The sequence below is a fragment of the Streptomyces sp. NPDC018947 genome, from assembly GCF_044390505.1.
Lineage (GTDB): Bacteria > Actinomycetota > Actinomycetes > Streptomycetales > Streptomycetaceae > Streptomyces.
Window position 1 is genome coordinate 1 of the sequence record NZ_JBIRZD010000003.1, and the last position, 57671, is coordinate 57671.

42 protein-coding genes and 1 riboswitch (1 of these 43 running past the window's edge) are annotated in these 57671 nt (G+C 73.7%); of the genes, 29 read left to right on the forward strand and 13 right to left on the reverse strand.

From position 1 onward, the window contains the following. The first annotated feature begins 42 nt into the window (after positions 1 to 42). The 4 genes from ACH499_RS08145 to ACH499_RS08160 are packed head-to-tail and all read left to right on the forward strand — an operon-like array spanning position 43 to position 13458. Positions 43 to 7857 (forward strand): amino acid adenylation domain-containing protein, encoded by a 7815-nt coding sequence (locus ACH499_RS08145; RefSeq protein ID WP_399014332.1) that lies wholly within the window; start codon positions 43 to 45, stop codon positions 7855 to 7857. After that, positions 7854 to 11786: an amino acid adenylation domain-containing protein gene (locus ACH499_RS08150; RefSeq protein WP_399014333.1), complete on the forward strand. Its 3933-nt coding sequence runs from the start codon at positions 7854 to 7856 to the stop codon at positions 11784 to 11786. Before ACH499_RS08145 ends, ACH499_RS08150 begins: the two co-directional genes overlap by 4 nt. A gap of 60 nt (positions 11787 to 11846) precedes the next feature. Continuing rightward, positions 11847 to 12074 carry an MbtH family protein gene (locus tag ACH499_RS08155; RefSeq protein ID WP_399014334.1) on the forward strand — a complete coding sequence of 76 codons (228 nt, stop codon included), beginning with the start codon at positions 11847 to 11849 and terminating at the stop codon, positions 12072 to 12074. 34 nt (positions 12075 to 12108) lie between these two features. Then, positions 12109 to 13458, forward strand: a complete 1350-nt coding sequence (locus ACH499_RS08160) for a hypothetical protein (protein WP_399014336.1) — start codon at positions 12109 to 12111, stop codon at positions 13456 to 13458. 95 nt (positions 13459 to 13553) lie between these two features. Here the strand turns inward: ACH499_RS08160 and ACH499_RS08165 are convergent, their stop codons facing one another. The 3 genes from ACH499_RS08165 to ACH499_RS08175 are packed head-to-tail and all read right to left on the reverse strand — an operon-like array spanning position 13554 to position 17007. Further along, complete coding sequence (locus ACH499_RS08165) at positions 13554 to 14675, reverse strand: alpha-hydroxy acid oxidase (protein ID WP_399014337.1); 1122 nt, start codon at positions 14673 to 14675, stop codon at positions 13554 to 13556. Beyond that, positions 14672 to 15763: a 4-hydroxyphenylpyruvate dioxygenase gene (gene hppD, locus ACH499_RS08170; RefSeq protein WP_356202126.1), complete on the reverse strand. Its 1092-nt coding sequence runs from the start codon at positions 15761 to 15763 to the stop codon at positions 14672 to 14674. The genes ACH499_RS08165 and hppD overlap by 4 nt, the downstream gene beginning before the upstream one ends. Further along, positions 15760 to 17007 carry a PLP-dependent aminotransferase family protein gene (locus ACH499_RS08175; protein ID WP_399014338.1) on the reverse strand — a complete coding sequence of 416 codons (1248 nt, stop codon included), beginning with the start codon at positions 17005 to 17007 and terminating at the stop codon, positions 15760 to 15762. Before ACH499_RS08175 ends, hppD begins: the two co-directional genes overlap by 4 nt. Before the next feature lie 500 nt (positions 17008 to 17507). Between ACH499_RS08175 and ccsB the strand changes: the two genes are divergently transcribed. The 7 genes from ccsB to ACH499_RS08210 all read left to right on the forward strand — a co-directional run bounded on the left by ccsB (position 17508) and on the right by ACH499_RS08210 (position 24800). Then, a complete protein-coding gene (gene ccsB / locus ACH499_RS08180; protein WP_399014724.1) occupies positions 17508 to 18668 on the forward strand; it encodes a c-type cytochrome biogenesis protein CcsB in 1161 nt (386 codons plus the stop codon). A gap of 158 nt (positions 18669 to 18826) precedes the next feature. Next, entirely contained in the window at positions 18827 to 19954 is a 1128-nt protein-coding gene (locus tag ACH499_RS08185) for an LLM class flavin-dependent oxidoreductase (protein ID WP_399014726.1), read from the forward strand. Further along, entirely contained in the window at positions 19951 to 20559 is a 609-nt protein-coding gene (locus tag ACH499_RS08190; protein ID WP_356202122.1) for a CE1759 family FMN reductase, read from the forward strand. The genes ACH499_RS08185 and ACH499_RS08190 overlap by 4 nt, the downstream gene beginning before the upstream one ends. Positions 20560 to 20649: 90 nt before the next feature. After that, positions 20650 to 20729, forward strand: a riboswitch (cobalamin riboswitch). A gap of 121 nt (positions 20730 to 20850) precedes the next feature. Further along, on the forward strand, positions 20851 to 21954 hold the full coding sequence (locus ACH499_RS08195; RefSeq protein WP_356202120.1) for an iron ABC transporter permease: 1104 nt from the start codon (positions 20851 to 20853) through the stop codon (positions 21952 to 21954). Continuing rightward, the gene (locus ACH499_RS08200) at positions 21954 to 22727 is read left to right on the forward strand and encodes an ABC transporter ATP-binding protein (protein ID WP_399014339.1); all 774 of its coding nucleotides are present in this window, start codon (positions 21954 to 21956) and stop codon (positions 22725 to 22727) included. The genes ACH499_RS08195 and ACH499_RS08200 overlap by 1 nt, the downstream gene beginning before the upstream one ends. A gap of 38 nt (positions 22728 to 22765) precedes the next feature. Then, positions 22766 to 23794, forward strand: coding sequence for an ABC transporter substrate-binding protein (locus tag ACH499_RS08205; RefSeq protein ID WP_356202116.1), 1029 nt, complete (start codon positions 22766 to 22768; stop codon positions 23792 to 23794). 91 nt (positions 23795 to 23885) lie between these two features. After that, positions 23886 to 24800, forward strand: coding sequence for a HipA family kinase (locus tag ACH499_RS08210; protein WP_356202114.1), 915 nt, complete (start codon positions 23886 to 23888; stop codon positions 24798 to 24800). Between the two features lie 61 nt (positions 24801 to 24861). On the opposite strand, the gene aceB is transcribed toward ACH499_RS08210, so the two are convergent. Both aceB and ACH499_RS08220 read right to left on the reverse strand, forming a co-directional pair. Beyond that, entirely contained in the window at positions 24862 to 26484 is a 1623-nt protein-coding gene (gene aceB / locus ACH499_RS08215; protein ID WP_356202112.1) for a malate synthase A, read from the reverse strand. A gap of 184 nt (positions 26485 to 26668) precedes the next feature. Then, positions 26669 to 27268: a nucleotidyltransferase family protein gene (locus ACH499_RS08220; RefSeq protein ID WP_356202110.1), complete on the reverse strand. Its 600-nt coding sequence runs from the start codon at positions 27266 to 27268 to the stop codon at positions 26669 to 26671. A gap of 199 nt (positions 27269 to 27467) precedes the next feature. On the opposite strand from ACH499_RS08220, the gene ACH499_RS08225 reads away from it, so the two are divergent. Continuing rightward, on the forward strand, positions 27468 to 27782 hold the full coding sequence (locus ACH499_RS08225) for a DUF5955 family protein (protein ID WP_399014340.1): 315 nt from the start codon (positions 27468 to 27470) through the stop codon (positions 27780 to 27782). 33 nt (positions 27783 to 27815) lie between these two features. On the opposite strand, the gene ACH499_RS08230 is transcribed toward ACH499_RS08225, so the two are convergent. Next, the gene (locus ACH499_RS08230; protein WP_356202106.1) at positions 27816 to 28619 is read right to left on the reverse strand and encodes an IclR family transcriptional regulator; all 804 of its coding nucleotides are present in this window, start codon (positions 28617 to 28619) and stop codon (positions 27816 to 27818) included. A 299-nt stretch (positions 28620 to 28918) separates the two neighbouring features. On the opposite strand from ACH499_RS08230, the gene allB reads away from it, so the two are divergent. Together allB and alc are read left to right on the forward strand one after the other, a co-directional pair. Beyond that, entirely contained in the window at positions 28919 to 30256 is a 1338-nt protein-coding gene (gene allB / locus ACH499_RS08235) for an allantoinase AllB (RefSeq protein ID WP_356202104.1), read from the forward strand. A gap of 60 nt (positions 30257 to 30316) precedes the next feature. Beyond that, positions 30317 to 31447, forward strand: a complete 1131-nt coding sequence (gene alc, locus ACH499_RS08240) for an allantoicase (RefSeq protein WP_399014341.1) — start codon at positions 30317 to 30319, stop codon at positions 31445 to 31447. Between the two features lie 83 nt (positions 31448 to 31530). Here the strand turns inward: alc and ACH499_RS08245 are convergent, their stop codons facing one another. Next, on the reverse strand, positions 31531 to 32289 hold the full coding sequence (locus ACH499_RS08245; protein ID WP_356202100.1) for an SDR family oxidoreductase: 759 nt from the start codon (positions 32287 to 32289) through the stop codon (positions 31531 to 31533). Positions 32290 to 32451: 162 nt separating this feature from the next. Between ACH499_RS08245 and ACH499_RS08250 the strand changes: the two genes are divergently transcribed. Further along, positions 32452 to 32847 (forward strand): ribonuclease, encoded by a 396-nt coding sequence (locus tag ACH499_RS08250; protein ID WP_356202098.1) that lies wholly within the window; start codon positions 32452 to 32454, stop codon positions 32845 to 32847. A gap of 106 nt (positions 32848 to 32953) precedes the next feature. Here ACH499_RS08250 and ACH499_RS08255 read toward each other — a convergent pair whose 3' ends face one another. Beyond that, positions 32954 to 33976 (reverse strand): Gfo/Idh/MocA family oxidoreductase, encoded by a 1023-nt coding sequence (locus tag ACH499_RS08255; protein WP_356202096.1) that lies wholly within the window; start codon positions 33974 to 33976, stop codon positions 32954 to 32956. Between the two features lie 128 nt (positions 33977 to 34104). Between ACH499_RS08255 and ACH499_RS08260 the strand changes: the two genes are divergently transcribed. From ACH499_RS08260 to ACH499_RS08295, 8 genes are all read left to right on the forward strand, one after another. Beyond that, on the forward strand, positions 34105 to 34842 hold the full coding sequence (locus ACH499_RS08260; protein ID WP_356202160.1) for a GntR family transcriptional regulator: 738 nt from the start codon (positions 34105 to 34107) through the stop codon (positions 34840 to 34842). A gap of 172 nt (positions 34843 to 35014) precedes the next feature. Next, a complete protein-coding gene (locus ACH499_RS08265) occupies positions 35015 to 36019 on the forward strand; it encodes a sugar ABC transporter substrate-binding protein (protein ID WP_399014342.1) in 1005 nt (334 codons plus the stop codon). Further along, complete coding sequence (locus tag ACH499_RS08270) at positions 36016 to 37056, forward strand: ABC transporter permease (RefSeq protein WP_399014343.1); 1041 nt, start codon at positions 36016 to 36018, stop codon at positions 37054 to 37056. Before ACH499_RS08265 ends, ACH499_RS08270 begins: the two co-directional genes overlap by 4 nt. Next, entirely contained in the window at positions 37053 to 37868 is an 816-nt protein-coding gene (locus ACH499_RS08275; RefSeq protein WP_399014344.1) for an ATP-binding cassette domain-containing protein, read from the forward strand. Before ACH499_RS08270 ends, ACH499_RS08275 begins: the two co-directional genes overlap by 4 nt. Positions 37869 to 37959: 91 nt before the next feature. Continuing rightward, positions 37960 to 39108, forward strand: coding sequence for an ROK family glucokinase (locus ACH499_RS08280; protein ID WP_356202088.1), 1149 nt, complete (start codon positions 37960 to 37962; stop codon positions 39106 to 39108). Further along, entirely contained in the window at positions 39105 to 39695 is a 591-nt protein-coding gene (locus tag ACH499_RS08285) for a sugar kinase (protein ID WP_399014346.1), read from the forward strand. Before ACH499_RS08280 ends, ACH499_RS08285 begins: the two co-directional genes overlap by 4 nt. Before the next feature lie 140 nt (positions 39696 to 39835). Further along, positions 39836 to 42766 (forward strand): SNF2-related protein, encoded by a 2931-nt coding sequence (locus ACH499_RS08290; protein ID WP_399014347.1) that lies wholly within the window; start codon positions 39836 to 39838, stop codon positions 42764 to 42766. Positions 42767 to 43551: 785 nt separating this feature from the next. Continuing rightward, positions 43552 to 45354, forward strand: a complete 1803-nt coding sequence (locus tag ACH499_RS08295; RefSeq protein WP_399014348.1) for an SWIM zinc finger family protein — start codon at positions 43552 to 43554, stop codon at positions 45352 to 45354. Positions 45355 to 45382: 28 nt separating this feature from the next. Here ACH499_RS08295 and ACH499_RS08300 read toward each other — a convergent pair whose 3' ends face one another. The 3 genes from ACH499_RS08300 to ACH499_RS08310 all read right to left on the reverse strand — a co-directional run bounded on the left by ACH499_RS08300 (position 45383) and on the right by ACH499_RS08310 (position 49589). Further along, positions 45383 to 45874: a hypothetical protein gene (locus ACH499_RS08300; protein ID WP_399014350.1), complete on the reverse strand. Its 492-nt coding sequence runs from the start codon at positions 45872 to 45874 to the stop codon at positions 45383 to 45385. After that, positions 45871 to 48360, reverse strand: coding sequence for a molybdopterin oxidoreductase family protein (locus ACH499_RS08305; protein ID WP_399014351.1), 2490 nt, complete (start codon positions 48358 to 48360; stop codon positions 45871 to 45873). Before ACH499_RS08305 ends, ACH499_RS08300 begins: the two co-directional genes overlap by 4 nt. 131 nt (positions 48361 to 48491) lie before the next feature. Beyond that, entirely contained in the window at positions 48492 to 49589 is a 1098-nt protein-coding gene (locus ACH499_RS08310; RefSeq protein ID WP_399014730.1) for a glutamate--cysteine ligase, read from the reverse strand. A 562-nt stretch (positions 49590 to 50151) separates the two neighbouring features. Between ACH499_RS08310 and ACH499_RS08315 the strand changes: the two genes are divergently transcribed. Then, positions 50152 to 51180: a hypothetical protein gene (locus ACH499_RS08315; protein ID WP_399014352.1), complete on the forward strand. Its 1029-nt coding sequence runs from the start codon at positions 50152 to 50154 to the stop codon at positions 51178 to 51180. A 24-nt stretch (positions 51181 to 51204) separates the two neighbouring features. Here the strand turns inward: ACH499_RS08315 and ACH499_RS08320 are convergent, their stop codons facing one another. Continuing rightward, positions 51205 to 51930, reverse strand: a complete 726-nt coding sequence (locus tag ACH499_RS08320; protein ID WP_399014353.1) for a dienelactone hydrolase family protein — start codon at positions 51928 to 51930, stop codon at positions 51205 to 51207. A gap of 273 nt (positions 51931 to 52203) precedes the next feature. On the opposite strand from ACH499_RS08320, the gene ACH499_RS08325 reads away from it, so the two are divergent. The 4 genes from ACH499_RS08325 to ACH499_RS08340 all read left to right on the forward strand — a co-directional run bounded on the left by ACH499_RS08325 (position 52204) and on the right by ACH499_RS08340 (position 55709). Next, on the forward strand, positions 52204 to 53661 hold the full coding sequence (locus tag ACH499_RS08325) for an alpha/beta fold hydrolase (RefSeq protein ID WP_399014354.1): 1458 nt from the start codon (positions 52204 to 52206) through the stop codon (positions 53659 to 53661). Between the two features lie 61 nt (positions 53662 to 53722). Continuing rightward, entirely contained in the window at positions 53723 to 54358 is a 636-nt protein-coding gene (locus ACH499_RS08330) for an MBL fold metallo-hydrolase (RefSeq protein WP_399014355.1), read from the forward strand. A gap of 69 nt (positions 54359 to 54427) precedes the next feature. Then, complete coding sequence (locus ACH499_RS08335) at positions 54428 to 55207, forward strand: exodeoxyribonuclease III (protein WP_356202071.1); 780 nt, start codon at positions 54428 to 54430, stop codon at positions 55205 to 55207. A gap of 94 nt (positions 55208 to 55301) precedes the next feature. Continuing rightward, positions 55302 to 55709 carry a DUF6278 family protein gene (locus ACH499_RS08340; RefSeq protein ID WP_365603728.1) on the forward strand — a complete coding sequence of 136 codons (408 nt, stop codon included), beginning with the start codon at positions 55302 to 55304 and terminating at the stop codon, positions 55707 to 55709. Between the two features lie 29 nt (positions 55710 to 55738). Here ACH499_RS08340 and ACH499_RS08345 read toward each other — a convergent pair whose 3' ends face one another. Next, positions 55739 to 56497: a hypothetical protein gene (locus tag ACH499_RS08345; protein ID WP_399014356.1), complete on the reverse strand. Its 759-nt coding sequence runs from the start codon at positions 56495 to 56497 to the stop codon at positions 55739 to 55741. A 104-nt stretch (positions 56498 to 56601) separates the two neighbouring features. On the opposite strand from ACH499_RS08345, the gene ggt reads away from it, so the two are divergent. After that, on the forward strand, positions 56602 to 57671 hold the 5' portion of the coding sequence (gene ggt, locus ACH499_RS08350) for a gamma-glutamyltransferase (RefSeq protein ID WP_399014357.1). The gene runs 733 nt beyond the window's last position; 1070 of the gene's 1803 nt are visible here — the first part of the coding sequence; its start codon is at positions 56602 to 56604; the stop codon falls past the right edge of the window.

Sequence of the window (57671 nt, forward strand, 5' to 3'; positions counted from 1 at the left end):
TCTCGTGTGGGGGCGTTGGAGTCGGGTGGTACGCGGCGTGCGGTGGTGCGTCGGGAGCGGCCCGGTGTGGTGCCGTTGTCGTTCGGGCAGCAGCGATTGTGGTTCCTGAACCGGTTGCAGGACGCGGGTGCGGTCTACAACATGCCGGTGGTGCTGCGGCTGCGCGGCGACCTCGACCGTGAGGCGCTGCGGGCGGCCCTCGGGGACGTGGTGGCACGCCACGAGTCGTTGCGGACGGTGTTCCCGGACGTGGACGGGACGGCCCGGCAGCTCGTGCTCGACGCGCCCGAGGTGCCGCTGCCGGTGGTGGACACCGACGAGACGGCCCTGCCGGAGCTGCTGCGCGGCGCGGCGGGCACCGGCTTCGACCTCGCCCGCGAACTCCCCCTGCGCGCGACGCTGTTCGCCCTCGGCGACGACGAGCACGTCCTGCTGCTCTCCCTGCACCACATCGCGGGCGACGGCTGGTCGATGGCTCCGCTCGCGCGTGACCTGGGGACGGCCTACGCCGCGCGCCGCGAGGGCCGGGCCCCCGACTGGCGGCCGCTGCCGGTGCAGTACGCGGACTACGCGCTGTGGCAGCGTGAACTGCTGGGCGAGGAGGACGACCCGGGCAGCCTTGCGCACGAGCAGGTGGAGTACTGGCGCGAGGCCCTGGCCGGGCTGCCCGAGGAACTCGACCTGCCCACCGACCGACCCCGGCCGGCCGTCGCCAGTCACCGGGGCGGCCTGACCCCCCTCCAGGTGTACGCGGAACTGCACGGCCGGGTCACGGAGCTGGCGCGGGAGTCGTCGGCGTCGGTGTTCATGGTGGTGCAGGCGGCGCTGGCGGTGCTGCTGAGCCGTCTGGGCGCGGGGGAGGACGTGCCGATCGGTACGCCGGTGGCGGGCCGTACGGACGAGGCGCTGGACGATCTGGTCGGGTTCTTCGCCAATACGCTGGTGCTGCGTACGGACGTGTCGGGTGGTCCGACGTTCCGTGAGCTGCTGGCGCGGGTGCGGAAGGCGGACCTGGCGGCGTACGCGCATCAGGACGTGCCGTTCGAGCGGCTGGTGGAGCTGGTCAACCCGACGCGTTCGCGCTCGCGGCACCCGCTCTTCCAGGTCCTGCTCGCGTTCCAGAACATTCCCGAGGCCGGTCTCGAACTGCCCGGACTCACCATAGGGACCGAGACCGCCGAGACCGACGTCGCCAAGTTCGACCTCGTCTTCAGCCTGCGGGAGGAGGGCGAGGGCGGTGGCCTGCACGGTGTCCTCGAGTTCAGCGAGGACCTCTTCGACGCCGGGACCGCCGCCGGTCTGGCCCGCCGGCTGGAGCACGTGCTCCACGCCCTCGTGACCGACCCCGACCGCCCCGTCGACCGCGTGGACGTCCTCGACGACGGCGAACGGCACCAGGTGCTCACCGCCTGGAACGCCACGGACTCCGCCGCCGTACCGGCACCGCTGCCGGCGCTCTTCGAGGCCCAGGCCGCCCGCACACCCGAGGCGACGGCCCTGCTGCACGACGGTACGGCCGTGACGTACGCGGAGCTGAACGCCCGGGCCAACCGCCTCGCGCGTCGACTTGTCGCCCTGGGCGCGGGCCCCGAGACCGTGGTCGCACTGGCCCTTCCGCGCTCGGCCGACCTCGTCGTCGCCGCCCTGGCCGTGGTCAAGGCGGGCGCCGCGTACCTCAGCATCGACCCCTCCCACCCGGGCGAGCGGGCCGCGTACATGTGCGCCGACGCCCACCCCCTCGGGCTGATCACCTCCGGCGACGCCGACGCCCGGATACCGGCCGACGTGCCGCGCTGGCGGCTCGACGCCCCGGAGGCGGACGGACAGGCCGCCCTGTCCCCGGCCGACCTGACCGACGCGGAGCGGACGGCACCCCTGCACGTCACCCACCCCGCGTACGTCGTCTACACCTCCGGCTCCACCGGCCGCCCCAAGGGCGTCCTCGTGTCCCACCGGGGCCTGGCGAGCCTGGCCGCGGCCCACCGGAAGGCACTGGGAGTCGACGGGAGCGCGCGGATGCTCCAGTTCGCCTCCCTCAGCTTCGACGCGTCGGCCTGTGAACTGGTGACGGCCCTGCTGGCCGGCGCCACCCTCGTCGTACCGCGCCCCGACCAGCTCATCGGGGACGAGGTGGTGCGGCTCATGGCCGAGGCGCGGGTGACCCACGCCATGCTGCCCCCGGCCTTCGTGGCCACCCTCGACCCGGAGAGCGTCCCCACCCTGCGCGGACTGATCACCGGCGGCGAGGCGTGCGCGCCCGAGCTGACCGCCCGCTGGTCGGCGGGCCGCACCATGCTCAACGCCTACGGCCCGACCGAGACGACCGTGTGCGCCACCCTCAGCGGTGCGCTCAGCGGCCCGGTCAACGCCCCCATCGGCCGTCCGATCGACGGCACCCGTGTGTTCGTGCTGGGTCGGGGTCTGCTGCCGGTGCCGGTGGGTGTGCCGGGTGAGCTGTATGTGGCCGGTGCTGGTGTGGCGCGTGGCTATCTGAATCGTCCGGATCTGACGGCGGACCGTTTCGTGGCGTGTCCGTTCGGTGCGCCGGGGGAGCGGATGTACCGCACGGGTGACCTGGTGCGGTGGAACGCGGACGGTGAGCTGGAGTATCTGGGGCGTGCCGACGACCAGGTGAAGGTGCGGGGTTTCCGTATCGAGCCGGGGGAGATCGTGGCGGTGCTGGACCGGCACGGTGCGGTGGCGCACAGCGCGGTGGTGGTGCGGGAGGACCGGCCGGGGGACAAGCGGCTGGTGGCGTACGTCGTGCCGGCCGACGGCGCGGAGACCGACCCGGCCGAACTGCGCGCCCACGTCGCCTCCACGCTGCCCGACTACATGGTCCCGGCTGCCGTCGTGGCGATGGACGCCATCCCGCTGTCGCCCACCGGCAAGGTGCACCGCGACGCCCTGCCCGCACCCGTCTACGACACGGCCCCGTCCGGCCGGGCGCCGCGCACCCCCGCCGAGGAGGTGCTGTGCGGGCTGTTCGCGGACGTCCTGGGCGTGCCCGGGGCCGGTCCCGACGACGGCTTCTTCGACCTGGGCGGACACTCGCTGCTGGCGACCCGGCTGGTGAGCCGGGTGCGCTCGGCGCTCGGCGTCGAACTGCCGCTCGCCGCGCTCTTCGACACCCCGACGCCCGCCGGACTCGCCGCCCGGCTCAGCGGCCTCGGCGCCGGAACCGGACGCCCCGCGCTCGAACCCGGGCCCCGGCCCACGCCGTTGCCGCTCTCCTTCGCCCAGCACCGCCTCTGGATGCTCGCCCGGCTCCACGACACCGACTCGCTCTACAACATGCCCCTGGTGCTGCGGCTGCGCGGCGACCTGGACCGTGAGGCGCTGCGGGCGGCCGTGGGTGACGTGGTGGCGCGGCACGAGGCGTTGCGGACGGTGTTCCCGGACGTGGACGGGACGGCCCGGCAGCTCGTGCTCGACGCGCCCGAGGTGCCGCTGCCGGTGGTGGACACCGACGAGACGGCCCTGCCGGAGCTGCTGAGGTCCGCCGCCGCGGAGGGCTTCGACCTCGCCAGCGATCTCCCCCTGCGCGCGACGCTGTTCGCCCTCGGCGACGACGAGCACGTCCTGCTGCTCTCCCTGCACCACATCGCGGGTGACGGCTGGTCGATGGGCCCGCTCGCGCGTGACCTGGGCACGGCCTACGCCGCGCGCCGCGAGGGCCGGGCCCCCGACTGGCGGCCGCTGCCGGTGCAGTACGCCGACTTCACCCTCTGGCAGCGCGAACTGCTCGGTGACGAGGGCCGGGACGGCAGCACGGCCCACGCCCAGCTCGCGTTCTGGCGCGAGACCCTGGCCGGCGCCCCCGAGGAACTCCCCCTGCCCACCGACCGCCCGAGGCCGGCCGAGTCCACCTACGCCGGAGGCCGGGTGGACGTCGACTGGGACGCGGAACTGCACGGCCGGGTCACGGAGCTGGCGCGGGAGTCGTCGGCGTCGGTGTTCATGGTGGTGCAGGCGGCGCTGGCGGTGCTGCTGAGCCGTCTGGGCGCGGGGGAGGACGTGCCGATCGGTACGCCGGTGGCGGGCCGTACGGACGAGGCGCTGGACGATCTGGTCGGGTTCTTCGCCAATACGCTGGTGCTGCGTACGGACGTGTCGGGTGGTCCGACGTTCCGTGAGCTGCTGGCGCGGGTGCGGAAGACGGACCTGGCGGCGTACGCGCATCAGGACGTGCCGTTCGAGCGGCTGGTGGAGCTGGTCAACCCGACGCGTTCGCGCTCGCGGCACCCGCTCTTCCAGGTCCTGCTCGCGTTCCAGAACACCCCCGAACAGCACCTGCGGCTCCCCGGCGTGAGCGTCGAGACCGCGGGCGTCGACATCGGCGTCGCCAAGTTCGACCTCGCGCTGAGCCTCAGGGAACGGACCGACGGCAGGGCGCCCGCGGGGATCGAGGGCATGCTCGAATACAGCAGCGAGCTGTTCGACCCCGCCAGTGCCGAGCGGATCGCCGCACGCCTGGAACACGTGGTGCGCTCCCTCGTCACCGACCCGGACCGGCCCGTCGACCGCGTCGACGTCCTCGACGAGGGCGAACGGCGGCGGCTGCGCGCCGAGTGGGACGCCACCCGCACGCCCGTCCCCGCGGTGGAGTCCACCGTCCACGCGGCCTTCGCCGAGCGGGCCCGCACCAGCCCCGACGCGGTGGCCGTCACCCTCGACGGCCGCCCGCTCACCTACGCCGAGCTGGACCGCAGGGCCAACGGCCTCGCCCACCGCCTGATCGCCCTCGGCGTCCGGCCGGAGGACCGCGTCGCCGTCCTGATGGAACGGTCCCCGGACCTCGTCGTCGCCCTGCTCGGCATCCTCAAGGCCGGCGCCGCCTACGCCCCGCTGCACGAGAGCTACCCGGCCGGGCGCATGCGCGACGTGATGGCCGGCTCCGGTGCCCGCCTCCTGGTCACCGACCGGGCCTGGCGGGAGCGCGGGCTGCCCTGCGAGGAGGAGCGGACCGTCCTCGCCGAGGACTGCGAGGCCGCCGGCACCGCTCCCGAGGTGCCGCACCGGCCCGACGGGCTGGCCTACGTCATGCACACCTCCGGGTCGACCGGCGAACCCAAGGGCATCGCGGTCACCCACCGCAACCTGCTCGAACTCGCCCTCGACCCGTCCTGGGCCGACGGCGGACGCCACCGGCACGTCCTGATGCACGCCCCGTACGCCTTCGACATCTCGGACTACGAGCTGTGGGTGCCGCTGCTGGCCGGCGGACGCGTCGTGCTGGCCCCGCCCGGCGAGCCGGACGTCACCGAGCTGAAGCGGCTCGTCGTCACCGAGGGCATCACCGCGGTCCACTTCACCGCCGGCCTCTTCCGCGTCGTCGCCGACGACCTCGCGGACGCGCTCGACGGCGTCCAGGAGATCCTCACCGGCGGCGACGTCGTGTCCGTCGCCGCCGTGGAGAGCGTGCTGCGGGCGGCGCCGCACCTCGTCGTACGCCACCTGTACGGCCCCACCGAGATCACCCTGTGCGCCACGAGCCACCTGGTGTCCGCCGCCGACGAGCTCGGCGACCGGCTCCCCATCGGCCGGCCCCTCGCCAACACCCGCGCCTACGTGCTGGACGCCGCACTGGCACCGGTGCCCGACGGCGTCGTCGGCGAGTTGTACATCGCGGGCGCCGGACTCGCCCGCGGCTACCTCGGCCGCGCGGCACTGAGCGCCGAGCGGTTCGTGGCCGACCCGTACGGCCCTGCGGGCGCCCGGATGTACCGGACGGGCGACCTGGCACGCCGACGCCACGACGGCACCCTGGAGTTCGCCGGCCGCGCCGACGACCAGGTCAAGGTGCGCGGGTTCCGCATCGAGCCGGGCGAGGTGGAGGCGGCACTCACCCGCCACCCGTCCGTCGCGCAGAGCGCGGTCGTCGTCCGCGAGGACCGGCCCGGGGACAAGCGCCTCGTCGCCTACGTCGTCCCCGCGGACGCCGGCCGGGGCGTCGACGCGGCGCTGCTGCGCGCCCACGCGGCGGACTGCCTGCCCGAGTACATGGTCCCGGCCGCCGTCGTGGCCCTGGAGGAACTGCCGCTGACGGCGAACGGCAAGCTCGACCGGTCCGCGCTGCCCGCCCCGGTCTTCCGCTCCGGCGGCGGCTCCACCGCCCGCACCCCCCGCGAGGAACGGCTGTGCCGCCTGGTGGCCGAGGTGCTCGGCCTGGACGAGACCGGGCCGCAGGACAACTTCTTCGAACTCGGCGGCGACAGCATCGCGTCCATCCAGCTCGCCAGCCGGGCCCGCGCGGCCGGCCTCGCGCTCGCGCCGAAGGACGTCTTCCGGACCCGGACGCTGGCCGAACTCGCCGCCGTCGTGGGCACGGTCGACACCGCGGCGCACGAGCCCGACGACGGCGTCGGCGAGATACCGCTCACGCCGGTCGTGCACGACCTGCTGGCCCGCGGCGGCACCCTCGACGGCCTGCTCCAGTCCGTGCTGCTCCAGGTCCCGGCCAAGCTCACCGAGAGCGGCCTCGTCACGGCCCTGGGCGCACTCGTCGACCACCACGACGTCCTGCGCCTCGAAGTGGCCGGCGCCGGCCGGAGCCTGCGCGTGCGGCCCGCCGGATCCGTGCCGGTCGGCGAAGCGGTGCGCCGGATCGACGTGGCCGGGACGGACGAGGACTCGCTGCGCTCCGTCCTCGCCAAGGAGGCGGTCGCCGCGGGCGAACGCGTCTGCCCCACCGACGGCGTGGTCTTCCAGGCCGTCTGGTTCGACGCGGGCGACACCGCGCCCGGACGACTCCTGCTGACCGTCCACCACCTGGCCGTGGACGGCGTGTCGTGGCGCGTGCTGCTGGACGACCTCAGGACGGCGTGGACCGAGGCGGAGGCCGGCCGCACCCCGCGACCGGACCGCACGGGAACCTCGTACCGGCGCTGGGCCACTACCCTGGCCGAGGAGGCGGCCAAGCCGTCCCGCGCGGCCGAACTCGCCTTCTGGACGGGCCTGCACGACCGGCCCGAACCCCGGCTGGGCGCCCGCGCCCTCGACCCGGCGCGGGACACCACCGCCACCGCCCGGTCGCTGACCGTCGCACTGCCCGCACCGGTCACCGAGGCCGTCCTCGCGCAGGTGCCGGCCGCCTACAACGCGGGCGTCGACGACATCCTGCTGGCCGCGCTCGCCCTGGCGGTGCGGGCCGGCCGGGACGGGACGCAGCAGGACGCTCCGGTGCTGGTCGAGGTCGAGGGCCACGGCCGGCACGAGGAGCTCGCCGAAGGACTCGACCTGTCCCGCACCCTCGGCTGGTTCACCAGCGTCCACCCGGTGGGCATCGACACCGGCCCGGTGGACTGGGCGGACCTGTGGGAGGCCGGGCCGGCCGTCGGACAGGTGCTCAAGCGCGTCAAGGAACAGCTCCGCGCCGTTCCGGACGAGGGCATCGGCCACGGGCTCCTGCGGTACCTCAACCCGGACACCGCGCCCGCGCTGGCCGGGCTGCCGCTTCCGCAGATCTGCTTCAACTACCTGGGCCGGTTCCAGGGCGCCGGCACCGGGGACTGGAACCTGGCCCCCGAGGCGGCCGGCGCGGACGGGGCGCTCGCGCCGCCCGGGGCGATGCCGCTGCGCAACCCGCTCACCGTCAACGCGACGACCCGCCCCGCGGCGGGCGGCGGAAGCGAACTGCGCGCCGTGTGGACCTGGCCGGACGGCCTGCTGACCGAGGCCGAGGTGTCCGCCCTCGCGGACACCTGGATCCGGGCGCTGACCGTGATGGCCCGGCACGCGGGACGGGACGACGCGGGCGGTGCCACCGCCTCCGACTTCGACCTGGTCGACCTCGGTCAGGACGAGATCGAGGAATTCGAGGACGACTTCATGTTCGAGGACGGGGACGAAGAGTGAAGCGAGTCAAGGCGCGGATCGAGGACGTGCTCCCGCTGACCGCACTCCAGGAAGGGCTCCTGTTCCACGCCCGCTTCGACGAGCGGCAGGCCGACGTCTACCACCTCCAGTTCGTGTTCGACCTGCGAGGCGAGCTGGACGCCGGGGCGCTGCGCCGGGCGGCCGACGGTCTCCTCGCCCGGCACGGCAATCTGCGCGGCGCCTTCCGCGAGCGCCGCAACGGCGAGTCCGTCCAGGTGGTGCCGGACCGGGTACGGATGCCCTGGCGGCAGACGGACCTGTCCACGCTGCCGGCACACGAGCGGCAGGCTCGGCTCACGGCGATCCTCGCCGACGACCGCGCCACCCGCTTCGACCCGCGCAAGCCGCCCCTGATCCGGTGCGAACTCGTCCGGCTGGCCGCCGACGAGCACCGCTTCGTGATGACCAGCCACCACCTCCTGCTCGACGGCTGGTCCGTCCCGCTGATGCTGCGCGAACTGTTCGCCATGTACGCCGAGGACGGCAGCGACCACACCCTGCCGCCCGTCGTGCCCTACCGCGAGTACCTGCGCTGGCTGGGCCGGCAGGACCGCTCGCTGGCCGAGTCGGCCTGGCGCGACCACCTCGACGGGCTCGAGGCGCCCACCCTGCTCGGCCCGGCCGGCGCCGGCCGGGAGACCGTGGTGCCCGAGGAGGCCGAGGCCGAGGTGGACGCGGAGCTGACCGCCCGCCTCACCGAACTGGCCCGCCGCCACGGACTCACCCTCAACACCGTCGTGCAGGGCGCCTGGGCGCTGGTGCTGGCGCACCTCACCGGCGGCGACGACATCGTGTTCGGCGCCACGGTCTCCGGACGCCCACCGGAGCTGCCCGGCGTGGAGTCGATGATCGGCCTGTTCGCCAACACCCTGCCCGTACGGGTGCGGCTGGACCCGGCCGCCTCCCTGATCACCACCATGCGGCGCCTCCAGGAGGAGCGCGCGCACCTGGCGGCCCACGAGTACCTCGGCCTCGGAGAGATCCAGCGGCTGGCCGGCCCCGGCGGCGAACTCTTCGACACCCTGTACGTGTTCGAGAACTACCCGGCGCCCTCCGAGGACCGGGACGCCGATCGCCACGGGCTGAGGATCGCCGCCACGGAGGGCAGCGGCACCGCGCACTACCCGCTGACCCTCACCGTCCTGCCGGGCCGCACCCTGCGGATGCGCCTCACCCACCGGCCCGACCTGTTCTCCCGGCAGACCGTGCTCGGCTGGGCCGAGCGGCTGCGCCGCGTCCTGGAGACCGTCGTCGACGACCCCGGCCGCCCGGTCGCCCGGGTGGACGTCCTCGACCCCTCGGTGCGGCACCGCGTCCTCGAGGAGTGGAACGACACCGCCGCCGAGCCCTCCGAGGACTGCTGGCCCGTCCTCTTCGAGGAGCGGGTCCGCCTCGCCCCGGACAGCCCGGCCGTCCGGCAGGTCGACGGCCCCGGACTCACCTACGCCGAACTGAACGCCGGCGCCAACCGGTTGGCCCGCTTCCTGCTGGCACGCGGCATCGGTCCCGAGTCCGTCGTCGTCCTCGCCCTGCCCCGCGGCCCCGAGCTGGTCACCGCCCTGCTGGCCGTCCACAAGGCCGGCGCGGCCTACCTCCCGGTCGACCTCGGGCACCCCGCCGAGCGCATCGCGGGCATCCTCTCCGCCGCCCGCCCCGACGCCGTCCTCACCACCCGGTCCGGCAGCACCCTGCTCCCCGGCGGGCCCGGCGTCCACTGCCTGGACGACCCCAAGGTGATCGCCGAGACCGCCGCGCACGACGCGGGTGACCTCACCGCAGGGGAACGGCCGGTGCCGCTGCGCCCGGACCACCCGGCGTACGTCATCTTCACCTCCGGCTCCACGGGCACCCCCAAGGGCGTGGTCGTGCCGCACCGCGCCCAGCTCAACTTCCTCACGGCGATGGCCGAGCGCTTCCCCCTGGGCGCCGGGGACCGGATGGTCGCGGTGACCACCGTCGCCTTCGACATCCACGTCCTGGAACTGTGCCTGCCGCTGATCACCGGGGCGAGCGTGGTGGTGGCCGACCGGGACACCGTCGTCGACCCGAACGCCCTCGCGGACCTCATCGAGGCGAGCGGAGCGACCGTGATGCAGGCGACGCCCACGCTGTGGCACGCGCTGCTGTCCGAACGGCCGAAGGCCGCCGACGGCCTGCGCGTCCTCGTCGGCGGCGAGGCACTGCCCCCCGACCTGGCCGACCGCATGACACGCGTCGGCGGCCCGGTCACCAACCTCTACGGGCCCACGGAGACCACCGTGTGGTCGACCGCCGCGGACCTGCGCGCGAACGGGACCGGCACCCCCGGCATCGGCCGCCCCGTGCGCAGCACACGGGCCTACGTCCTCGACGCGGCCCTGCGCCCGGTGCCGCCCGGCGTCACCGGCGAGCTGTACCTGGCGGGCGACGGACTCGCCCGCGGCTACCTGGACCGGCCCGCCCTCACCGCCGGCCGCTTCGTCGCCGACCCCCACGGGGCCGCCGGGACCCGGATGTACCGCACGGGCGACCTGGCACGCTGGAGTGCCGACGGCTCACTGGAGTACCTGGGCCGCACCGACCACCAGGTGAAGATCCGCGGCTACCGCATCGAACTCGGCGAGATCGAGGCGACCCTCGCCCGGCACCCCTGCGTCGCGCGGAACGCGGTCGTCGTCCGCGAGGACCGGCCCGGGGACCGTCGGCTGGTCGCGTACGTCGTTCCCGCGCCCGGCGAGAGCGCGGACCCCGAGACGCTGCGGGCGCACGTGCGCGACCGGCTCCCCGGCTACATGGTGCCCGCCGCCGTCGTCCCCCTGCCCGAACTGCCGCTGACCCCCAACGGCAAGCTGGACCGCAAGGCGCTGCCCGCGCCCGACCCCGCCGCCACGGCCACCGGCGCCGCCCTGCCGCGCACTCCCGAGGAAGAGGCGCTGTGCGCCCTGTTCGCCGACGTGCTCGGCGTGGCACGGGTCGGGGCCGAGGACGACTTCTTCCACCTCGGCGGGCACTCGCTGCTCGCCACGCGCCTGGTCAACCGCATGCGCACCGAGATGGGGACCACCGCCTCGATCCGCACCGTGTTCGAGGCGCCCACCGTCCGGAGCCTGGCCCGCCGGCTGCACCGGCGGGACGACCCGCTCGACACCCTGCTGCCGCTGCGCACCGGCCGCGGCGGCGTCCCGTACTTCCTGATCCACCCCGTCGCCGGGATCGGCTGGTGCTACACCGGGTTCATCAGCCGGCTGAACCCCGACGCCCCGCTCTACGCCCTCCAGGCGAGCGGTCTGCGCCCCGGCGACCCGACCGCCGCCGGCCTGAAGGAGATGGCCGCCGACTACGCCGCGCACATCCGGAAGGTGTGGCCGAACGGCCCGTACCGGCTGATCGGCTGGTCCTTCGGCGGCCTGGTGGCGCACGAGACGGCCGCACTCCTCCAGGGCGAGGGAGCGCCGGTGGACCTGCTCGCGGTGCTCGACGCCTACCCGGCGGCCGGTCCCGGACCCCAGGAGGCGGCGGGCGACCTGTTCCAGGAGATCCTCACCGTGCTCGCCGCGGCGGCGGACCCGGCGGGCGCTGCCGGCACGGCCCGCCCGGCCACCGCCGCCGAGGTCGCCGCGCTGCTGCGCGAGCACGACGGCCCGCTGGCCGGACTCGGCGAGAGCGGCGTCGAGGCCCTCCACCGGGTCGCCGCCAACAACCGCCGCATCGCCGACGGCTTCACGCCCGGCGTCTTCCGCGGCGACATGCTGCTCTTCCGCTCCGCACGGGACGGCGCCGTGCGTCCCTCCGCGGCCGGGGCGTGGGACCCCCACGTCACCGGAGAGGTCCACGAGACGGAGGTGGACTGCACCCACCTGGAGATGACCACGCCGGCCGCGCTGGACGTGATCGCCCCGGTGATCGACGACCACACGGCGAAGCGCTGAACGGCGCCCGCGCCGCGGGCGGACCCCACGGATCACACAGTCACGACAAGGAGAAACACCATGGCCACCAACCCCTTCGAGGACGAGAACGGCAGCTACCTGGTCCTGGTCAACGCGGAGGGCCAGCACTCCCTGTGGCCGTCCTTCGCCGAGGTCCCGGCCGGCTGGGAGCGCGTCTTCGGCGAGGACGCCCGGCAGGCGTGCCTGGACTACGTCGAACGGAACTGGACGGACATGCGCCCCAAGAGCCTGGTCGAGGCCATGGACGCGCAGCACTCCCACGCCTGACCGGGGCGGTCGACGAACGGGTGAGAACGTGCATATGACCAAGAAGGCGCCGGTGGGGGGACCCGCGGACTCCTTGGAGGACGGGCACATGGGCGTCGGGGGAACGGCACTGGGGCACGGCACCCGGGCGTCCCGGGACAGAGCGCTGCGCACGGCGCGGGACGCCGTCGCGGCCTGGTCCCACGCAGCCCTCGGCCCCGGCCGGCCGGACTACGAGGGCTTCCCCTACGACCAGGTGGTCGGCTACTACCAGCAGGTCGGCAAGGCGGCCGTCTCCGGGGAACTGGTCGCCCTGCTGCGGGGCACGCGCCTCGGCATCGAGTGCGCCGGCCGTGCCCGGCCCTGGGCGGCACCGGAGGCCTGGCTGCTCGACACCTGGCTGCCGCTGACGTTCACCGACCGGCCGATGAGCTACGCCTCCTACTCGGGCAACGATGTCCTGACCCTCGCGCAGTGGGACACGGACGGCGCCCCCGGGGCCACGGAACGGGCCGAGGACCTGCTGCTGGCGGTGCTCCTGGCCGACCTGGTGGAACGGGAGACGGAGGCCCTGGCCGCCACCGGGGGCGAGGGCCGCCAGCGGACCCGGACCGTCGCCGTGTGGCAGGCGCTGGCCCGCCTCGCGGACTGGGCCCCGCTGGCCCTGCCGGACACGGCGCCGCTGGACGGGCTGCGTGAGGCACTCGCCGCACCGGGGGCCGAGGGGGCGGCGGACGCCGCGACGGCCGCCGCGGCGGCCGTCCGGGCCGAGGCGCCGCCGGCGCTGCGCCGCGCTGTGGAGGTCACCCTGCTGCCCATGACGACCCTGCACGACGAGCGGATGTTCATCCGGTCCATCCAGCTCTTCGAGCGGATCTTCGCCCGGGTGGCGCGGGCGCTGACGCTCGCGGTGGAGGCCGTCCGCGACGAGCGTCCGCTCGACGCCGCGGCCTTCCTGGAGTCGGCCGCGGACCGGCTGCCCGACGCGACGGCCAAGCTGTACCGCATCCTGACGACCATGCCGCCGGAGGCGTTCGCCGTCATCCGCGACCACACGCACGGCGCCAGTGCCATCCAGTCACGGCCGTACCAGCTCGTGGAGACGGTCAGCGCCAAGCGGGAGGCGGGCGCCCACGCTCCGGAGAAGGGCCCCGTCTTCGCCCTCGACGCCACCCTCCAGGAGGCGTTCCTCACCCGTGCGGGAGGCTGGGCCACCGCGGACACGCGCCGGCTGGAGGAGGCCATGCGCCGGCTGGACGCGGGCTGGTGCGGGATGAAGCGCACGCACTGGGGCGTCACCATGAAGATCATCGGGCGGGTGTCGGGCACCGGCGGGACGACCGGCGCCGACTACCTGAAGGCCGCGGCCGGGGTCGGGCTGTTCCCGCTGCTCGCCGCCGGCTGAACCGCGGCCGGGGACGGAGCGCTCCCACCGGGACCATGACGCGACGGGCGTCCGCCGAGTTCATCGGCGGACGCCCGTCGGGTACACCGGCGGGGTCAGACGACGACCGCCTCCAGCCGGCGGGCGGCCGCGAGGTCCGGGCAGCCCGCCAGCAGCAGGGACTCCCGCAACTCGTCCCGCAGCAGCTCCAGGACGTGCCGCGCCCCGGCCTCTCCGTCCATCGCCAGCCCCCACAGCAGCGGCCTGCCGCACAGGGCCCCGTCCGCGCCCAGCGCGAGGGCCCGCAGCACGTCCGCACCGGTGCGCACCCCGCTGTCGAGCAGCACCGCGCAGCGGCCGCCGACCGCCTCGACCACCCGGGGCAGCGCGGTGACGCTGGGCACCGCGGCGGCGAACTGACGGCCGCCGTGGTTGGAGACGATCACCCCGTCGGCACCGGCGTCCACGGCCCGGACGGCGTCCCGCGGATCGAGGACGCCCTTCACCAGCAGCGGCAGACTCGTCCTCTCCCGCAGCCAGGCGAGGTCCTCCCAGGACAGGGCCGGATCGAAGGCCTGCGCGGTGTGCGTGGCGACGGCGGACCGGCCGTCCTCCCGCCGGTGCGCGGCCGTGTCCGGGGCCGGCCCGAGGTTCGCGGCCGTGACCTGCGGCGGCAGGCTGAAGCCGTTGCGCACGTCCCGCAGCCGGCGGCCCATGAGGGGAACGTCGACGGTGACCACCAGGGCCTCGCAGCCGGCCTTCTCCGCGCGGCACACCAGATCGAGCACCGCGTCCCGGTCGCGCAGCCAGTACAGCTGGAACCACACGGTCCCGCCCACCGCGGCGATCTCCTCGACGGAGTAGCTGCTCAGCGTGCTGACGACGAACGGCACGTCCACCGCCCGCGCGGCCCGCGCCGCGGCCAGTTCGCCCTCGGGGTGCAGCAGCCGCTGGTACGCCATCGGGGCCACCGCCAGCGGCATGCCCGCGGCGCTGCGCACCAGCCGGCCCGAGGTGCTCGCCTCGTCCGTGCCAACCAGCACCCGCGGGACCAGCCGGACTCCGTCGAGGGCGGCCCGGTTCGCCGCCTGGACCGACTCGTCGCCGCTGCCGCCGTTCACGAAGTCCAGGACGTCCGCGGGCAGCCGCCGCGCGGCGAGTTCCGCCACGTCGGCGACGGTGAGCGGGGCCTGCGCCCCGGGGCCGGGGGCGGAGGAGGTGGGGGATGGGGAGGTCACCGGCCGGTGTCCTGCCGTGCCTGCTGCATCTCCATCTCCACCGCGGTGTACAGGGCCTTGATGTTCCCGCTGCCGAAGGTGCGGGCACCGAGCCGCTCGATGACCTCGAAGAACAGCGTGCCGCGCGGGTGGGCCGACTTGGTGAAGATCTGCAGGAGCTGTCCGTCCTGGTCCTCGTCGACCAGGATGTTCGACTCGCGCAGCGCGTCGAGCGAGTGGCGCCGCAGGTCGAGGCGCTCGGGCACCATGTCGTAGTACGTCGACGGAGTGGTCAGGAAGCCCACGCCGTCGGCACCGAGCCGCCGCACCGCCCCGACGATGTCGTCGGTGGCGAAGGCGACGTGCTGCACACCGCCGCCCCCGTGCTCCTTGATGAACGTGTCGATCTGCCCGGGCTCCCGGGAGGTGTCGGGCTCGATCAGCGTGAGCGTCACCGCGCCGGACCGGCTCTGCACCACCTGCGAGTCCATGGCCTGGCCGCCGACGATGATCCGCTCGGTGAAGACCATCTCGAAGTCGAGGACCGTCTCGTAGAAGGCGACGGTCGGGGCCAGTTGGCCGGCCTCCAGGCAGACGGCGAAGTGGTCGACGGTGTGCAGACCGGCGGGCGCGTCCGGCCGCGCCTGCGCGTCGCCGCGGCCGGCGGGGGAGAGGCCGGGCAGGGCGCGGGGGTCGAGCCCGGTGGCGCGCTGCACGAAGGTGTGGGTGACATCGGCGAACCCGCCGATGGTCGCCGTCACGACACCGTCCCGCTCGCGCGGCTCGGCCACCGGCACGGCGCCGCGCCGCACCGCTTCCGCGAACGCCCCCGCCGCGTCCGCGGTGCTCAGCGCGATGTCCGACACGCCGTCACCGTGACGATTGACATAGGCGGCCGCCGGATGGTCGGTGTCCTGTGCATCGGTCAGCAGCATCCGTATGTTTCCGCCGCCCAGACTGACCTGGCGTGCCGTTTCTTCGGACGTACCGGGAACCGAGTGTGCGAAGACCTCCATCCCGTAGCCCTTGACAAAGAACTCCGTCGCCTCGGTCAGATTACCGACCGAGAAACCGACGTGATCGACGTCGAGGTCGTCGAAAGTACTCACGAAATCCCCTTCGGGAGGCTCTGGACATCGGACTGTTCGCGGATGAATTCCGCGAGGCGCTCGATGCCCACTGTGATCTCATCGGGTGTCAGATAACTCAGGGACAGGCGGATTCGGCGGCGCGGACGCCCGTCGCCGTAGAAGTGGTGCAGCGGAGTCCACAGGACCCGGTGCCGGCGTGCGGAATGCACCAGAAGGTCGTCGTCGACCGGGAACGGGACGGTGAGGACCACGAAGAATCCGCCGGCCGGGGTGTTCCAGGTGACCTCGGGAGCGCTGCCTTCGGGGAAGTGCCGGGCCAGCTCCTTCAGAGCGTGGTGCAGATTCCCCTGGTACAGCTCGGTCTCCCGGGTGTTGGCCGACCTCAGGCTGCACCCGTGCGCCAGGAGTTTCCCGCCGATGACGGCCTGGGCGATGGGCGAGGTGTTCACCGTGAGCATGCTCTTGACCTTGGCGAGCTGATCGGCGAGCAGTACCGTGCCGCCGTCGGCGGACGCGGTGGGCTGGTCGGCGACGGCGAATCCGATGCGCGCTCCCGGCAGTCCCGTCTTGGCGTACGAGCCCAGGTAGACCACCCGGCGCCGGTCGCCGTCGAGCGCCTTCAACGTGGGCGTCGGCTCGGCACCCAGGGGGGCGAACAGCCCGTACGGATTGTCCTCCAGGATCAGGAAGTCCTGCTCCTCGGACAGCCGGATCAGCGCCTCGCGGGTGCCGGCGTCGAGGGTGGCGCCGGACGGGTTGGCGAAGTCGGCCACCACGTAGCAGGCCCGGGGCCGCAGGCCGTCCGCCTTGGCCCGGGCGACGACCCGTCCCAGTTCCTCGACGTCGATGCCGGCCGAGTGCTCCGCGACCGGCAGTACCCGCATGTCGGCGAGGGCGGCGGCACCGGTCGCGCCCACATAGCAGGGCATGGGCGTAATGAGGGCGTCCCGGTCGTCCCGGCGCAGTACGCGCAGCGTCAGGAACAGCGCTTCCTGGCAGCCGACGGTGACGACGATGCTCTCCGGATCGACGTGGATGCCCTCGTCCGTGGCGAGGTTCTCGGCGATCAGGTCGTGAATGATGCCCTTGGTGCGCCCGTACTGCAGGAGCGTGCGGCGCACCAGCGCCTCGTCGCCGCCGGAAAGAGACCTGACATGCGACTCGTAAAGGCGCAGGTATTCGTGTACGGCATCGATGTCGAAGAATCCCTCGTACGGCCGTCCGGCGGCCATGGAGAGCGCGTCCGGGAAACGCTGGGACACTTCGTTGAGGAAATTCATCGACTCGATGACCGGCGACTCCAGAGATTCATGGAGGCTGAGTGTGTCGAGTGGTGTGTGCATGCGTGGTCGGCTGCTCAGACAGCCGAAAATCCCCCTCCGGCGTAAAAGCGGACCCGGCGGTGAGGTCACCGAGAGGCCGGGTCCGTTGAATTCGTCTTCGAATTCTTCTGGGGAAATGGCGAATTACCGCCCATCTCCGGATCGATTGAATCACGGGGCTTGATCACCGTCAACCGCGATCCCCCTGGGGCCGTGCGCGTCGATTTCCGGCCAATCCCGTGGAAGGCGCGGTCCCGCGAAGGCCGGGAGGTGCCGCACCGGGGTGAGTGCTGACCCGTCATCAACTCCCCGCGATGCCCCGAGGCTTGTGCGCCGGCGGGGGCGGGACCTGGCGAGGGAGCCGTCACCGTCTGACGTTAGGGTGACGACAGGGTGCGACCGCGCCCGTCCCTGTTCGCACCCTCTTCGAGGTGGAAGAAGTGAACAACCTGGCCGCCACCAACGAGAACTTGGCCGAGCTGAGTAATTGGTTCATCTATTCGGCGATGGCCGTCTACTCGCTGGCCTTCCTCGCCCATATCGCCGAATGGGTCTTCGGCAGCCGCAGCAAGGTCGGCCGCACGGCCGCCGCGCTCGTCGCCGAGCGGGACGGGACACAGGCCGCCGGGCGGCCCGGGGCGCGGTCCGCGGCCGGGGGGACGGCCGTGCTGGAGCGTCCCAAGGTGGTCGCGCGGTTCCGTGGCGGGGCCTCCACCGCCGCCGACGGTCCGGGTGCGCACGGCGGCGACGAGCAGGGCGACCTCTCCGGCCGGATCGCGGTCTCCCTGACCACGCTCGCCTTCCTGCTCTCGGCCTGCGGGGTGGTGACGCGCTCGCTGTCCGCCGAGCGGGCGCCGTGGGGCAACATGTACGAGTTCTCCACCACCTTCTCCACCGCGGTCGTCGGCCTGTACCTCGTCCTGCTCCTCCTCGGCAAGAACGTGCGCTGGGCGGGACTGCCGCTGGTCACCACCGTCCTGCTCGACCTGGGCGTCGCGGTCACCTGGCTCTACACCGAGAGCGACCAGCTCGTCCCCGCCCTCCAGTCGTACTGGCTGTGGATCCACGTGTCCGTGGCGATCCTCTGCGGCGCGGCCCTGTACCTCGGCGCGCTCTCGGCACTCGTCTACCTCCTGCGCGACAGCTTCGAGACGCGCCTCGCCGACGGCCGGGTCGCCGCCCTCGAACGCCGGCTGGCCGAGTCGGTGCGGGACAAGGAGGGACCGGCCGGCTCCCGGCTGCTGCTGTGGACCCGCATGGTGGGCAACGACGTCCTGGCCCGCATGCCCGCGGCGGCCACCCTGGACAAGCTGTCCTACCGCATCAACGCGGCCGTCTTCCCCCTGTGGACCTTCACGATCGTGGCGGGCGCCATCTGGGCCGGCGAGGCCTGGGGCCGCTACTGGGGCTGGGACCCCAAGGAGACCTGGTCCTTCGTCACCTGGATCGCCTACGCCTCCTACCTCCACGCCCGCGCCACGTCGGGCTGGAAGGGCCGCAAGGCCGCGTACATCGCCTTCGTGGCCTTCGCCACGTACCTCTTCAACTACTACGGCGTGAACTTCCTCTTCGGCGGCAAGCACTCCTACTCCGGAGTCTGAGCCGCGGGCCCCGTCCCGTTCGAGGTTGCGCCACCGGGGCCGGCGGAGGAGCGTGGTAGCAGGGAGGGGCCCATGCGCCCGGGGGGGGGAGCGGGCGGGCACGAAGGCGATGACGTGATCGGGAGAAACCACTCATGGAACCCTCCTCGGCCCACGCAATGCAGTTCGGCGTGTTCACCGTCGGCGACGTCACCACCGACCCCACGACGGGCCTCACCCCGACGGAGGCGCAGCGCATCAGGGACACGGTGACCATCGCGAAGAAGGTCGAGGAGGTCGGCCTGGACGTCTTCGCCACCGGAGAGCACCACAACCCGCCGTTCGTGCCGTCCTCACCGACCACGCTCCTCGGCCACATCGCCGCGCTGACCGAACGGATCGTGCTGTCCACGTCGACCACGCTGATCACCACCAACGACCCGGTCAAGATCGCCGAGGACTTCTCCGTCCTCCAGCACCTGTCGGGCGGGCGCACCGACGTCATCCTGGGACGCGGCAACACCGGCCCGGTCTACCCCTGGTTCGGCCAGGACATCCGGCAGGCGATGCCGCTGTCCGTCGAGCACTACACGCTGCTGCGCAGACTGTGGCGCGAGGACGTCGTGAACTGGGAGGGCGAGTTCAGGAGCCCCCTGCAGGGCTTCACCCTCGCCCCGCGTCCGCTGGACGGCGTCCCGCCCTTCGTGTGGCACGGCTCCATCCGCACCCCCGGAGTCGCCGAGCTGGCCGCCTACTTCGGCGACGGCTTCTTCGCCAACCACATCTTCTGGCCCGCGTCCCACACCCAGCGCATGGTCGAGCTGTACCGCTCGCGGTTCGAGCACTACGGCCACGGCAGCGCCCGCCAGGCCGTCGTGGGCCTCGGCGGCCAGATCTTCATGCGGCGCAACAGCCAGGACGCCGTGAACGAGTTCCGCCCGTACTTCGACAACGCCCCCGTCTACGGGCACGGGCCGTCCCTGGAGGACTTCACCGCCCTCACCCCGCTGACGGTCGGCTCCCCGGCACAGGTGATCGAACGCACCCTCGGCTTCCGTGAATACGCCGGCGACTACCAGCGCCAGCTCTTCCTGATCGACCACGCCGGGCTGCCGGTGAAGACCGTGCTGGAACAGCTCGACCTCCTGGGCGAGGAGGTCGTGCCCGTGCTCCGCAAGGAGTTCGCCGTCGGCAGGCCCGCCGACGTACCGCCCGCGCCGACGCACGAGCTGCTGCGCGAGAAGAGTCTCGCCGAGGCCGCCGCCGCGGCCGGGCCGGACACCGGAGTGGAGGCTGAACCGCCATGACGAAACTGGTCACCCTGAGCAGCGGCCTGCGCCAGCCGTCCTCCACCCGGCTGCTCGCCGACCGCCTGGAAGCCGCGGTGCGCGCCGAACTGGAGGCCGGCGGCAGGGCCGTGGACTCCACGGTGCTCGAACTGCGTCCCCTGGGTCACGACATCATGGACGCGATGTTCGCCGGGTTCCCCTCCGAGCAGCTCGAAGCCGTCTTCGGGACACTCGGCGCCGCGAACGCCGTGATCGCGGTGACCCCCGCCTTCAACGCCTCCTTCAGCGGGCTGTTCAAGTCGTTCTTCGACGTCCTGCCGGAGGAGACGCTCTCGGACATGCCCGTGCTCATCGGCGCCACCGGGGGGACCGAGCGGCACTCCCTGGTGCTGGAGCACGCCCTGCGGCCGATGTTCTCCTACCTGCACGCCATCGTCTCGCCCCGCGGCGTGTACGCGGCCACCGACGACTTCGGCACGGCCTCGGCCGGCTCCGCGCTGGCCGCGCGCATCGACGCCGCCGCGGCCGACTTCGCCCGGGTGGTCTCGGGATGCGGGCCGCGCACCCCGCGCAGCGCCGACGACGAGGAACTCGCGAGCATGCGGCAGCTCCTCGGCGGCTGACCGTCACCGCCCGGCGCCTCGACGACGGGGAGAGGCGCTTCCCCGTGGCGGCCGGGCGCGGGACAGGGGTTAAGCTGCAAGCGCCTCGCGGGGGAAGTCCGGTCGAAGTCCGGCGCTGACCCGCAACGGTGGGCGCGGTCCCGTACAGGGCCGCGCGAGCCCGATTACCCGCGGTGGTGAAGCTCCTGTCAATCGCCGTGGACTGCGAGAGGTGCTGCGTGTGGCGCCCGGCGCCCGGGCCCGCTCCTTCGATCACGCAGGCGCACGGCCCGAGGCGAAAGCGATCCGCCTGTGGCCACGCTCCGCGACCGCATACCCGCCGCACCGCGCCGCGAGCACGGCGGCGGCCCCCCACCGCCCCGGCGTGTCCCGTTGCCCCTGCTCGTGACCGGCCTGTGCGTGGCGCTCCCCGTCTCCCTGGCCTGCGGTGCCGGCATCGGGGCGTCGGGGCTCTCCTGGAGCGAGACGCTGCGCTGCCTGTGGGCGGGACTGTCCGGCGGGACCCTGGCCCCGGACGAGGTGGCCTCGTACACCATCGTGTGGGAGCTGCGCCTGCCGCGCGCCGTGCTCGCCGCGGTCGTGGGCGCCGGTCTGGCGTCCGTCGGCGTCGCCGTCCAGGCCATGGTCCGCAACGCGCTCGCCGACCCGTTCGTCCTCGGCATCTCCTCCGGCGCGGCCGTCGGAGCCAACGCCGTACTCATCTTCGGCGCCTTCGCGGCGCTCGGCGTCTGGGCGCTGTCCACGGCGGCGTTCCTCTCCGCGCTCGCCGCCATGCTGCTGGTGTACGCGGTCGCCCGGACCCCGCGCGGACTGACTCCGCTGCGGCTCGTGCTCACCGGTACCGCGCTGTACTACGGCTTCTCGGCCGTGACCACGTTCATGGTGTTCGCCGCCGAGCGCGGCGAGGCGGCCCGGTCCGCGATGATGTGGCTCCTCGGCAGTCTGGGCGGGGCGAGCTGGTCCTCCGTGCCGATCGCCGCGGGCGCCGTGCTCGGCGGCCTCGTCCACCTCGGCTGGTCGGCCCGCCGCCTGAACGCCCTCGCCATGGGCGACGAGACCGCGGCCGCGCTGGGAGTGGACCCGGGCCGGCTGCGGAGGGAGCTGTTCCTCACCGCCGCCGCCGTCACCGGGGCCGTCGTCGCGGTCAGCGGCGCGATCGGCTTCGTGGGCCTGATGGTCCCGCACGCCGCCCGCATGCTCGTCGGCGCCGACCACCGCCGGCTGCTGGCCGTCGCGCCCCTGGCCGGCGCCGTTCTGCTGATCTGGGTCGACGTCCTGTCACGCGTGGTGCTCGCCCCCGCCGAACTGCCGCTGGGCGTACTGACGGCCGCGATCGGCGTGCCGTGCTTCCTGCTGCTCATGCGCCGACGCACCTACACCTTCGGAGGCGTGTGATGCGGGTCGACATCGACAGGCTCACCGTGGAGATCTCCGGCGCGCGGGTGGTGGAGGACGTCTCGCTGCACGCGGACAGCGGCCGGTTCGTCGGACTCGTCGGGCCCAACGGCAGCGGCAAGTCGACCGTGCTGCGCTGCGTCTACCGGGCCCTGCGTCCCACGGCCGGTGCGGTGCGCGTCGGCGGCGACGACCTGTCGGCGTTGAGCGCGCGGGAGAGCGCCCGCCGGCTCGCGGCCCTTCCGCAGGAGGCGTCCGCGGAGTTCGACTTCACGGTGGCCGAGGTCGTGGCCATGGGCAGGCTGCCGCACCAGGGGGCGGTGGCCCGGGAGACCGAGGAGGACCGGCGCGCGTGTGCCGCCGCGCTGGAGGGAGCGGGCGCCGGCCATCTGGCGGACCGCGGCTTCCTCACGCTCTCCGGCGGCGAGAAGCAGCGGGTCCTGATCGCCCGCGCCCTCGCCCAGCAGCCGCGGGTGCTGGTGCTGGACGAGCCCACCAACCACCTGGACATCGCCCAGCAGTTGGAGGTCCTCTCCCTGCTGCGGGCGGGCGGGCGCACCGTGCTCACCGCGCTGCACGACCTCAATCTCGCCGCGCTCCACTGCGACCTCCTGCACGTCATCGACGGCGGGCGGATCGTCGCCTCCGGCACCCCCCACGACGTCCTCACGCCCGGCCTGCTCGCCGACGTCTTCGGCGTCCGGGCACACCGTGTCCCCCACCCCGAGACCGGCGCGGTCCAACTGCTCTTCGACCGCCTTCCCTCCCCGTAGTCCACCGCCGGTCCGTCATCGAAGGAGTCCGCGTCACCATGCCGAGGCCCGTACGCCCCGCCGCCCCCGTCCTCGCCCTCGTCCTGGCCTGCGCCCTCACCGGCTGCGGCGCCGAGGTCCCGTCCCGGCCGGGGACGCGGGACGCGGCGGGGGCGCCCGGCGGCCACTATCCGGTCACCGTCGAGAACTGCGGCGAGAAGAAGACGTTCGAGAGGGCTCCGCGGCGCGTGGTCACCAACGACGTGGGCATCACCGAGATCATGTTCGCCCTCGGCCTCGAGGACCACATGGCCGGATACGTCATGCCCGACGACAAGGGCGACCTCACGACCGTGCCGTGGAAGGACGGCTACCACGAGGCCGCGTGGCTCTCGAAGGGCCGGATCACCAAGGAACTGGTCCTGGACGCCCGTGCCGACCTGGTCTTCGCCGGCTGGAACTACGGCTTCGACGAGGGCGAGGGGTTCACGCCCGCCGCCCTGCGACGCGTGGGTGTCGACTCGTACGTGCTCAGCGAGTCGTGCCGCAACGGACAGGGCACCGCACGCGGGGTGATGGCGCCGCTCGACGCGCTCTACACGGACCTGCGCAACCTGGGCGAGGTCTTCGACGTCGAGGACAGGGCCGAGGCCCTCGTCGCCTCGTTCCGCCGGCAGGTGGCCGACGCACGGGCCAGGGCCCCGAAGGGCGCCGACCGGCCCAGGGTGTTCCTCTACGACAGCGGCCGGGACAAGCCGTTCACGGCGGGCGCCTACGCCGGACCCCACGACATCATCACCAAGGCCGGCGGCGACCACGTCATGAAGGACCTGAAGGACAGTTGGGCCCCCGTGGGCTGGGAGACGGTCGTCGCCCGCGACCCCGAGGTCATCGTGATCAACGACTACGGGGACACCACCGCGGAGCAGAAGCGGGCGTTCCTCAAGTCCTACGAGCCGCTGGCGAACGTCTCCGCCGTCAGGAACGACCGGTTCGTCGTACTCGACTACGCGGACCTCGTCGAAAGCCCACGCAACCCCGCGGCCGTCGCCACCCTCGCCGACGCCCTCAGCGGCCTCGGCTCCTGACCCCGGGCGGTGCGGACGGGGCCGGGCGGCCCGCGATCACCCTCGGTTACTATGCTCACTTCATGCCCGAGGCCGAAGGGAAGGGGGGGACGTGCTGAGAGAGGTCACCGCCACCCGCTACATCGAGCCCCTGCACACCGGCGGCTCGGTCCCCGGTGTGGTCGAGGCCGACGACCTGGGCACGTACGTCGTCAAGTTCACCGGCTCCGCGCAGGGGCACAAGGCGCTGGTCGCCGAGGTGATCGTCGGACGGCTGGCGAAGGCGCTGGGACTGCGGGTGCCGGAGCTGGTCCTCGTCGACTTCGATCCGGCCATCGGCGCCCGGGAGCCGCACCAGGAGGTGCGGGACCTGCTCGACGCCAGTGCCGGGATCAACCTCGGCATGGACCACCTGCCGGGCGCCCGCGACTACACGCCCGAGGTGGCGAGGACGTTCCCCGTGGACCCGGTCGAGGCCGGCCGGATCGTCTGGCTGGACGCTCTCACCGTCAACGTCGACCGCACCGTGCACAGCTCCAACCTGATGGTCTGGCCCACCTTCGGCGCCGCGCCCCCGCACCTGTGGCTCATCGACCACGGCGCAGCCCTCGTCTTCCACCACCGCTGGGACGCGTCCGCGCCGGAGAAGGCGTACGACTTCCGCCACCACGCCCTCGGCCACAGCGCCCCAGACGTGCGTGCCGCCGACGCCGAACTCGCGCCGAAGGTGACCGGTGAACTGCTGCGCGAGGTCGTCGCCGAGGTGCCCGACGCCTGGCTGACGGGCGAGCCCGGCTTCGCGGGGCCGGACGAGCTGAGGGCGGCCTACGCCGGCTACCTCGGCGCGCGGGTGAAGGCGTCCGCGCAGTGGCTGCCGGTCGACTTCCCGAGCCGGGAGGAGCTGGCCGCCGAGGAGGCGCGGCGCGCGGCACGTACCCGGCGGGGCCGCCCCGACTGGCTGAAGCAGGTGCCCGACCTGCACGGCAAGCCGGCCGCTGAGCAGGACTGGTCCGTGCACCTGGAGTGACGCGCACACGCCCGTGCCCCCGGTGCTGTGCGGTACCGGGGGCACGGGCGTGTGCCGGGCGTCAGCCCTTGAGCTGCTCGTACGCCGGCAGCGTGAGGAAGTCGGCGTAGTCCTCGTCGAGCGAGACGGTCAGCAGCAGGTCGTGCGCCTGCTGCCAGTTGCCGGCCGCGAACGCCTCGTCGCCGATCTCGGCGCGGATGTTCTCCAGCTCCTCGGCGGCGACCTTGCGGGCCAGCTCGGCGGTGACCTGCTCGCCGTTGTCGAGGACGACCTCCGCGTTGATCCACTGCCAGATCTGCGAGCGGGAGATCTCGGCGGTGGCCGCGTCCTCCATCAGGTTGAAGATGGCGACCGCGCCCAGCCCGCGCAGCCACGCCTCGATGTAGCGGATGCCGACCTGCACCGCGTTGACCAGGCCCGCGTACGTCGGCTTGGCGTCCAGGGAGTCGATGGCGATCAGGTCGGCCGCCTTGACGTCGACGTCCTCGCGCAGGCGGTCCTTCTGGTTCGGCCGGTCGCCGAGGACCTTGTCGAAGGACTCCATGGCGATCGGCACCAGGTCGGGGTGGGCGACCCAGGAGCCGTCGAAGCCGTCGTTCGCCTCGCGGTCCTTGTCGGCGCGGACCTTCTCGAAGGCGACCTTGTTGACCTCCGCGTCCTTGCGGGACGGGATGAACGCCGCCATGCCGCCGATCGCGTGCGCGCCGCGCTTGTGGCAGGTGCGCACGAGGAGTTCGGTGTACGCGCGCATGAACGGGGCCGTCATCGTCACCGCGTTGCGGTCCGGCAGGACGAACTTGGCGCCGCCGTCACGGAAGTTCTTGACGATGGAGAACAGGTAGTCCCAGCGGCCCGCGTTCAGGCCGGAGGCGTGGTCGCGCAGTTCGTAGAGGATCTCCTCCATCTCGTACGCGGCCGTGATCGTCTCGATCAGGACGGTGGCGCGGACGGTGCCCTGCGGGATGCCGACGTAGTCCTGCGCGAAGACGAAGACGTCGTTCCACAGGCGGGCCTCGAGGTGGGACTCCGTCTTGGGCAGGTAGAAGTACGGGCCCTTGCCGAGGTCCAGCAGGCGCTGGGCGTTGTGGAAGAAGTACAGGCCGAAGTCGACGAGGGCGCCGGGCACCGGGCGGCCGTCGACCCGGAGGTGGCGCTCCTCGAGGTGCCAGCCGCGCGGGCGCATGACGACCGTGGCCAGCTCCTCGTTCGGGCGCAGGGCGTACGACTTGCCGGTGCGCTCGTCGGTGAAGTCGATGGTGCGGGTGTAGGCGGCGGTCAGGTTGAGCTGGCCGAGGACAACGTTCTCCCAGGTCGGGGCCGAGGCGTCCTCGAAGTCCGCGAGCCAGACCCGGGCGCCCGAGTTGAGGGCGTTGATGGTCATCTTGCGGTCGGTGGGGCCGGTGATCTCGACACGGCGGTCCTGCAGCGCGGCCGGAGCGGGGGCGACCTTCCAGGAGTCGTCCGCGCGGATGGCGGCGGTCTCCGGGAGGAAGTCGAGCGTGGAGGTGCGGGCGATCTCGGCGCGGCGTTCCGCACGGCGGGCGAGGAGTTCGTCACGCCGGGGCGTGAACCGCCGGTGCAGCTCCGCCACGAAGGCGAGCGCAGCGTCGGTGAGGACCTCGTCCTGCCGCGGCAGGGGCTCGGCGTCGACGATGGCCAGCGGGGACGGCGCTGGTGCGGACATGAGCGGTCACTTCCTTCAGCGGTGGCACCGGGTGCCAGAGGCGCATATGGGGACATCACGCACTCGCTGTGCGGTCGAGTGCTTCTGGTCAGTGGATAGTAGTTTCCTCATCGTGGAACTTCAATGGTTTGTTGATGTCGAGATTCTCTGAGTCGAGGGAAGGTGGCGCCCAGTGCCACACCCTTCACTCAAGGTGGCGCAGGTCGGCCTCGGTGTCGATGTCGTAGGGCCGTGCGACGTCCCCGCATTCGACGAGGGTGATCTCCGCCTCGTGTTCCCTCAGATAGGCGCGTGCCCCGCGGTCCCCGCTCGCGGTCGCCGCCACCTCGGCCCAGTGCGCCGCCCCGAGGAGGACGGGATGCCCGCGCACACCCGCGTAGGCCGCCGAGACGAGTGAGGTCTCGTCCCGGTACGCGGCGCGCACCCGAGCCATCGCCTCCGCGCCGATGCCGGGCTGGTCCACCAGGGAGACCAGCGCCGCCCGCGCCCCCGTGCCGGTCAGCGAGGCGAGCCCGGCGCGCAGCGAGGTGCCCATGCCCCGCTCCCACTCCGGGTTGTCCACGAGGACGCACCCCTCCAGCGCCGCCCGGGCCCGTACGTCCCCGGCGCGCGCTCCGAGCACGACGTGGACGCGGGCGCAGCCGGCCGCGCGCAGCACGCCGACCGCGTGTTCGACGAGCGGGTGTCCGCGATGTGCGAGCAGTGCCTTGGGCCGGCCGCCGAGCCGCCGCCCGCCCCCCGCGGCGAGCAGTAGCCCCGCCACCTGGTCTTCGTTGTCCGTCATGGCTCCTGCATACCGGACCGCCCGTCAAACGCCCCGGCGCCCGCCGGTTCTCGCGGGACTGAATTTCGGCCCTCGTGGTGGCGCGTCCCGTGCCGGGTGGCGTTTACTGGCCCGCGTCCCGGGTCTCCGGCCGGCGTCAGGGGGGGGCTCGGCGGGTCACCACGCAGGGGGCGCACGACGGAGTGCGAGGGGGAGGGCTGTGTTGCGGAGCTTGGAAGAGAGGCGAGTGGCCGCCGGCGACGAGGATGTGCGAGTGGCGGCCCTGCGGACGGCGGTGGCCGGGCTGCGCCGCCGGCTCGCCGTGCTGCCGGCGGACTTCCCGGACCGGGCGATCGCCGAGGACGAACTGGCCGCCCTGGCCGCGATGACGGACCACGGCGTCCCCGAGGCGCCGCGGCTGCACCGCTCCCTGCTGCTGATCGCCGGGGCGATCGGTTCCGTCAGTGCCCTCTCCCGGGCGCTGACGGACGTCCGCGACGCCGTCGACGCCTTCGGCGGCGGGCCGCGCCGCTGAGGCGAGGCCCGGCGCGCCGGAACGGGCGAAGGGTTACGCGGCCGGGGTACCGCCCGAGGCCAGCAGGGCCTCCGAGAGTTCGGCGGCCACCTGCTGGAGGAGGGGCACCATCCGCTCGGTCGCGTCCTCCGTGACGCGGCCCGCCGGACCGGAGATGGAGATGGCGGCCGCGGTGGGGGAGTTCGGCACCGAGACGGCCAGGCAGCGCACGCCGATCTCCTGCTCGTTGTCGTCGATCGCGTACCCCTGGCGCCGCACGTCCTCCAGCGCGGCGATGAAGCCGTCCGGTGTGGTGATCGTCTTCTCCGTCGCGGCCGGCATGCCGGTGCGGTGGAGCAGGGCCCGCACCTCCTCGGGCGGGAAGTCCGCGAGCAGCGCCTTGCCGACGCCCGTCGAGTGCGGCAGGACACGCCGCCCGACCTCGGTGAACATCCGCATGGAGTGCTTCGACGGCACCTGGGCGACGTAGACGATCTCGTCCCCGTCGAGCAGTGCCATGTTCGCCGTCTCGCCGGTCTCCTCGACCAGCCGGGCCAGGTGCGGGCGCGCCCAGGTGCCCAGCAGCCGGGAGGCGGACTCGCCGAGCCGGATCAGCCGCGGGCCGAGCGCATAGCGCCGGTTGGACTGCTGGCGCACGTAACCGCAGGCCACGAGGGTGCGCATCAGGCGGTGGATGGTGGGCAGCGGCAGCCCGCTGCTGGCGGACAGCTCGCTCAGGCCGACCTCGCCGCCCGCGTCCGCCATCCGTTCGAGCAGGTCGAAGGCGCGCTCCAAGGACTGGACGCCGCCGGTGGCGGACCTGGCGGAGTCGGTGGTGCTGGCGCTGGACGTCGGCACGGCACGTTCCTTTCGGGGCTGGCGGGAGGGCAGAAGCCTACCCGGCGGCCGGTTGACTCCCCGCTTGTACATAGCTACGTTCTGTCTGTCGGAATACTAATTCCGCTTTGTGGAAACGTCCAGAGCGGAGCCGTCGGGCGTGCCCGGTCGAAGGGTGCCTCTTGACGGGGTGGAACGGGAAGTGAAGACTCCTTCAACAGAACGTTGAAGTCCGTTGTGTGGCGACAGATCCCGTTTCCCGTTGTGAACCGGCAGGCCGGCGGACCGGCGGCAGAACGACTGCAGAGAGAGGGGTTCGGGTGTCCCAGACTGAACTGGTGCTGCGCTCGACGCGCGTCATCACTCCCGAGGGCATACGCGCCGCGTCGATCGCGGTGAGCGGCGGCACGATCACGGACGTGCTCCCGTACGACGCGCCCGTGCCGGACGGGGCCCGTCTGGAGGACGTGGGCGACCACGTCGTCCTGCCCGGCCTGGTCGACACCCACGTGCACGTCAACGACCCCGGCCGCACCGAGTGGGAGGGCTTCTGGACCGCCACCCGCGCCGCGGCGGCCGGCGGCATCACCACCCTCGTGGACATGCCGCTCAACTCCCTCCCGCCGACCACCACGGTCGACCACCTGCGCGTCAAGCAGGAGGTCGCCGCCGACAAGGCCCACATCGACGTCGGCTTCTGGGGCGGCGCCCTGCCCGACAACGTCAAGGACCTGCGTCCGCTGCACGAGGCGGGGGTCTTCGGCTTCAAGGCGTTCCTGTCGCCCTCGGGCGTCGACGAGTTCCCGCACCTCGACCAGGAGCAGCTCGCCCGGTCCCTCGCGGAGATCGCCGCCTTCGACGGCCTGCTGATCGTCCACGCCGAGGACCCGCACCACCTCGACGCGGCCCCGCAGCAGGGCGGCCCCAGGTACGCCGACTTCCTCGCCAGCCGTCCGCGCGACGCCGAGGACACCGCCATCGCCACGCTCATCGAGCAGGCGAAGCGGTTCAACGCGCGGGTGCACGTGCTCCACCTGTCCTCCAGCGACGCCCTGCCGCTGATCGCCGAGGCCCGCGCCGAGGGCGTCCGCCTCACCGTGGAGACCTGCCCCCACTACCTCACGCTCACCGCCGAGGAAGTCCCGGACGGCGCGAGCGAGTTCAAGTGCTGCCCGCCCATCCGCGAGGCGGCCAACCAGGACCTGTTGTGGCGGGCGCTGGCGGACGGCACCATCGACTGCGTGGTCACCGACCACTCCCCGTCCACCGCCGACCTGAAGACCGACGACTTCGCCACCGCCTGGGGCGGCATCGCCGGTCTCCAGCTCAGCCTCGCCGCCATGTGGACCGCGGCCCGGGAACGCGGCCACGGGCTGGAGGACATCGTCCGCTGGATGTCGGCGAACACGTCCCGCCTCGTCGGACTGGAGGCCCGCAAGGGCGCCGTCGCGCCGGGCCGCGACGCCGACTTCGCCGTGCTGGCCCCCGACGAGACCTTCACCGTCGACCCGGCCGGCCTCCAGCACCGCAACCGCGTCACCGCGTACGCGGGCAAGACCCTGTACGGCGTCGTGAAGTCCACCTGGCTGCGCGGACAGCGCATCGTGGCGGACGGCGCGTTCACCGAGCCGAAGGGACAGCTCCTCTCCCGGACCTGACCGGTCCGGGCCTGTCGGAACACACATCCCGAACGACCCCGAAAGGAACACCTGATCACCGTGACGGCCCAGCAGAACACCTCGTTGGCCAGCTTCACCGGAGACGCGAACCCCTACGGAGGCGGAGACCCGTACGCGGACTACCGCACGGCCGACCTCCCCTTCACCCAGTACGCCAACCTCGCCGACCGGCGACTGGGCGCCGGTGTCGTCGCCGCCAACGACGAGTTCTTCGCCCAGCGGGAGAACCTGCTGGTGCCCGAGCGCGCCGAGTTCGACCCCGAGCACTTCGGGCACAAGGGCAAGGTCATGGACGGCTGGGAGACCCGCCGGCGCCGCGGCGTCTCGTCCGAGCACCCCTGGCCGACCGAGGAGGACCACGACTGGGCGCTGATCCGCCTCGGCGCGCCCGGCGTGATCCGCGGCATCGTCGTCGACACCGCCCACTTCCGCGGCAACTACCCGCAGGCCGTGTCCGTCGAGGGCACCTCGGTCGCCGGCTCCCCGTCGCCGGAGGAGCTGCTCGCGGACGACGTGAAGTGGACGACCCTGGTCCCGCGCACCCCGGTCGGCGGCCACGCGGCCAACGGCTTCGCCGTCTCCGCGGAGCAGCGCTTCACCCACCTGCGCCTCAAGCAGCACCCCGACGGCGGCATAGCCCGCCTGCGCGTCCACGGCGAGGTCGTCCCGGACCCGGAGTGGCTCGCCGCGCTCGGCACCTTCGACGTGGTCGCGCTGGAGAACGGCGGCCAGGTCGAGGACGCCTCCAACCTCTTCTACTCGCCGGCCACCAACACCATCCAGCCGGGCCGCTCCCGCAAGATGGACGACGGCTGGGAGACCCGCCGCCGCCGTGACCAGGGCAACGACTGGATCAGCTATCGCCTGGTGGACCGCTCCGAGATCCGCGCCATCGAGATCGACACGGCGTACCTCAAGGGCAACTCGGCGGGCTGGGCGTCGGTGTCGGTGAAGGACGGCGAGGACGGCGAGTGGCGCGAGGTGCTGCCCCGCACCCGGATGCAGCCCGACACCAACCACCGCTTCGTCCTGCCGGAGCCGGCCGTCGGCACGCACGCGCGCGTCGACATCTTCCCCGACGGCGGCATCTCCCGCCTGCGTCTGTTCGGCTCCCTGACGGAGGACGGCACGGCCCGCCTGGCCGCCCGCCACCAGGAACTGGGCGGCTGACGCACCGCCCACGGACCCGCGGGGCGCACCGGCAGGACAGCACCGGTGCGCCCCGCGCGCATGCCCGGGAGGGCGGAGGCCGGCTACGCCGCGTGGCCGCCGTCCACGGCGAACTCCGCGCCGGTCACGTACGAGGCGGCCGCCAGGTACGCCACCGTCGAGGCGACCTCGTCCGCCGTGCCGAAGCGGCCGAGTGCCGTCAGGGCGGCCTGGCCCTCGGCGTGGGGTCCGTCCGCCGGGTTCATGTCGGTGTCGACCGGACCCGGGTGGACGATGTTCGCCGTGATCCCGCGCGGCCCCAGCTCCCGTGCCAGGGCCTTGGTCAGCCCGACGAGGGCCGACTTGCTCATGGCGTACAGCGTCCCGCCGGGGCCCGGCACCCGCTGGGTCATGCAGCTTCCGACGGTGATGATCCGACCGCCCTCCGCCATGCGGGACGCGGCGGCGCGCGAGGTCAGGAAGACGCCGCGGACGTTCACCGCCAGCAGGCGGTCCACGTCGTCGGCCGACAGGCTCTCCAGCGGGCCGAGCAGGCCCACCCCCACGTTGTTGACCAGCACGTCGGGTGCGGCCCCGAGCGCCTGCGCCGCGCGCTCCACCGCTCCCGCCGCCTCCTCGGCGTCGGCGGAGTCCGCGCGCAGGGCCACCGCCCGGCGTCCCAGGGCCTCGACCGCCTCCACGACGCCGGCCGCCGCGTCCTTGCCGTGCACGTAGGTGAGGGCGACGTCCGCGCCCTCCCGGGCCAGGCGCAGCGCCGTGGCCGCGCCGATGCCCCGGCTGCCGCCCGTCACGAGAGCGGTCCGGCCGGCCAGCGGGGCGAGTGAGTTCGTGTTCGTGTTCATGGGTCCATCCCAGCGGTCCGGGCGCCCGGAAGCTGGCGGTGAACGGACGCCGACCCTGCCGGTGAACCGCCCGCGCCGTCGCGGAACGCACATACGACGTCCCGGCAACCTCCACGGTCTTGTCATTGACATGCCATCGTCTACGCGCGTCATCATGAGGACATGCGATTCCCCCCACGCGCCGCACGGATCGGCGCCGCATCCGCAGTCCTGTCCGCCCTCCTCGTGGGCGGGTCCGTCTCAGCGACCACCGCCGGCGCCGCCCCCTCGGCGGTCGGTGACATCTGCTACAGCGACCTGCCCTCCCAGGCGCACGACACGCTCGATCTGATCGAGCAGGGCGGCCCCTTCCCGTACGAGCAGGACGGGACCGTCTTCCAGAACAGGGAGGGCATCCTGCCCAGCCGGTCCACCGGCTACTACCACGAGTACACGGTGATCACCCCGGGCTCCGACGACCGCGGAGCACGCCGCGTCGTCACCGGCGAGGACTACCAGGAGGACTACTACACGGCCGACCACTACGCCTCGTTCGACCTGGTCGACCACGGCTGCTGAGCACCGCCTCCACGGCCCCGGCTCTCGCCCCGCGGACCCCCCACCCGCAACGGCCGCGGGGCGAGGCACCTCCCGCCACGCCCGCACCCGAGCCCGGCCGGACCCCTCAGCCCGTCACCGCCTCCGCGCCCCCCGGCACCTCCGCGAGCCGCACCGCCCGGCGCTCCCGCCGGGAGATCTCGCACGCCTCGGCGATCCGCAGCGCCTGCAGCGCCTCCCGCCCGTCGCACGGGTTGGCCCGCTCGCCCCGCACCACCTCGACGAACGTCACCAGCTCCGTTTCGTAGGCGGGACCGAAGCGCTCCACGAAGCCCGTCCAGGGCTTGTCCGCGGCCGGCGGCCCGGTCGGCTCGGTGGACGCGATGGGCGTACGGTCGTCCAGTCCGACGACGATCTGGTCCAGCTCCCCGGCCAGTTCCATCCGCACGTCGTACCCCGCGCCGTTCAGCCGCGTCGCGGTCACCGTGGCCAGGGTGCCGTCGTCCAGCGTCAGCAGCGCCGCGCCCGTGTCCACGTCCCCGGCCGCGCGGAACGCCGGCGGCCCGGCGTCGGACCCGGCGGCGTACACGTCGACGACCTCCCGGCCGGTCACCCAGCGCAGGACGTCGAAGTCGTGGATCAGCGTGTCCCGGTAGAGCCCGCCGGACTGCGCCAGGTACGCGGCGGGCGGCGGCGCCTCGTCGCTCGTCACCGCCCGCACCGTGTGCAGGCGGCCCAGCCGACCGGACCGCACCGCGTCCCGCGCGCCCCGGTAGCCCGCGTCGAACCGCCGCTGGAACCCCATCTGCAGAATCGTCCCCGCGGCCTCCACCTCGGCGATCGCGTGCACGGTGCCGGGCACGTCCAGCGCGATGGGCTTCTCGCAGAACACCGGCAGCCCCGAGCGCGCCGCGCGGCCGATCAGCTCGGCGTGGGCCGCCGTCGCCGTCGTGATCACCACGGCGTCCACGCCCCACCGGAAGACCTCGTCCACGCCCGGCGCCGTCGTCTCGCCCAGCCGGTGGGCCAGGGCCTGGGCCCGCGCCGGGTCGGCGTCCGTGAGGATCAGGGACCCGACGTCGCGGTGACGGCTGAGCGTGTGGGCGTGGACCGTGCCGATACGGCCCGTACCGATGATCCCGATGCGCATGGAAACAAAGTGGGCCCGGGCCCGGGCGCTGTCAATCCGTATGTCCGGACAATCGAACTACACAACTTCCCGTCAACACCGTGCGGAGCTACGCTCTGCCCGTGCCCAGACCAGAAGTGGACCCGACCGTGACGCTCGACCTCGGCGTGGACCGCGGCAGCCCGGTGCCGCTGTACTACCAGTTGGCGCAGCAGCTCGAGGCCGCGATCGAGAACGGGGCGCTGACGCCGGGGAGCCTGCTGGGCAACGAGATCGAGCTGGCCGGGCGGCTCGGGCTGTCCCGGCCCACCGTCCGCCAGGCCATCCAGTCGCTCGTGGACAAGGGCCTGCTGGTCCGCCGCCGGGGCGTGGGCACGCAGGTGGTCCACAGCCAGGTCAAGCGCCCGCTGGAGCTGAGCAGTCTCTACGACGACCTGGCGGCCGCGGGGCAGCGCCCGGCCACGAAGGTCCTGGTCAGCACCGTGGTCCCGGCGACGGCCGAGGTCGCCGCCGCGCTCGGCGTGGCCGAGGGTGACGACGTGCACCGCGTGGAGCGGCTGCGCCTCGCGCACGGGGAGCCCCTCGCGTACCTGTGCAACCACCTGCCGTGCGGGCTCCTCGACCTCGACACCGACCGCCTGGAGGCCACCGGCCTCTACCGGCTGATGCGCGCCGCCGGGATCACCCTGCACGGCGCCCGCCAGTCCATCGGCGCCCGCGCCGCCGGCGCCGCGGAGGCCGAGCGGCTCGGCGAGCCGGAGGGCGCCCCGCTGCTCACCATGCGGCGCACCACGTTCGACGACACGGGACGCGCGGTCGAGCTGGGCACCCACCTGTACCGGCCGGCCCGCTACTCCTTCGAGTTCCAGCTCCTCGTGCGCCCCTGACCCCCTACCCGCCGGGGCCCGATCACCGCGCGTGCCGGCCTTCATGTCCGGACAATATGACCGACGGCCGGTCCCCGGCGCCGGGTGACGGATGCCGGTGTCGGACAATGGGGCGTTTGGGATTTCCGGATCCCGGCGGCACAGCACGGCACAGCGAGAAGGGCACGGCCTCGTGGCACGGTTTCGGAGATGGGTGGGCATCGCGCTGGCAGGGGCACTGTCGGTGTCCCTGGCCGGCTGCAGCAGCACGGGCGGCAAGCGCGCCGAGGACGCCCGCAAGGCAGCGGCGGCCCAGGGCAGGGCGGCGGTGGACACCCCCCGCTGGACCTTCGCGATGATCACTCACTCGGGTGACGGCGACACCTTCTGGGACATCGTCCAGAGCGGCGCCGAACAGGCCGCGGTCAAGGACAACATCAACTTCCTCTACTCCCACGACGACGAGGCGCAGCAGCAGGCGCAGCTCGTGGACGCGGCCGTCGACAAGAAGGTCGACGGGATCATCGTCACGCTCGCCAAGCCCGACGCCATGAAGGCCGCCGTCGCCCGCGCCGAGAAGGCGGGCATCCCCGTGATCACGGTGAACTCCGGCTCCCAGGAGTCCAAGGAGTTCGGCGCCCTCACGCACATCGGGCAGGACGAGACGATCGCCGGCGAGGCCGTCGGCGAGGAACTGAACGCGCGGGGCCGCAAGCAGGCGATCTGCGTGCTGCACGAACAGGGCAACGTCGGCCACGAGCAGCGCTGCGACGGTGTGGAGAAGACCTTCGACGGCACGGTCCAGCGGCTCTACGTCAGCGGCACGAGCATGCCGGACGTGCAGTCCGCCATCGAGGCCAAGCTCCAGACCGACACGTCCGTGGACGCGGTCGTCACCCTCGGCGCCCCCTACGCGGACACGGCCGTGAAGGCCAAGCGGGGCACGGGCAGCAAGGCCGAGATCGACACGTTCGACCTCAACGCCAAGGTGGCCGCGGGACTGGAGGACGGCTCGCTCGGCTTCGCCGTGGACCAGCAGCCCTACCTCCAGGGCTACGAGGCGGTCGACCTGCTGTGGCTCTACAAATACAACGCCGACGTCCTCGGCGGCGGCCGTCCGGTGCTCACCGGTCCGCAGATCATCACCAAGGACGACGCCGCGGCGCTGGCCGACTACACCCGGCGGGGCACCCGATGAGCGCCACCCAGGTGAAGAGCACCGACGAAAGGCTTCTGCGGACCTCCGTGCCGCGCCGGCTCCTGGGCCGCCCGGAGCTGGGGTCCGTCGTCGGCGCGATCGCGGTCTTCCTCTTCTTCGCCCTCGCCGCGGACAGCTTCCTGCGGGCCTCCAGCCTCAGCACGGTCCTCTACGCCGCCTCCACCATCGGCATCATGGCCGTACCGGTGGCGCTGCTGATGATCGGCGGCGAGTTCGACCTCTCCGCGGGCGTCATGGTGACGTCGTCGGCCCTGGTGTCGTCGATGTTCAGCTACCAGATGACCGCGAACGTCTGGGTCGGCGTCGGCGTCTCCCTGCTGGTCACCCTGGCCATCGGCGCCTTCAACGGTTTCATGCTCACCCGCACCGGGCTGCCCAGCTTCATCATCACGCTGGGCACCTTCCTGATGCTGACCGGCATGAACCTGGGCTTCACCAAGCTGATCGACGGCACCGTCTCCACCAAGACGATCGCCGACATGGAGGGCTTCACCGCCGCCCGCGACGTCTTCGCCTCCACGATCACCGTCGGCGGCGTCGGCTTCAAGATCACCATCCTGTGGTGGCTCGCCCTGGTCGCCGTCGCGAGCTGGATCCTGCTGCGCACCCGCGCCGGCAACTGGATCTTCGCGGTCGGCGGCAACAAGGACGCGGCCCGCGCGGTCGGCGTCCCGGTCACCAGGACCAGGATCGGCCTCTACATGGGGGTGGCGTTCGGTGCCTGGATCTCCGGCCAGCACCTGCTCTTCTCGTACGACGTCGTCCAGTCCGGCGAGGGCGTCGGCAACGAGCTGATCTACATCATCGCGGCCGTGATCGGCGGCTGTCTGATCACCGGCGGCTACGGCAGTGCCATCGGTTCGGCGGTCGGCGCCCTGATCTTCGGCATGACCAGCAAGGGCATCGTGTTCGCCGAGTGGAATCCCGACTGGTTCAAGTTCTTCCTCGGAGCCATGCTGCTCCTCGCGACCCTGCTCAACGCCTGGGTCCGCAAGCGCGCGGAGGCAACCAAGTGACGCAGACCCGAAGCCGCACGGCGCTCGTCGAGCTGTCCGGCGTCAGCAAGCGCTACGGCAACGTCCGCGCCCTCGAAGGGGTGACCCTGACCGTCCACGCCGGTGAGATCACCTGCGTCCTGGGCGACAACGGCGCCGGCAAGTCCACCCTCATCAAAATCATCGCGGGTCTCCACCAGCACGACGGCGGCACGCTCGCCCTCGACGGAGAGGAGACCCGCCTCGCCTCCCCGCGCGAGGCCCTGGACCGCGGGATCGCCACCGTCTACCAGGACCTGGCCGTCGTGCCGCTGATGCCGGTCTGGCGGAACTTCTTCCTCGGCTCGGAGCCCCGCAAGGGCGCCGGCCCCTTCAAGCGCATGGACGTCGACTTCATGCGCCGCACCACCCACGCGGAGCTCCTGCGCATGGGCATCGACCTGCGCGACGTCGACCAGCCCATCGGCACCCTCTCCGGCGGCGAACGCCAGTGCGTGGCGATCGCCCGCGCGGTCTACTTCGGCGCCAGGGTCCTGGTGCTCGACGAGCCGACGGCGGCGCTGGGTGTCAAGCAGTCCGGCGTCGTCCTGAAGTACGTGGCGGCGGCACGGGACCAGGGGCTCGGTGTTGTGCTCATCACCCACAACCCGCACCACGCCTACCTGGTGGGCGACCGTTTCGTCCTCCTGAAGCGCGGCACGATGGTGGGCAGCCACGAGCGCGACGACATCACCCTGGACGAGCTGACCCGCCAGATGGCCGGGGGCAACGAGCTGGACGATCTGCGCCACGAGCTGCAGCGCACCCAGGGGCGCGGGGAACCGCGCGCGTAACCACGACGCACCCGCACCCGGCGACCGACCGTTCCGCCCGCCCCCCGTCGCATTCGGCACCCGGCACGGCCGTGCGGCACAATCGCACCCGATGAGCACCTACCGCGACTTCACCGCCCCCATCGGCTCCCGCCGCGCCCCGGTCCTGCGCACCGTGGGCACGAGGGAACGACGCTCGCACCTCACGGCACCGCGGGTGCCGACGGTCGGCATCGACATCGGCGGCACGAAGGTCATGGCGGGCGTCGTCGACGCCGACGGCAACATCCTGGAGAAGCTCCGCACGGAGACCCCGGACAAGTCCAAGAGCCCCAAGGTCGTCGAGGACACCATCGTCGAACTGGTCCTGGACCTGTCCGACCGGCACGACGTGCACGCCGTCGGCATCGGCGCGGCCGGCTGGGTCGACGCCGACCGCAACCGCGTCCTGTTCGCCCCCCACCTGTCCTGGCGCAACGAACCGCTGCGCGACCGCATCGCCGGCCGCCTCGCCGTTCCCGTCCTGGTCGACAACGACGCCAACACCGCGGCCTGGGCCGAGTGGCGCTTCGGTGCCGGACGCGGCGAGGACCACCTCGTCATGATCACCCTCGGCACCGGCATCGGCGGCGCCATCCTGGAGGACGGCCAGGTCAAGCGCGGCAAGTACGGGGTCGCGGGGGAGTTCGGGCACATGCAGGTCGTCCCCGGCGGCCATCGCTGCCCGTGCGGCAACCGCGGCTGCTGGGAGCAGTACAGCTCCGGGAACGCCCTGGTCAGGGAGGCCCGCGAGCTGGCCGCCGCGGACTCGCCGGTCGCGTACGGGATCATCGAGCACGTCAAGGGCAGCATCGGCGACATCACCGGCCCGATGATCACCGAGCTGGCCCGCGAGGGCGACGCCATGTGCATCGAGCTGCTCCAGGACATCGGCCAGTGGCTCGGCGTGGGCATCGCCAACCTCGCCGCCGCCCTCGACCCGTCCTGCTTCGTGATCGGCGGCGGCGTCAGCGCGGCCGACGACCTGCTCATCGGCCCCGCGCGCGACGCCTTCAAACGCCAGCTCACCGGCCGCGGCTACCGCCCCGAGGCCCGCATCGTCCGCGCCCAGCTCGGCCCCGAGGCCGGCATGGTGGGCGCCGCCGACCTCGCCCGGCTCGTCGCCCGCCGGTTCCGCCGCGCCAAACGCCGCCGGGTGGAGCGCTACGAGCGCTACGAACGGTACGCCGAGGCCCGCCGCTCGACCCGGGAGTCGCTGTGACGGAGCCCCTGACCCGGCGTGCAAGGACCCCGCAGGAACCCCCGCTCGACCCGGGGCCCCCGGCGGAGGACCGCCGGCACATGATCCGCCGCCGGACGCTGACCCTGCTCATCATCGTCCTGCTCATCGGCGTCCCGGCCGGCTACCTGGTGATCTCCGCCAACCAGAGCCGCGACAGCGGCAAGGTCAAGGAGGCCAAGTACTCGGCGACCGGCCTCACCGAGGGCTGGCCCTCCAAGCTCCAGCGCCGCCTCTACGAGGTGCCCGTCCCGATGCCCTCCAAAGAGGTCGCCTACTACGAGACGAACAACTGGAAGACCAGCCGCCTCTACGTCCAGTTCGAGACCACGAGCGCCGGTCTGGACGCCTTCCTCGCCGGCATCGGCGCCACCAGGAACGACCTGGAGCGCGACGAGACCATCAGCGACCGCGACCAGCACATCACCGGCTGGAACTTCGACGGGCCCGGACCGTTCTGGGGCCTCGTCCGCAAGCAGGCGGCCCCGGCCCCCACCCGGGACGTCCTCGTCGACCTGGCCGAGCCGGACCGCCCGATGGTCTACGTCGTCTCGCGCACGGTCCCCTGACCCGTCCCGCCCGCGGCCCCCGCGCAGGCCGCCGGAGCCGATTGTCAGACCCCGCCCGTAGAGTCGAAGACATCCGGCCGGGACGACATCCGGTCCGGGACGGCACGGGATCCGCGGACGGGCGGGAGGTGACAGGACGTATGGGCGACACGACCGGGGCGCTCGCCACGGCCGAGCGCACGCGTGAGCGGGCGGAACAGGCGCCGCCCGTCCCCTCCGTCCCCGTCCGGCTCGCCGCCGTCTTCCTGCCCGCACCCCTCCCACGCCACGGACGGATCGCCTTCTGGGACCCGGAGGGCGGCCCCGTGACGGGTCCGGCGGGCACGGACGGCACCCCGGCGACGGGGGACCCCCGCCCCGAGGACACGGAGGACGGGCCCGCGCGCACCGAGCTGACCGTCGTACGCCGGCACGGCGCCGGGGTGCGGCGCAGGACCACGCCCGCGCTGACACTGCCGCTCACCGAGGCCCTGCCCCTGCTGGTCCGCGCCCGGCACGACCCGGCCGCCCACCCCGCCACCGCCTGCTGGGGCGCCGCCGCCCTGCACGCCCTGCGGCTCACCGCGCGCGGACGCCTGCTGCCCGGCCTCACGCCGACCGGGCACGACGCCTGGCGGGCCGGCCCGCTGGACCCCGACGACATCGCGCACCTGCGCGCGGTGGCCGCCGCGCTGCCCCCCGAAGGTCACGCCGTCCCGCTGGACGGCCCCGGTCCGCTCAGGCTTCCGGCGCCACAGGCGCTGATGCGCGCCTTTCTGGACGCGGTCGCCGACACCCTGCCCCGCACCCCGGCCGCGCCCCACGCCTCGGGCCGCCCCTTCGCCGCCCGCACGGCACAGCGCCTGCCCGACGCCCACGACTGGGCCGCGGAGGTCGCCGCGGGCATGGACGCGGGCGTGCGCATCTCGCTCCGCCTCGACCTGTCGGCGTACGACCTGTTCGACGGCGACGAGAACGGCGGCGCGCGCCGCGCCGGGGCCGCCGTCGTCCAGGTGCACAGCCTCGCCGACCCCACCCTCGTCACCGACGCGGCGGACCTGTGGTCCGGAGCGGCCGACGCCGCGTTCGGCCCCCGCGCGCGCGTGGACGCCGCCCTCGCGGTGCGGCGGGCGGCGCGCGTGTGGCCGCCGCTCGACCGGCTCACCGACCAGGACGTGCCCGACGTCCTCGGCCTGTCCGAGGCCGAGGTCACCGACCTGCTGGGCGTGGCCGCCGGCCGGCTCGCCGCCGCCGGGGTCGCCGTGCACTGGCCCCGCGACCTCGCCCAGGACCTCACCGCGACCGCCGTGGTGCGGCCCGCGCCCGGTTCCGCGACGGACGGCACCGGCTTCTTCGAGAGCGAGGAACTGCTTCAGTTCCGCTGGCAGCTCGCGATCGGCGGCGACCCGCTCACCGAGGCCGAGATGGACACGCTCGCCGAGGCCCACCGCCCGGTCGTCCGGCTGCGCGACCGGTGGGTCCTGGTCGACCCGGCCGTCGTCCGCCGGGCCCGCAAGCGCGACCTGGGCCTGCTCGACCCCGTCGATGCCCTCGCCGTGGCCCTCAGCGGCACCGCCGAGGCCGACGGCGAGACGGTCGAGGTGGTGCCGGCCGGTGCCCTCGCCGCCCTGCGCGACCGGCTGACGGCGGGCGTCCGCCCCGCCGAACCCCCACCCGGCCTGCACGCCACCCTCCGCGACTACCAGCTCCGCGGCCTCGCCTGGCTGGACCTCATGACCTCGCTCGGCCTCGGCGGCTGCCTCGCCGACGACATGGGCCTCGGCAAGACGGTCACCGTCATCGCCCTCCACCTCAAGAGGGCCCGCACCGAACCGACCCTGGTCGTCTGCCCGGCCTCGCTGCTGGGCAACTGGCAGCGGGAGATCACCCGGTTCGCGCCCGGCGTCCCCGTCCGCCGCTTCCACGGGGCCGACCGCACCCTGGACGGCCTCACCGGCGGCTTCGTCCTCACCACGTACGGCACGATGCGGTCCGCGGCGGCGACCCTGGCCGAGCAGCGCTGGGGCATGGTCGTCGCGGACGAGGCGCAGCACGTCAAGAACCCGTACTCGGCGACCGCGAAGGCGCTGCGCACGATCCCGTCCCCGGCACGCGTGGCGCTCACCGGCACGCCGGTCGAGAACAACCTCTCCGAACTGTGGGCCCTGCTCGACTGGACGACCCCCGGACTCCTCGGCCCGCTGAAGTCCTTCCGCGCCCGGCACGCGCGGGCCGCCGAGAACGGCGAGGACGAGGAGGCGGTGCGGCGCCTGGCCCGCCTGGTCCGCCCGTTCCTGCTGCGGCGCAGGAAGTCCGACCCCGGCATCGTCCCGGAACTGCCGCCGAAGACCGAGACGGACCACCCGGTGCCGCTCACCCGCGAGCAGGCCGCGCTGTACGAGGCGGTGGTGCGCGAGTCGATGCTCGCCATCGAGGCCGCGGGCGGCATTGCCCGGCGCGGGCTCGTGCTCAAGCTCCTGACCTCGCTGAAGCAGATCTGCGACCACCCGGCGCTGTTCCTGAAGGAGGAGCCCCCGCCGGGCGCCGCCGACCGGCTGACCGCCCGCTCCGGCAAGCTCGCCCTGCTGGACGAACTGCTGGACACGGTGCTCGCGGAGGACGGCTCGGTGCTCGTCTTCACCCAGTACGTCGGCATGGCCCGTCTCATCACCTCCCACCTGGCCGGCCGCGCGGTCCCGGTCGACCTCCTGCACGGCGGTACGCCGGTGCCGGAGCGCGAGCGCATGGTGGACCGCTTCCAGAGCGGCGCGACTCCCGTCCTCGTCCTGTCCCTGAAGGCCGCCGGCACCGGCCTGAACCTGACCCGCGCGGGGCACGTCGTGCACGTCGACCGCTGGTGGAACCCGGCCGTCGAGGAGCAGGCCACCGACCGCGCCTACCGCATCGGCCAGACCCAGCCGGTCCAGGTCCACCGCCTCATCACCGAGGGCACGGTCGAGGACCGCATCGCCGAGATGCTGGAGTCCAAGCGGGCCCTGGCCGACGCGGTCCTCGGCGGCGGCGAGTCGGCCCTGACCGAACTGACGGACCGTGAACTGTCCGACCTGGTGTCCCTGCGGAGGCCGTCATGACCCCCCGCCCGGCCGACGAGGCCCGCCGGGCCCTGCGCGCGGCACGGGAACGGGCGGAGGCGGCACCGGACCCGGCGGCCGGTGCCGACGCCCGTTCCGGCGCGGACACGGCGGAGTGCGAGCCGGTGCCGGAGCAGGACCCCGGCGGTCGGCCCGGGCGGGAACCGGGCCGGGAGGAGCACACCGGGCCGCGTCCGGGGGACATCGCCCGGGCGGCACTGCGCAGCGCGCGGACCGTACGGCACACGGGCCCGGACGCGGCCGTACCGCACACAGGACCGGACCCGGAGGACACGTCCGGCACCGGGAGCGGAGACGGTCCGGGCGAGAGCGGTCCGGCCGGGAGCGAACCGGCCGAGAGGGGCCCGGCGCACAGAGGTCCGGCCGAGTGGGGGCCGGCCGGAGCGGCCCAGTCCCCTGCGGCCCAGTCCCTTGCTGCCCGACCCTCTTCAGGCCGGCCCGCTTCGGCCCGGCCCTCCGCGGACCGCTCTTCGGACCCGGCGTCTTCGGATCCGGCGCCTGCGGACCGGCTCTCTTCGGACCCGGCGTCGTCCGCGGGGCCGCCCTCTGCCGAGCCGTCCTCCGCGGCCCGGCCCCCAGGGGCGACGCGGCCCGCCGTACCGGCCGTATCCGACGGGGTGACGCCGATCGCCGTACCGGCCGATTCCCACGCGGTGACGCCGACCGCCGCACCGCCCGTTTCGGACGGGGCGACGCCGACCGCCGCGTCGGCTGGTCCCGACGCGGTGACGCGAGCCGCCGCACCCGTTTCCGACGGGGCGACGGTGCGTATCCCCGAGGCCGCCTCCGGCGCTCCGGCGGAGCGGGCGCCCGGACCGGCGGAGGCGCCGGCCGTCTCCGCGGCCCGGGGCGAGAGCCGCCCGGCGGACGCGGCGCGGGAGGCGTTGCGGGCGGCCCGCCGGCAGGCGAAGGCGGCCCCCGCGGCGACCGTACGGCGGCTGCCCCGCCCGGCCCGCCGACCGCACGGCACGGGAGGTTCGCCCACCGCCGACGCGCGGGCCCGCGCCGTACGGGAGTTCGTCGCGGGAGCGTTCCGGCTGCCCCCGGAGACGGACCCCGCCGAGGAGACCTCGCCCGTCCCGGAGGTGGTCGACGACCGCGCCTCCGCGCGAAGCCCCGAGAGCCCCGGTACCCCGGTCGAGCCGGAGCCGCGGCCCGTCCCGGGGCCCGCCCTCACGTCGTCCCACGAGCCGCCGCCCCCCGACCGTCCGACGACGGCGCACCCGGAGCACCGGGCCCCCGCGTCCCCGCACCGGCGGGGCGCGGACCACCCGGAGCAGGCGCCCCCTCGCGCCCCCCGCTCCATGGCCGCCCCCGGACGGGACGGCGATCTCCGGCGCACGTTCCCCGCCCTCCCGCCCCGGACCTCACCGGAGGGCGGGCTCGCCGGGACCTGGTGGGGGAACGCGTGGGTGACCGCGCTGGAGGAAGGCGCGCTGGACCCCAAGCGCCTGGCCAGGGGCCGCGGGTACGCCGAGCAGGGCCACGTCGACGCCATCACCGTGACCCCCGGACTCGTCCTCGCCTACGTGCAGGGCAGCCGCCCGCGGCCGTACCGCGTCCAGGTGCGGCTGCGCACGCTCGGCGACGCCGACTGGGACCGGTTCCTGGACGCCGCCGCCGAGCGGCCGGGACACATCGCCGCCCTGCTCGACAAGGAGCTGCCCCACTCCCTCGCCGACTGCGGCGTCCCCCTGCTCCCCGGCCCCGGCGACCTCGCACCGCAGTGCAGTTGCCCCGACTCGGGCCACCCCTGCAAGCACGCCGCCGCCCTCTGCTACCAGACGGCCCGTCTCCTGGACGCCGACCCGTTCGTCCTGCTGCTGCTGCGCGGCCGGGGCGAACGCGAGCTGCTGGACGCGCTGTCCCGGCTCAGCGCCGCCCGCGCGGCCCGCGCCGCCCAGGACAAGGACCCGGCGCCCCTTCCCGGCGTCCGGGCCACCGAGGCCCTGGCCGCGCGGTCACTGCCGCCCCTGCCGCCGCCGCTGCCCGCGCCCCCGCACCCCGAGCAGCCCCCGGCCTACCCGGCGGCACCCGGCGGCCCGGACCCGCTCGCCCTGGACCAGTTGGCCACCGACGCCGCCGCCCGCGCCCACGCGCTGCTCACCACGGGCCGCGACCCGGCCGGCGGGCTCACCCTGTGGCAGGACGCGGTCCGCCTCGCCGCCGCCCGCCCCGGCTCCGGCCTCACCGCGGGCAGCCGCGCGCTGTACTCCTCCCTGGCCCGTGCCGCCGGCCGCGGCACACCCGACCTGGCCCGCGCCGTGGCCGCCTGGCGTCAGGGCGGCCCCGAGGGCCTCGCCGTCCTGGAGGAGCCCTGGGACCCGCCGGCCGGCCGTTTCGACCGTGCCCGCCCCGCGCTGCTCGCCGCCGACCTCCCCGCCTTCCGCCCCTGCCGCAACCGCCTCACCCACCCCGTCGGCCACCTGCAACTCCGCCTCGGCCGCACCGGCCTGTGGTACGCCTACGAGTCCGAGCCGGGCCACGACGACTGGTGGCCCCGCGGCACCCCGGACCTCGACCCGGTGGGCGCCCTGACGGGCCTGGCCGGCACCGACGGTCTCTGACCCGGCCGGCCTCCCGCGACCGCGTCGCTCACAGGCTGCTGAGGATCTGCGGCGAAAGGACCTTGATCATGGTGTTGGTCCAGCGCATCTGCCGCAGCGTCCGCGGATGGCACCGGGAGACCAGGTCGAGGAGCGCCTCGTTCTTCGTGGCCTGGGCGACCTGGGCCAGCATCTCCCAGTGCAGGGAGTTCTCCGTGGCGTCGAGGTGCAGCTCGCGCAGGTCGCGCAGGAGGAGCAGGCCGGGCTCGGGACGCCGGCCGACCGCTTCGGCCGCGGTGCGCCGCAGCCCGGACAGCAGGCCGGAGAGCGTCGTCCCGGAGGAGTCGTCGAGGTCGAGACCGTGGTCGTGACCCGCCCGGGCCAGCTCCCGGACGTGCTCCCGGGACCAGTGGGCGAGGTCGGTCGCGACATGGTGCACCTCGTGGTCGGTGCGATGGCGGTCGGCCACGGCGAGGAGTTCCCCGGCCAGGTGCTTCTCGCCGTGGTGCAGGGCGCGCAGGGTCACCGTGACGCCGTTCACCGGGCGTCCTCCGCGCGGTCGTCCCACGCCGGGTCCGCGGCATGGGTGACGGCGGCGGCCGGCCCGCCGGTGGTGGGCGGCACCGAGTCGGGACGCGAGGGCGCGGAGGCCGCCGTGGTCGGGGCGGGAGCCGCTTTCCCGTCGCCCCGTTCGACGAGGCGGAGCGCGGCCGCCGCCGTCTTGAACAGCGGCTGCTTGGAGACCGGGTCCCAGTCCGTGACGGTGGTCTCGTTCGCGGCGCGACCCGGCGTGTCCCCGTCCGGGGCGTGCCCCGCCTCCGTGTCCCAGTAGCCGTAGTGGAAGGGGACGAACAACAGCCCCTCACGGATGCCGGTCACCCGCAGCCGCCCCCGGAGACGGCCGCGTGGCGTTTCGACCTCGACGAGGTCTCCCTCCGCCGCTCCGAGCGCGGCCGCGTCGGCGGCGGACGCCTCCACCCACACGTCGGGAGCGGCCGCGTTCAACTGGGGGGCGCGGGCCGTCTTCGTACGCGTGTGGAAGTGGTAGACGGTCCGTCCGGTGGTGAGCTGGAACGGGTGCTCCTCGTCGGGCATCTCGTGCGGCGGCAGGTACTCGGCGGCCTTGATCACGGCCTTGCCGTCCGGGTTGAGGGAGCGGTACTCGACGGCCTCGCTCTCCGCGCCGGTCACCAGGTCCTTGCCGTAGCTCTCGCAGACGTCGGGGTGGGCCCAGTCGATCCCGTCGGTGTACAGACGGCTCGTGCCGTCCGGGGCCTCGTCGTCGCACGGCCACTGGATGCCGCTCGTGCCGCGCAACCGGTCGTAGGTGAGGCCGGTGTAGTCGCACGGCCGCCCGGCGCTGCACCGTTTCCACGCCTCGAACGCGGACTCGGGGTCGTGCCAGGTGATCAGCGGCCCGCCGTCCTTGTCCCGGAAATCCATGCGGGCGGCGTAGTCGAGGAAGACGTCGAGGTCCGGCCTCGCCTCGCCGGGGGGTTCGACGGCCTTCTCGGACAGGTGGACGGTGCGGTCGGCGTTGGTCAGCGTGCCCGTCTTCTCGCCCCAGGCCGCCGCGGGCAGGACGACGTCGGCCAGGTGAGCGGTCTCGGTGAGGAACAGGTCCTGCACCACGACGAAGAGACGGTCCTGCGCCAGGACCGAGCGGATGCGGGACAGCTCGGGAAGCGAGACGGCCGGGTTGGTGCCGCTGATCCACAGCATGCGGATCGAGCCCTGCTCGGCGTAGCGGAACATCTGCATCGCCGGGGTGGGCGGCGCGTAGTGGGGGATGGTCCGCGGCTCGACGTTCCACACCCGCGCCAGGTCGGCGACGTGGCTCTCGTTCTGCCAGTTGCGGAAGCCCGGCAGATCGCCGTCGGCACCGCACTCGCGGGTGTTCTGCGCGGTGGGCTGCCCGTTCATCTGGAGGACCCCCGCGCCGGGCCGGCCGAGCATGCCGCGGACCAGGTGCAGGTTGTTGACCTGCACGGCGGCGGCCGTCGCCTGGTGGGACTGGTAGACGCCCTGGAGCACGGTGGACAGGAGCCGGTCGGCCGAGCCGAGCAGCTCGGCGGCCTCGCGGATCCGCGCGGCCGGCACGTCACAGATCCCGGCCGCCCACTCGGGCGTGCACCGTTCCACCCGGGACACCAGTTCCTCGAAGCCGACCGTGTGCGCCGCGACGAAGTCGTGGTCCACCCGGTCCGTGCGGACGATCTCGTGGAGGAGGGCGTTGAGCAGGGCCACGTTGGTGCCGAGACGCGGAGCCAGATGCACGGCGGCGTGTCGGGCGACCGGCGTGGGGCGCGGATCGACACACAGCAGGCGGGGCGGGTCGCCGCCGGCCAGCCGGTCGAGGACGCGCATCCACTGCACGGGCTGCGTCTCGGCGAGGTTGTGCCCGAAGAGCGCGATCACGTCGGCGTGGTCGAAGTCGTCGAAGCAGCCGGGCTGCCCGTCGCAGCCGAAGGACTCCTTGAGCGCCTCCGCCGCCGTCGAGGTGCACAGACGGGTGTTGCCGTCGAGATGGTCGGTGCCGATGCCGGCCCGGGCCAGGACCGCGAGGGTGTAGTACTCCTCCAGGAAGAGCTGCCCGGAGGTGTAGAAGCCGACCGAGCCCGGGCCGCGCTCGTCCAGCAGATCCCGCGACCGGGCGACGACACGTTCCATGGCGGTGTCCCAGTCGCACTCCACGAGACGGCCGTCCCGGCGGATCAGCGGCCTGGTCAGCCGGTCCGACGAGGCGTTCGCCTGCCAGCCGAACAGGTCCTTCGGCCCGAGCCGGCCCCGGTTGACCCGGTCCCGCGCCCGTCCGCGCACACCGACCATGCGGCCGTCCCTCACGGCGATGTCCATGGCGTCACCGTCCGAGTGGAGGACGGACGCGGCCTGCACCCACCGCTGCACCGCGTCCGGCTCGACCCCGTCCTCGAGGTACGTGTCCACCCGCGCCGGCCACGACTCGTGGCGGGCGTAGGGAGTGCGCGTGCCCCACGGCCGAGCGATCCGGTCCACCGAAGCATCCACTGCTGCCTCCCGTTCCCGTCGGCGGCACGTGTGCCGCGCCGCCCGGCCCGGGTACCCGGCCCCGGGCGCCGCATGACGGCCGGGACGGCTTCGGGGACTGCTCCTTCGTCGCCCGCGAGCTGTCCCCCCGTTCAGGGAGTGCTCTCCGCCACGATCAGGTCGACGACCGCTCGCGGGCCCGCCGCGGCGAGGACGGCGCGCTGCCGGTCCGCGCAGGTGCCCTGCCGCAGGAGCCGATGGACCAGGGAAGTGACCTCCCGGGTGTCGCCGGACGCCTCCAGTGCCGCGCCGATGTGCCCCAGCAGCCCGCACAGCATGTCGCCGGCGCGGCACACGGTGGCGCGGGCCGGGTCGACCAGGGTCGAGCTCAGGCCGTGGCGCGCCGCGTGCCACATGGCGGCCTGGAGGAACTCCGGCGCGCAGTCCGGCGGGGGGGTGCCCGCGTCGGCCTCGGCCAGGGCCGTCTCCACCAGCCCCCGGACGACCCCGGCCAGCATGACCGCGTCGTCGGCGCACAGTTGTACGTCGGGGCACCGCACCTCCACGGTGGGGTAACGCTCCGACAGCCGGGCCTGCCAGTAGAGCTGCCCGGTGTCCGAGATCAGACCGCAGTCGAGCAGGCGCCGTACGCGCATCTCGTAGTCCTCGACGTCCCGGAAGAGCGGAGGCAGGCCGGCGACGGGCCAGCGGCTGAAGATCACGGTGCGCCAGCTCGCGAAGCCGGTGTCGCGACCGTCCCACAGGGGGGAGTTCGCCGACATGGCCGTCAGTGTGGGCAGCCACGGCCGCAGCCGGTTGAGCACCCGCACGCCCGCCTCGCGGCTCGGCACGGACACATGGACGTGCATGCCCATCACCAGTTGTTCCTCGACGAGCCGGGGGGCCTGCGCGAGCATGGCCCGGTAGCGGGCGTGGTCCGTGACGGCGACGGCACGCCGGGCGTCGCGCAGCGGCGGTGTCGCCACGGCCGCGAGACGGCAACCGTGTGCCTCGGCTCCGGCCGCCACGGCATGCCGCAGACGGAGCAGATGACCCCCGACCTCCTCCAGGCCGGCGCACACGGGCGTGGCGACCTCGACCTGTGCCTGCAGCAGCTCGCTCTGCACCTCGTGCCCGCCCGTGAGACGGGCCAGGTCGGCGGCCATGCGCACCTTGTCCGCGTGCGGCACCGGGACGCCGGTGACGGGGTCGAGCAGGAGGTATTCCTCTTCCACACCGATCGTCGCCATCGCGCGCCCTTCGCTCGGCTCGCCGCCGTGGTGCGGCACGACCGAAAGGTCCGGCCGGCACCCAGGCGGAGCATGGCCACAGCGGCACAGAGCCCTGCCCGCCGACGCCCGAGTGCCACCGCCGCCGCTCGCGCAAACGAGCGCCTGCCGGGGGCGCGGCCCGTCTCGCCCTGTGCGGTCGGGGCGCGACCGCCGGTGAGCGAGGCCTCGGCACCACGTCCGCCGCCGGCCGCACCGTCACCGGCTGTGGCGGTCCGCCTCCGGGACGCCACCGGCGCGCTCACCGTGCTCGCGTACGGCGATCCGGGCGCACCACGGTCGTCGCGCCTCGGACACAGGCCGTCGCCGGAACGCGCGTCGACGACGTGGCGGATACGGACACGGGCAGGGACGCCTCAGCCTCCCCGGCAGGTCACCGAGCCCGACACCGGGTGAGCGGGCCGCGGCGGGCACCCGCTGTGGAGCACAGGACTGATGCCCGTTTTCGGGTACGGCGGGCCACGCGTGGGTCCGCCCGGTCGCGGCCGGACGGCTTGTCAGTGCCCCTTCCTATGCTGACGCCATGGAGATCACCGAGCGGACCCTCGCCGAGGCCTGGCAGCGCAAGGCCGCCGGGCACGCCCTGCTCCACGGGGTCGGGCTGCCCCCCGTGGCGCGCTCCCACGACGAGCTGGAGGGGTGGGCCGAGGAGGAGGCGGAGGAGGAGGGCCTGTGGCTGCTGACGGACGAGGACGGCACGGTGCGCGGCCATCACGGTCCCTACGGGGAGCGGTTCGCCACCCGCGACCTCGAACAGGTGCTGTACCTGATCGCCGAGTCCGCGATGCGCCGGCGTGGCGGCGGCCCGGAGGAGGTGGCCGACGCGCTGGAGCGGATCGATCCGGCCTGGGGCAGACGGTTCCGCAGCGGCGGTCTCGACGACACGGGGACGACCGAGGCGTGCGGGCGCGACCCGCTGGAGGGGCTCGCCTGGATAGCGAACTCCTGGCGTGAGCAGGACCCGTACACGACCCTCGCCTTCTTCCGCGCGGAACCCGGACGCACCGTCGACGCCGAGCGGCTGGCCCTGCTGTACGGGGCCGATCCCGGGCAGGTCGAGGCCGGCACGCGCCTGAAGGACCTCCGGGCCGTGGACGACGGCCGGAGCCACTGGGACCGGCAGTGGCGGAGCTGCTGTTTCGGACAGGCGGGCGGGTGGACGTTCCTGCTGCACCACGAGACGCCGCCCGGGGCGTTCGCGGACAAGGAGGCGTACGCGGCGCTCGGCATCAAGGAGAGCGTGTGGCTGACCGCCACCTCCGCGAAGGCCATCTACACCTTCGACTACCTGAGGGACGGCCGCCGCGTCGACGACGACTGGGGCATGCTGGAGCTGATCTGGTACGAGCGCGGCCGTGCCCCGTACCTGCGGGGCGGCGAACTGGACTTCCTCAACCGTGCCGTGCGCCGCGCCGAGTTGGACCACCCCGCACTGACGGACACGTTCCAGCTCTACTTCCACGCCCTGGAGGAGTCCCTCGGCCTGCGTCTGCCCCGCCGGGACTTCGCGGAGGGGGAGGTGCGGGCCGCATGCTGGGCCGGGGCACGGTGAGGCCTGCCGCCCTCGCCGGCCGGATCACTCCCGCACGGGCAGGCACTCGTCGAGCAGCGCCAGGACGTCGTGCCAGGCCCGCCGCGCGTGCCGTGGGTGGTGTCCGACCCCGGGGAGCACCGGATGGTCGACCGGCGGGTGGTGGAAGGCGTGCAGGGCCCCGCCGTAGACCACGAGGCGCCAGTCGACGCCCGCGGCCTGCATCTCGGCGGTGAACGCCTCGCGCCGGGCGGGCGGCATGATGGGGTCCTCCGAGCCGACCCCGGCCCACACCGGGCAGCGGATGCGCGCCGCCTCGCCCGGCCGGCCCGTGGTCAGGCCGTTGACCGTCCCGATCGCGCGCAGGTCGGTGCCCGCGCGCCCGAGTTCCAGTCCGACGGCGCCCCCGGTGCCGTAGCCGACGGCGGCGATCCGGCAGGCATCGGTCCGCGGTTCGGCACGCACCACGTCGAGCGCCGCCCGGCCGATGTCCCGCATCCGGTCGGGATCGGCGAGCAGCGGCAGGCAACGGGCCAGCATCTCCTCGGGGTCTGTCAGGAGACGCCCGCCGTGGAGGTCGAAGGCCAGTGCCACGTAGCCCCGTTCGGCGAGCGCGTCGGCCCTGCGGCGCTCGACGTCGCTGAGCCCCGGGCCCTCCGGACCGAGCAGCACCGCGGGCCGGCGCCCGGCGCCGGCCGGGAGCGCGAGGTGCCCGACCATCGTCAGGCCGTCGGCCGGGTACCGGACCGTGCGTGTCGTCACCGTCGTCATGCGACAGGACGGTAATGAGCGCCGGGCCCGGCCGGTCCCTTCTTCTGCCACGGGCAGAACGGCACGCGTGTTCCCCCACTCCCGCGCCGCACCGTCCGGCCCGCCGGGGGAAGTGCCGGTCACGCCGCGGCGACGGCGGCGGTGAACTCCCGCTCCGGACACCGCCGTCACCGCCTGCCCGCCTCCACCCGGCCGCGCCGCGCCGCGCGGGGCGAGGGCCGCGTCTTTCCCCCGGCCGTGTGAGATCCCGTGATACGTGAGAAAGTCTGGGGCGTGAGTGAGACACCACCGAACACCCTGCAATACCGCTTCGACGGGCCGGAAGACGCCCCTGTACTGATCCTGGGTCCCTCACTGGGTACGACCTGGCACATGTGGGACAGGCAGGTCCCCGAGCTGGCGCAGCAGTGGCGGGTCTTCCGGTTCGATCTGCCCGGGCACGGGGGAGCCCCGGCCCACGCGGCGGGCTCCGTCTCCGACCTCACCGCGCGCCTGCTGGCCACGCTCGACGGACTCGGCGTGCAGCGCTTCGGCTACGCGGGCTGCGCCTTCGGCGGTGCCGTCGGCATCGAGCTGGCCCTGCGCCACCCCGACAGGCTCGCCTCCCTGGCCCTGATCGCCGCCTCGCCGCGCTTCGGCACGGCCGACGAGTTCCGGCAACGCGGCGTGATCGTCCGGACGAACGGGCTCGACCCCATCGCCCGCAGCGCGCCCGAGAGATGGTTCACCGCAGGGTTCGCCGCCGCCCAGCCCGCGATCACCGAGTGGGCCGTGCAGATGGTGCGGACCACCGACCCCGGCTGCTACATCGCCGCCTGCGAGGCCCTGGCCGCCTTCGACGTGCGCGGCGAACTCGGCGAGGTCGGCGTGCCGACCCTGGTCCTCGTCGGCTCCGACGACCAGGTCACCGGCCCCGCCGAGGCCCGCACCCTGGTCGCCGGCATCCCCGACGCCCGCCTCGCCGTGGTCCCCGGCGCCTCCCACCTGGTCCCGGTCGAGCAGCCCGCCGCCGTCACCGACCTGCTGGTGCGGCACTTCACCACCGCCTGGCAGACCGCCCACGACGCCTCGACCGGCCAGACCGCCGTCCCGGCGCTCCACCAGGTCCCGCACGCCGCGCCCGCCGTCTCCACGGCACCCGTCCAGCCGGCCCTGGCGGCCGTTCCCGTGCCCCCGCACACCGTCCCCGTGCCTCCGCAGGCCGCCCCCGCACCCCCGCAGCACAGCGCTGCCGTCGCGGTGCCGCCCGTCCCCGTACCGGCGCAGGCCATGTCCGCGTCCCCGCAGTCCGGGCCCGTCGCCGAGATCGCCCCCGCCGCCGTGCCGCGGCACACCCACGCTCAGGGGCGGCCCGACCCGTACGACGCGGGGCTGAAGGTGCGCCGCGAGGTGCTCGGGGACGCGCACGTCGACCAGGCGCTGGGGCAGGCGGACGAGTTCTCCGGCGACTTCCAGGAGTTCCTCACCCGGTACGCGTGGGGCGAGATCTGGGACCGGCCCGGCCTGGACCGCCGCAGCCGCAGCTGTGTCTCCCTGACCGCCCTCGTCGCCGGCGGGCACGTGGACGAGCTGGCCCCGCACATCCGGGCAGCCCTGCGCAACGGGCTCACCCCCGACGAGATCAAGGAAGTGCTGCTCCAGGCCGCCGTCTACTGCGGCGTACCCGCGGCGGGCCGTGCCTTCCGCGTGGCGCAGCGGGTCATCCGCGAGGAGACCACGCCTCCGGAGTGAGGGCCCGTCGGGCCCCGCCGGCCGTTCGCGGGCGGGCGGGGCGCGGCGGCAGGATGGAGTCATGAGGTTCACCAAGAAGTCGCACTCCTGCGTCCGGCTGGAGAAGGACGGGCGCACCCTCGTCCTCGACCCCGGCGGTTTCAGCGAGGAGGACGCCGCACTCGGCGCGGACGCCCTCCTCGTCACGCACGAGCACCCCGACCACTTCGACGAGGCACGGCTGCGCGCCGCCATGGAGGACAACCCGGCAGCCGAGATCTGGACGCTGAAGGCCGTCGCGGAGAAGATCTCGACGGCCTTCCCGGGCCGCGTGCACACCGTCGGCCACGGCGACGCCTTCACCGCCGCCGGCTTCGACGTCCAGGTCCACGGCGAGCTGCACGCGGTGATCCACCCGGACATCCCGCGCGTCACCAACGTCGGGTTCCTCGTCGAGGGCGGCAAGGTATTCCACCCGGGCGACGCCCTCACCGTCCCCGACCACCCCGTCGAGACGCTGATGCTGCCCGTCATGGCGCCCTGGAACAAGATCTCCGAGGTCATCGACTACGTCCGCGAGGTCAAGCCGCGGCGTGCCTACGACATCCACGACGCCCTCCTCACCGACCTCGCCCGCCCGATCTACGACCGCCAGATCGGGCAGCTCGGCGGATCGGAGCACCTGCGGATGGCCCCGGGCGACTCCGCGCAGGTCTGACCACCCCTTCCCCGTGCCCGCCTTCCGGGCCGGTCCGCGCTGTCGGTGCCGCCGGGTAGGTTGGGGGACATGCGCATCGCCACCTGGAACGTGAACTCGATCACCGCCCGTCTGCCGAGGCTGCTCGCCTGGCTGGAGAGCAGCGGCACCGACGTGCTCTGCCTCCAGGAGGCCAAGATCGCCGAGGAGCAGTTCCCGTTCGACGAGCTGCGCGAGAAGGGCTACGAGGCCGCCGTGCACGCCACCGGGCGGTGGAACGGGGTGGCGGTCCTCTCCCGGGTGGGCCTGGCCGACGTCGTCAAGGGCCTGCCCGGCGATCCGGGCTACGACGGAGTGAAGGAGCCCCGCGCCATCTCCGCGACCTGCGGCCCGGTCCGGGTCTGGTCGGTGTACGTGCCCAACGGCCGTGAGGTCGAGCACGCCCACTACGCGTACAAGCTCCAGTGGTTCGAGGCGCTGCGCGCGGCCGTCGCCGGCGACGCCGCCGGCAGCCGCCCGTTCGCGGTGATGGGCGACTACAACGTGGCCCCGACCGACGACGACGTCTACGACCGCGCCGCCTTCGAGGGCTCCACCCACGTCACCCCCGCCGAGCGCGCCGCCCTCGCCTCCCTGCGCGAGGCCGGGCTGTCCGACGTGGTTCCGCGCCCGCTGAAGTACGACCACCCCTTCACGTACTGGGACTACCGCCAGCTCTGCTTTCCGAAGAACCGCGGCATGCGCATCGACCTGGTCTACGGCAACGAGCCGTTCGCGAAGGCAGTAACCGACGCCTACGTAGACCGCGAGGAGCGCAAGGGCAAGGGCGCCTCGGACCACGCGCCAGTCGTGGTGGACCTCGACGTGTAGAGGGCCCCGCGCACCCGCCGTGTACGCCGCCCCGCGTCCGGTAGGGCCCGCGTGCCTGTGGTGTCCACGGCGGTACGGGTGACACCCTGTCGGTATGCACTTCCCCTTCCTGGGCAGGCGGCGCGCGAGGCCCACGGTGCGCGACTTCGAGGGCATCGGCGAGCTGCTCGCCGACTGCGGTGTGCTCCGCTCGCAGGCGCTGCGCGAGGGAGTGCGGCTGGACGACTCGGCCGGTTCGCTGGAGCAGCTCGACCAGGTGCTGCCGCGCTGGCGCGGCGACGAGGAGGTCCTGCCCTGGCTGGGCAGCGACGCGGGTCTGTACCTGGGGACCGTGATCGTGCGCACCGTGGCCGGTGCCGCCTGGCATCTGCGCCCCGACGGGCAGCCCGTCGTCCGGCTCGCCTCGGGACGCGAGTTCGACGTGGTGGAGTTCGGCCACGCGTGGGCGGCGGACGGCGTGCCCGAGCTCTCGCAGCTCTACGCCGAGGTCGCGGAGGAGTGAACCGGCCCGGCCCCGGGCGCACGTGAACCCTAGGCGCGGTGGGAGGTGCGGCCGGCGGGTGCCGGGGCCGGCAGGGGGCTCGTCGCGGCCCGGGTCACGTCCCCGACGAGTTCGACGACGTCCGGGCCGTACGCCTGCGAGTTGACCACCTTCAGCAGCAGCACGAAGGAGTTCTTGCCGTGCTTGCGCGCCAGCTTCTCGTGGTGCCGGGCGAGGTAGCGCGTGGCGGCCTGGTTGGTGATCGCGCGCTGGCCGCAGAACAGGAACACCGGACGGGCGTCGCGCCGGTCGCCGGCGGTGAGGCGGGCCAGCAGGACGTACTCCGTGACGCCCGGGTCCATGCGGTGGCGCTCGCCGCCGATCTGGAACGCGGCCCGGTCCGGGCCGGGTTCGGGGTCCGTGGTGATCCGCACCCCGGGCAGCATGGCCGCCATGTGGGCCAGCATCCGCCGGTTCGAGCCCGGGCCGCCCACGCAGAACTCCGTACGCTCCCCGAAGCCCTGATGCACCGTGTCCTGCGTGACCACCCGGACGTGCGCGCCACAGTCCTTGACCAGCGCGGCCAGTTCCAGCAGCGCGAACACGTCGAAACGGTGCACCGCCGGTTCGCCGGCGGCGGGATCGCCGTTGACGACGAGCAGCGACTCGGCGCCGTCCGGCAGTCCGAAGAACGCCTGCTTGCGGCGGAGTTTCCGCTTCCACAGATACGTACGGGCGAACCAGCCCAGCGCGGCGCTGATGCCGGCCGCGATCACACCCAGGACGATGTTGCGTACGTCGTCGCTCATGGGCGCGCATGGTAGCGGGACGGACGTACGGGTGTACGACAGGCCCCTGACGCGGTCATGACGATGAATTAGGCTGCCCGAACGGCTTCTCACTGGAGGTGCGGATGCGTCGCCCTGTCGCACGGAATCTGACGGTCCTGGCGGTCTCGGCCGCCGTGGTGTCGGTGGGGGCGGCGGCGCCTCCCGCCGCGCCGGGAACACCCGCCGCCGCGAAGACACCGGTCGCCGTCGGATACGGCGGCGCGGTCGCCAGCGTCGACCCGGACGCCTCCGCCGCCGGCATCGAGGTCCTGCGCAAGGGCGGCAACGCCGTCGACGCGGCCGTCGCCACCGCCGCCGCGCTCGGCGTCACCGAGCCGTACTCCGCCGGCATCGGCGGGGGCGGGTACTTCGTCTACTACGACGCCAAGTCCCGTACGGTACGCACGATCGACGGCCGGGAGACCGCGCCGCTGACCGCCGACGAGAAGCTGTTCACGGAGAACGGCAAGCCGCTGCCCTTCGCCGAAGCCGTCACCAGCGGCCTCGCCGTCGGCACGCCCGGCACCCCGGCGACCTGGCAGACCGCCCTGGACCGGTGGGGCAGCCGCAAGCTCGCCACCGTGCTCGAGCCCGCCGAGCGGCTCGCCCGCGACGGCTTCACCGTCGACGACACCTTCCGCTCGCAGACCGCCGCCAACGAGCAGCGGTTCCGCTACTTCCCGGACACCGCCGAGCTGTTCCTGCCGGGCGGCGAACTCCCCGTCGTGGGCTCCACGTTCAAGAACCCGGACCTGGCGCGCACCTACCGGGAGCTGGGCCGCAAGGGCATCGGCGCCCTCTACCACGGAGAGCTCGGCGAGGACGTCGTCGCCACCGTCAACAAGCCGCCCGTCGACCCGGACTCCGGCTGGAACGCCCGCCCCGGCGACCTGTCCGCCAAGGACCTCGCGGACTACCGCGCCAAGCTCCAGGCGCCCACGCACACCTCGTACCGCGGCCTGAACGTGTACTCCATCGCCCCCTCCTCCTCCGGCGGCACCACCGTCGGCGAGGCCCTCAACATCCTGGAGCACACCGACCTGTCGAAGGCGGACGAGGCGAGCTACCTGCACCGCTTCATCGAAGCCAGTCGCATCGCCTTCGCGGACCGCGGCCGCTGGGTCGGCGACCCGGCCTTCGAGGACGTACCGGC

What these genes read in the sequence shown, in the direction of transcription:
- ACH499_RS08270 (WP_399014343.1), top strand. Translation starts at nt 36,016, where the DNA reads ATGAGCGCCACCCAGGTGAAGAGCACCGACGAAAGGCTTCTGCGGACC.
- ACH499_RS08255 (WP_356202096.1), bottom strand. Translation starts at nt 33,976, where the DNA reads ATGCGCATCGGGATCATCGGTACGGGCCGTATCGGCACGGTCCACGCC.
- ACH499_RS08315 (WP_399014352.1), top strand. Translation starts at nt 50,152, where the DNA reads ATGGAGATCACCGAGCGGACCCTCGCCGAGGCCTGGCAGCGCAAGGCC.
- ACH499_RS08280 (WP_356202088.1), top strand. Translation starts at nt 37,960, where the DNA reads ATGAGCACCTACCGCGACTTCACCGCCCCCATCGGCTCCCGCCGCGCC.
- ACH499_RS08320 (WP_399014353.1), bottom strand. Translation starts at nt 51,930, where the DNA reads ATGACGACGGTGACGACACGCACGGTCCGGTACCCGGCCGACGGCCTG.
- ACH499_RS08335 (WP_356202071.1), top strand. Translation starts at nt 54,428, where the DNA reads ATGCGCATCGCCACCTGGAACGTGAACTCGATCACCGCCCGTCTGCCG.
- ACH499_RS08190 (WP_356202122.1), top strand. Translation starts at nt 19,951, where the DNA reads ATGACGAAACTGGTCACCCTGAGCAGCGGCCTGCGCCAGCCGTCCTCC.
- aceB (WP_356202112.1), bottom strand. Translation starts at nt 26,484, where the DNA reads ATGTCCGCACCAGCGCCGTCCCCGCTGGCCATCGTCGACGCCGAGCCC.
- ACH499_RS08200 (WP_399014339.1), top strand. Translation starts at nt 21,954, where the DNA reads ATGCGGGTCGACATCGACAGGCTCACCGTGGAGATCTCCGGCGCGCGG.
- ACH499_RS08340 (WP_365603728.1), top strand. Translation starts at nt 55,302, where the DNA reads ATGCACTTCCCCTTCCTGGGCAGGCGGCGCGCGAGGCCCACGGTGCGC.
- ACH499_RS08330 (WP_399014355.1), top strand. Translation starts at nt 53,723, where the DNA reads ATGAGGTTCACCAAGAAGTCGCACTCCTGCGTCCGGCTGGAGAAGGAC.
- ACH499_RS08310 (WP_399014730.1), bottom strand. Translation starts at nt 49,589, where the DNA reads ATGGCGACGATCGGTGTGGAAGAGGAATACCTCCTGCTCGACCCCGTC.
- ACH499_RS08250 (WP_356202098.1), top strand. Translation starts at nt 32,452, where the DNA reads ATGCGATTCCCCCCACGCGCCGCACGGATCGGCGCCGCATCCGCAGTC.
- ACH499_RS08205 (WP_356202116.1), top strand. Translation starts at nt 22,766, where the DNA reads ATGCCGAGGCCCGTACGCCCCGCCGCCCCCGTCCTCGCCCTCGTCCTG.
- ACH499_RS08290 (WP_399014347.1), top strand. Translation starts at nt 39,836, where the DNA reads ATGGGCGACACGACCGGGGCGCTCGCCACGGCCGAGCGCACGCGTGAG.
- ACH499_RS08155 (WP_399014334.1), top strand. Translation starts at nt 11,847, where the DNA reads ATGGCCACCAACCCCTTCGAGGACGAGAACGGCAGCTACCTGGTCCTG.
- ACH499_RS08185 (WP_399014726.1), top strand. Translation starts at nt 18,827, where the DNA reads ATGCAGTTCGGCGTGTTCACCGTCGGCGACGTCACCACCGACCCCACG.
- ACH499_RS08160 (WP_399014336.1), top strand. Translation starts at nt 12,109, where the DNA reads ATGACCAAGAAGGCGCCGGTGGGGGGACCCGCGGACTCCTTGGAGGAC.
- ACH499_RS08245 (WP_356202100.1), bottom strand. Translation starts at nt 32,289, where the DNA reads ATGAACACGAACACGAACTCACTCGCCCCGCTGGCCGGCCGGACCGCT.
- ACH499_RS08345 (WP_399014356.1), bottom strand. Translation starts at nt 56,497, where the DNA reads ATGAGCGACGACGTACGCAACATCGTCCTGGGTGTGATCGCGGCCGGC.
- ACH499_RS08220 (WP_356202110.1), bottom strand. Translation starts at nt 27,268, where the DNA reads ATGACGGACAACGAAGACCAGGTGGCGGGGCTACTGCTCGCCGCGGGG.